This window comes from Nonomuraea antimicrobica, from assembly GCF_039536965.1.
In the GTDB taxonomy this organism is placed as follows: Bacteria; Actinomycetota; Actinomycetes; order Streptosporangiales; family Streptosporangiaceae; genus Nonomuraea; species Nonomuraea antimicrobica.
In genome coordinates this window covers 1-56753 of the sequence record NZ_BAAAZP010000218.1, presented here as the reverse complement: position 1 = coordinate 56753, position 56753 = coordinate 1, and the positions used below count along the sequence as shown (strand labels likewise).

55 protein-coding genes (1 of these 55 running past the window's edge) are annotated in these 56753 nt (G+C 69.5%); 35 read left to right on the top strand and 20 right to left on the bottom strand.

From position 1 onward, the window contains the following. From ABD844_RS46930 to ABD844_RS46905, 6 genes are all read left to right on the top strand, one after another. Positions 1-945: the 3' portion of a trypsin-like serine peptidase gene (locus ABD844_RS46930; protein WP_344894449.1), read on the top strand. It extends 147 nt beyond the left edge of the window; only the last 945 of its 1092 coding nucleotides appear in the window; its start codon lies beyond the left edge, outside the window; the stop codon is at positions 943-945. A 195-nt stretch (positions 946-1140) separates the two neighbouring features. Beyond that, positions 1141-2304, top strand: coding sequence for a trypsin-like serine peptidase (locus tag ABD844_RS46925; RefSeq protein ID WP_344894446.1), 1164 nt, complete (start codon positions 1141-1143; stop codon positions 2302-2304). 204 nt (positions 2305-2508) lie between these two features. Then, positions 2509-2934: a transposase gene (locus ABD844_RS46920; protein ID WP_344894443.1), complete on the top strand. Its 426-nt coding sequence runs from the start codon at positions 2509-2511 to the stop codon at positions 2932-2934. Positions 2935-3464: 530 nt separating this feature from the next. Then, entirely contained in the window at positions 3465-5069 is a 1605-nt protein-coding gene (locus ABD844_RS46915) for a trypsin-like serine peptidase (protein WP_344894440.1), read from the top strand. A 433-nt stretch (positions 5070-5502) separates the two neighbouring features. Further along, positions 5503-7095: a trypsin-like serine peptidase gene (locus ABD844_RS46910; RefSeq protein WP_344894437.1), complete on the top strand. Its 1593-nt coding sequence runs from the start codon at positions 5503-5505 to the stop codon at positions 7093-7095. Positions 7096-7268: 173 nt separating this feature from the next. Continuing rightward, positions 7269-8810 carry a trypsin-like serine peptidase gene (locus ABD844_RS46905; RefSeq protein WP_344894434.1) on the top strand — a complete coding sequence of 514 codons (1542 nt, stop codon included), beginning with the start codon at positions 7269-7271 and terminating at the stop codon, positions 8808-8810. Between the two features lie 69 nt (positions 8811-8879). Here the strand turns inward: ABD844_RS46905 and ABD844_RS46900 are convergent, their stop codons facing one another. Together ABD844_RS46900 and ABD844_RS46895 are read right to left on the bottom strand one after the other, a co-directional pair. Further along, positions 8880-10238, bottom strand: a complete 1359-nt coding sequence (locus tag ABD844_RS46900; protein WP_344894431.1) for an NsdA family TPR-like regulatory protein — start codon at positions 10236-10238, stop codon at positions 8880-8882. 271 nt (positions 10239-10509) lie between these two features. Beyond that, positions 10510-11718 (bottom strand): NAD(P)-dependent malic enzyme, encoded by a 1209-nt coding sequence (locus tag ABD844_RS46895; protein ID WP_344894428.1) that lies wholly within the window; start codon positions 11716-11718, stop codon positions 10510-10512. 261 nt (positions 11719-11979) lie between these two features. Between ABD844_RS46895 and ABD844_RS46890 the strand changes: the two genes are divergently transcribed. The 4 genes from ABD844_RS46890 (at position 11980) to ABD844_RS46875 (ending at position 15015) form a co-directional block, all read left to right on the top strand. Next, positions 11980-12834, top strand: coding sequence for an ABC transporter substrate-binding protein (locus tag ABD844_RS46890; RefSeq protein ID WP_344894425.1), 855 nt, complete (start codon positions 11980-11982; stop codon positions 12832-12834). A 3-nt stretch (positions 12835-12837) separates the two neighbouring features. Further along, positions 12838-13665 carry an amino acid ABC transporter permease gene (locus ABD844_RS46885; RefSeq protein ID WP_344894422.1) on the top strand — a complete coding sequence of 276 codons (828 nt, stop codon included), beginning with the start codon at positions 12838-12840 and terminating at the stop codon, positions 13663-13665. Continuing rightward, positions 13662-14405, top strand: a complete 744-nt coding sequence (locus tag ABD844_RS46880; RefSeq protein WP_344894419.1) for an amino acid ABC transporter ATP-binding protein — start codon at positions 13662-13664, stop codon at positions 14403-14405. The genes ABD844_RS46885 and ABD844_RS46880 overlap by 4 nt, the downstream gene beginning before the upstream one ends. Positions 14406-14589: 184 nt before the next feature. Then, complete coding sequence (locus ABD844_RS46875) at positions 14590-15015, top strand: CGNR zinc finger domain-containing protein (RefSeq protein WP_344894415.1); 426 nt, start codon at positions 14590-14592, stop codon at positions 15013-15015. A gap of 121 nt (positions 15016-15136) precedes the next feature. On the opposite strand, the gene ABD844_RS46870 is transcribed toward ABD844_RS46875, so the two are convergent. Continuing rightward, complete coding sequence (locus tag ABD844_RS46870; RefSeq protein WP_344894412.1) at positions 15137-15508, bottom strand: S24 family peptidase; 372 nt, start codon at positions 15506-15508, stop codon at positions 15137-15139. Between the two features lie 17 nt (positions 15509-15525). Between ABD844_RS46870 and sodN the strand changes: the two genes are divergently transcribed. From sodN to ABD844_RS46855, 3 genes are all read left to right on the top strand, one after another. Then, positions 15526-15927: a superoxide dismutase, Ni gene (gene sodN, locus ABD844_RS46865; protein WP_344894409.1), complete on the top strand. Its 402-nt coding sequence runs from the start codon at positions 15526-15528 to the stop codon at positions 15925-15927. A gap of 128 nt (positions 15928-16055) precedes the next feature. Then, positions 16056-16493, top strand: coding sequence for an ATP-binding protein (locus ABD844_RS46860; RefSeq protein WP_344894406.1), 438 nt, complete (start codon positions 16056-16058; stop codon positions 16491-16493). 17 nt (positions 16494-16510) lie between these two features. Further along, positions 16511-17290: an RNA polymerase sigma factor SigF gene (locus tag ABD844_RS46855; protein ID WP_176573444.1), complete on the top strand. Its 780-nt coding sequence runs from the start codon at positions 16511-16513 to the stop codon at positions 17288-17290. Positions 17291-17418: 128 nt separating this feature from the next. On the opposite strand, the gene ABD844_RS46850 is transcribed toward ABD844_RS46855, so the two are convergent. Further along, the gene (locus ABD844_RS46850) at positions 17419-17802 is read right to left on the bottom strand and encodes a hypothetical protein (RefSeq protein WP_344894393.1); all 384 of its coding nucleotides are present in this window, start codon (positions 17800-17802) and stop codon (positions 17419-17421) included. Positions 17803-17892: 90 nt separating this feature from the next. Between ABD844_RS46850 and ABD844_RS46845 the strand changes: the two genes are divergently transcribed. Together ABD844_RS46845 and ABD844_RS46840 are read left to right on the top strand one after the other, a co-directional pair. Then, the gene (locus ABD844_RS46845) at positions 17893-18858 is read left to right on the top strand and encodes a diacylglycerol/lipid kinase family protein (protein WP_344894390.1); all 966 of its coding nucleotides are present in this window, start codon (positions 17893-17895) and stop codon (positions 18856-18858) included. Between the two features lie 270 nt (positions 18859-19128). Further along, complete coding sequence (locus tag ABD844_RS46840) at positions 19129-19383, top strand: WhiB family transcriptional regulator (RefSeq protein WP_344894387.1); 255 nt, start codon at positions 19129-19131, stop codon at positions 19381-19383. A gap of 77 nt (positions 19384-19460) precedes the next feature. Here ABD844_RS46840 and ABD844_RS46835 read toward each other — a convergent pair whose 3' ends face one another. Continuing rightward, positions 19461-20930, bottom strand: coding sequence for a histidine kinase N-terminal domain-containing protein (locus ABD844_RS46835; protein ID WP_344894384.1), 1470 nt, complete (start codon positions 20928-20930; stop codon positions 19461-19463). Positions 20931-21223: 293 nt separating this feature from the next. On the opposite strand from ABD844_RS46835, the gene ABD844_RS46830 reads away from it, so the two are divergent. From ABD844_RS46830 to ABD844_RS46820, 3 genes are all read left to right on the top strand, one after another. Beyond that, complete coding sequence (locus ABD844_RS46830; protein WP_344894381.1) at positions 21224-21472, top strand: hypothetical protein; 249 nt, start codon at positions 21224-21226, stop codon at positions 21470-21472. Further along, the gene (locus tag ABD844_RS46825) at positions 21469-22188 is read left to right on the top strand and encodes a GntR family transcriptional regulator (protein ID WP_344894378.1); all 720 of its coding nucleotides are present in this window, start codon (positions 21469-21471) and stop codon (positions 22186-22188) included. Before ABD844_RS46830 ends, ABD844_RS46825 begins: the two co-directional genes overlap by 4 nt. A 132-nt stretch (positions 22189-22320) precedes the next feature. Further along, positions 22321-24444: a hypothetical protein gene (locus ABD844_RS46820; RefSeq protein ID WP_344894375.1), complete on the top strand. Its 2124-nt coding sequence runs from the start codon at positions 22321-22323 to the stop codon at positions 24442-24444. An 8-nt stretch (positions 24445-24452) separates the two neighbouring features. On the opposite strand, the gene ABD844_RS46815 is transcribed toward ABD844_RS46820, so the two are convergent. Further along, positions 24453-24857, bottom strand: a complete 405-nt coding sequence (locus tag ABD844_RS46815; RefSeq protein WP_344894372.1) for a hypothetical protein — start codon at positions 24855-24857, stop codon at positions 24453-24455. A 122-nt stretch (positions 24858-24979) separates the two neighbouring features. Between ABD844_RS46815 and ABD844_RS46810 the strand changes: the two genes are divergently transcribed. From ABD844_RS46810 to ABD844_RS46785, 6 genes are all read left to right on the top strand, one after another. Beyond that, positions 24980-25291, top strand: a complete 312-nt coding sequence (locus ABD844_RS46810) for a hypothetical protein (protein WP_344894369.1) — start codon at positions 24980-24982, stop codon at positions 25289-25291. Positions 25292-25487: 196 nt separating this feature from the next. Further along, on the top strand, positions 25488-26207 hold the full coding sequence (gene bioD / locus ABD844_RS46805) for a dethiobiotin synthase (protein WP_344894367.1): 720 nt from the start codon (positions 25488-25490) through the stop codon (positions 26205-26207). Positions 26208-26312: 105 nt separating this feature from the next. Beyond that, positions 26313-27473 carry a sensor histidine kinase gene (locus ABD844_RS46800; protein WP_344894364.1) on the top strand — a complete coding sequence of 387 codons (1161 nt, stop codon included), beginning with the start codon at positions 26313-26315 and terminating at the stop codon, positions 27471-27473. After that, positions 27464-28120, top strand: a complete 657-nt coding sequence (locus tag ABD844_RS46795) for a response regulator (protein WP_344894362.1) — start codon at positions 27464-27466, stop codon at positions 28118-28120. The genes ABD844_RS46800 and ABD844_RS46795 overlap by 10 nt, the downstream gene beginning before the upstream one ends. Next, positions 28117-28893 carry a DUF4097 family beta strand repeat-containing protein gene (locus ABD844_RS46790; RefSeq protein ID WP_344894359.1) on the top strand — a complete coding sequence of 259 codons (777 nt, stop codon included), beginning with the start codon at positions 28117-28119 and terminating at the stop codon, positions 28891-28893. Before ABD844_RS46795 ends, ABD844_RS46790 begins: the two co-directional genes overlap by 4 nt. 40 nt (positions 28894-28933) lie before the next feature. After that, positions 28934-30580, top strand: coding sequence for an acetolactate synthase (locus ABD844_RS46785; RefSeq protein ID WP_344894356.1), 1647 nt, complete (start codon positions 28934-28936; stop codon positions 30578-30580). Positions 30581-30585: 5 nt separating this feature from the next. Here ABD844_RS46785 and ABD844_RS46780 read toward each other — a convergent pair whose 3' ends face one another. Continuing rightward, positions 30586-32211 (bottom strand): serine/threonine-protein kinase, encoded by a 1626-nt coding sequence (locus tag ABD844_RS46780; RefSeq protein WP_344894353.1) that lies wholly within the window; start codon positions 32209-32211, stop codon positions 30586-30588. A 242-nt stretch (positions 32212-32453) separates the two neighbouring features. On the opposite strand from ABD844_RS46780, the gene ABD844_RS46775 reads away from it, so the two are divergent. Next, complete coding sequence (locus ABD844_RS46775; protein ID WP_344894350.1) at positions 32454-32834, top strand: thioesterase family protein; 381 nt, start codon at positions 32454-32456, stop codon at positions 32832-32834. Positions 32835-32924: 90 nt separating this feature from the next. Here ABD844_RS46775 and ABD844_RS46770 read toward each other — a convergent pair whose 3' ends face one another. From ABD844_RS46770 to ABD844_RS46745, 6 genes are all read right to left on the bottom strand, one after another. After that, positions 32925-34289: an acetyl-CoA carboxylase biotin carboxylase subunit gene (locus ABD844_RS46770; protein WP_344894347.1), complete on the bottom strand. Its 1365-nt coding sequence runs from the start codon at positions 34287-34289 to the stop codon at positions 32925-32927. A 108-nt stretch (positions 34290-34397) separates the two neighbouring features. Then, positions 34398-35690: an HD-GYP domain-containing protein gene (locus tag ABD844_RS46765; RefSeq protein ID WP_344894343.1), complete on the bottom strand. Its 1293-nt coding sequence runs from the start codon at positions 35688-35690 to the stop codon at positions 34398-34400. Continuing rightward, entirely contained in the window at positions 35687-37042 is a 1356-nt protein-coding gene (locus ABD844_RS46760) for an HD-GYP domain-containing protein (protein WP_344894340.1), read from the bottom strand. The genes ABD844_RS46765 and ABD844_RS46760 overlap by 4 nt, the downstream gene beginning before the upstream one ends. A 227-nt stretch (positions 37043-37269) precedes the next feature. After that, on the bottom strand, positions 37270-38211 hold the full coding sequence (locus ABD844_RS46755) for an NAD-dependent epimerase/dehydratase family protein (RefSeq protein WP_344894337.1): 942 nt from the start codon (positions 38209-38211) through the stop codon (positions 37270-37272). Between the two features lie 9 nt (positions 38212-38220). Continuing rightward, on the bottom strand, positions 38221-38487 hold the full coding sequence (gene rsrA / locus ABD844_RS46750; RefSeq protein ID WP_344894334.1) for a mycothiol system anti-sigma-R factor: 267 nt from the start codon (positions 38485-38487) through the stop codon (positions 38221-38223). Then, on the bottom strand, positions 38484-39089 hold the full coding sequence (locus tag ABD844_RS46745) for a sigma-70 family RNA polymerase sigma factor (protein ID WP_043624264.1): 606 nt from the start codon (positions 39087-39089) through the stop codon (positions 38484-38486). Before ABD844_RS46745 ends, rsrA begins: the two co-directional genes overlap by 4 nt. Before the next feature lie 233 nt (positions 39090-39322). Between ABD844_RS46745 and ABD844_RS46740 the strand changes: the two genes are divergently transcribed. Next, entirely contained in the window at positions 39323-40063 is a 741-nt protein-coding gene (locus ABD844_RS46740; RefSeq protein ID WP_344894331.1) for a class I SAM-dependent methyltransferase, read from the top strand. A 57-nt stretch (positions 40064-40120) separates the two neighbouring features. Here ABD844_RS46740 and ABD844_RS46735 read toward each other — a convergent pair whose 3' ends face one another. After that, positions 40121-40453: a TraR/DksA family transcriptional regulator gene (locus tag ABD844_RS46735; protein ID WP_344894328.1), complete on the bottom strand. Its 333-nt coding sequence runs from the start codon at positions 40451-40453 to the stop codon at positions 40121-40123. Between the two features lie 155 nt (positions 40454-40608). Next, positions 40609-41355 (bottom strand): SOS response-associated peptidase, encoded by a 747-nt coding sequence (locus tag ABD844_RS46730; protein ID WP_344894325.1) that lies wholly within the window; start codon positions 41353-41355, stop codon positions 40609-40611. A 304-nt stretch (positions 41356-41659) separates the two neighbouring features. Here ABD844_RS46730 and aroA point away from each other — a divergent pair, with 304 nt between their 5' ends. Further along, entirely contained in the window at positions 41660-43033 is a 1374-nt protein-coding gene (aroA, locus tag ABD844_RS46725; protein WP_344894322.1) for a 3-phosphoshikimate 1-carboxyvinyltransferase, read from the top strand. Between the two features lie 780 nt (positions 43034-43813). Further along, entirely contained in the window at positions 43814-44890 is a 1077-nt protein-coding gene (rsgA, locus tag ABD844_RS46720; protein WP_344894486.1) for a ribosome small subunit-dependent GTPase A, read from the top strand. Between the two features lie 373 nt (positions 44891-45263). Here the strand turns inward: rsgA and ABD844_RS46715 are convergent, their stop codons facing one another. Beyond that, entirely contained in the window at positions 45264-45716 is a 453-nt protein-coding gene (locus ABD844_RS46715; RefSeq protein ID WP_344894319.1) for a DUF4442 domain-containing protein, read from the bottom strand. 98 nt (positions 45717-45814) lie between these two features. Between ABD844_RS46715 and hisN the strand changes: the two genes are divergently transcribed. Continuing rightward, a complete protein-coding gene (gene hisN / locus ABD844_RS46710; protein ID WP_344894316.1) occupies positions 45815-46612 on the top strand; it encodes a histidinol-phosphatase in 798 nt (265 codons plus the stop codon). A 186-nt stretch (positions 46613-46798) separates the two neighbouring features. On the opposite strand, the gene ABD844_RS46705 is transcribed toward hisN, so the two are convergent. Continuing rightward, positions 46799-48505, bottom strand: a complete 1707-nt coding sequence (locus ABD844_RS46705) for a right-handed parallel beta-helix repeat-containing protein (RefSeq protein WP_344894313.1) — start codon at positions 48503-48505, stop codon at positions 46799-46801. A 58-nt stretch (positions 48506-48563) separates the two neighbouring features. On the opposite strand from ABD844_RS46705, the gene ABD844_RS46700 reads away from it, so the two are divergent. Further along, positions 48564-49511: a TetR/AcrR family transcriptional regulator gene (locus ABD844_RS46700; RefSeq protein WP_344894310.1), complete on the top strand. Its 948-nt coding sequence runs from the start codon at positions 48564-48566 to the stop codon at positions 49509-49511. On the opposite strand, the gene ABD844_RS46695 is transcribed toward ABD844_RS46700, so the two are convergent. Continuing rightward, positions 49508-50293: a fructosamine kinase family protein gene (locus ABD844_RS46695; protein WP_344894307.1), complete on the bottom strand. Its 786-nt coding sequence runs from the start codon at positions 50291-50293 to the stop codon at positions 49508-49510. The genes ABD844_RS46700 and ABD844_RS46695 overlap by 4 nt on opposite strands. Further along, complete coding sequence (locus tag ABD844_RS46690) at positions 50280-50753, bottom strand: low molecular weight protein-tyrosine-phosphatase (RefSeq protein WP_344894304.1); 474 nt, start codon at positions 50751-50753, stop codon at positions 50280-50282. The genes ABD844_RS46695 and ABD844_RS46690 overlap by 14 nt, the downstream gene beginning before the upstream one ends. A 121-nt stretch (positions 50754-50874) precedes the next feature. Here ABD844_RS46690 and pstS point away from each other — a divergent pair, with 121 nt between their 5' ends. From pstS to ABD844_RS46665, 5 genes are read left to right on the top strand one after another with little or no spacing between them, the layout of a single operon-like run. Continuing rightward, positions 50875-51990, top strand: coding sequence for a phosphate ABC transporter substrate-binding protein PstS (gene pstS / locus ABD844_RS46685; RefSeq protein WP_344894301.1), 1116 nt, complete (start codon positions 50875-50877; stop codon positions 51988-51990). A 6-nt stretch (positions 51991-51996) separates the two neighbouring features. Continuing rightward, complete coding sequence (gene pstC / locus ABD844_RS46680) at positions 51997-52977, top strand: phosphate ABC transporter permease subunit PstC (RefSeq protein WP_344894298.1); 981 nt, start codon at positions 51997-51999, stop codon at positions 52975-52977. Continuing rightward, complete coding sequence (pstA, locus tag ABD844_RS46675) at positions 52974-53849, top strand: phosphate ABC transporter permease PstA (RefSeq protein ID WP_344894295.1); 876 nt, start codon at positions 52974-52976, stop codon at positions 53847-53849. The genes pstC and pstA overlap by 4 nt, the downstream gene beginning before the upstream one ends. Before the next feature lie 15 nt (positions 53850-53864). Then, complete coding sequence (gene pstB, locus ABD844_RS46670) at positions 53865-54641, top strand: phosphate ABC transporter ATP-binding protein PstB (protein ID WP_344894292.1); 777 nt, start codon at positions 53865-53867, stop codon at positions 54639-54641. A gap of 26 nt (positions 54642-54667) precedes the next feature. Beyond that, a complete protein-coding gene (locus ABD844_RS46665; protein ID WP_344894289.1) occupies positions 54668-55366 on the top strand; it encodes a response regulator transcription factor in 699 nt (232 codons plus the stop codon). Here ABD844_RS46665 and ABD844_RS46660 read toward each other — a convergent pair. Beyond that, complete coding sequence (locus ABD844_RS46660) at positions 55335-56276, bottom strand: serine hydrolase (protein ID WP_344894286.1); 942 nt, start codon at positions 56274-56276, stop codon at positions 55335-55337. The two genes, ABD844_RS46665 and ABD844_RS46660, sit on opposite strands and share 32 nt — an antisense overlap. Positions 56277-56753 lie beyond the last annotated feature (477 nt).

Sequence of the window (56753 nt, the reverse complement as noted above, 5' to 3'; positions counted from 1 at the left end):
GCCGAGTACTGGAAGCCCGACCGCCTGAAGCAGGCCGACAGCTACACCCCGGCCACGCCCGGCGCCGCCGCCGCGCCGACGAGTTCGACGGCCGCCACCGCGGGCCCCGCCTCGGCCGTCACCACCACCGTCAACCGGGCCACCGCCGCACAGACCGTGCCGGCCGCCGCGCCGCGCAAGGGCACCGCGCGGACCATGGGCAAGGTCTACTTCCGGTTCGGGGACAAGGAGTACTGGTGCTCGGCCAGCGCCGTCGCGGCCAAGAACCGCAGCGTCGTCGCCACGGCCGGACACTGCACGTACGACCCGCGGCAGGGCAAGGCCGCCGACTACTGGATCTTCGTCCCGAACCCCGGCCCCAACGGTGAGACGCCCGACGGCATCTACGTGGGCGCCTCGATCAGCATGCACGAGGACTGGTCGGGCAAGGGCGACTACGACTTCGACTACGCGTTCGTCACCGTGCAGCGCGGCTTCGTCTGGACCGCCAAGGACGGCGCCTACGTCATGCAGGACGTCGGCCGGCTCCAGGACAACGTGGGCGGCGTCGGGCTCGAACTGAACAAGAAGCCCGGCGCGTACACGGTGGCCGCCTTCGGCTACCCGGCCGGGCAGCAGCCCGACGGCACGCGCCCGTACGACGGCAAGACGCTGAAGCAGTGCCCGGAACGCGTCACCCGCTACACCGTCGCCCCCAGCCTCGACCTGCAGAAGGGCGTAGAGCTGCAGCCCTGCGACTTCAGCCCGGGCGCCAGCGGCGGGCCGTGGCTGATCGGTTACGACGACGCCCGCAGGCTCGGCAACCTGAACGGCGTCAACAGCCTCACCTGGAACCGGGACGCCAAGGGGCGCTACGACGCGGTGTCGGCGCCGCACTTCGACACGACCACCGGCGAGGTCTACCGACGCGCCGCGGGAGTCGGCATCCTGGCAAATGTGACGTAAGTCATAGCAACTGCATGATCACTGCGGGTGATCAGCCAGTTCTAGATCTCGACAAGGTCACGACAGGCCTTGGAACGTTGACATGATCTACCGAAAATTCACATGACGACAGTCAAAGCTGTAGGTTCCGGGCTGTCCGTTTGCTGAGTTCGGGGGTGCACGAGGCGCCTCATGTCAGCGCAACCTGGAGTTACCTTGAAGCGAATCCTTCTGCCCGCCGGCGGTGCCGTCCTGGCGACCGGCCTGCTCGCCAGCGGTCTGTCCGGCACGGCCATGGCCGACGGCGACGTCTCCCACGACCCGATGGCCCGCAACACCTCCGACGCCGTCTCCGTCGCCTCCTTCTGGCTGGCGGCCAACGGTGCGGCGCTCCGGTCCGCGACCCAGTACACGTGGGACTCGAACGAAGTCAGGAAGGTCGTCTCCAAGGGCGGCGCCGACCCCGACGGCCGGCCCGGCATGACGGCGCCGACCGGGGAGTCGAAGTCGACCGCCAAGGCCCAGAACGTCAACCTGCCCAAGAGCGTCGGCAAGGTCTTCTTCGTCGACGGCAGCGGGAAGCTCCGCTGGTGCTCGGCCTCCTCCATCCAGTCGAACTACCGCAACCTGGTCGCCACGGCCGGCCACTGCGTGTACGACACCGACAGCAACGCCCCCACGCTCGGCAAGTGGATCTTCGTCCCCGGCTACTACCAGGGCAGGGCTCCTTGGGGCGTCTACGTGGGCAAGCAGGCCTTCACCCACTACGACTTCGACACCTACGAGGACTACGACCGCGACTACGCGTTCGTCACCGTCTACAACGGTGTCCTGTTCAACGGCATCAAGCAGGTCAGCCAGAACGACTACCAGCGCTTCAGCGGCCCGAAGCGGTCGTGGGGCGGCCGGCACTACATCCTGGAGACCAAGGACGCGGGTCGCCTCGGCGACAACGTCGGTGGCCAGGGCTTCGCCTGGAACCAGCCCACCGGCAAGGCCGTGCGCACCTTCGGTTACCCGTCGGCCCCGCACCCCGACGGCAACAAGCCGTACAGCGGCGTGACGCCGAAGCACTGCTACGGCAAGACCACCCCGAAGACGGTCGGCGCCTCCTGGCTCAAGATCGAGGAGCACATCGGCCTCAAGTGCGCCGTGACCCCCGGGTACGACGGCGGCCCGTGGCTGCTGAACTACAGCAACGCCAAGCGTCTGGGCTACGTGAACGGCGTCACCAGCACGTTCGCCGACCAGGACGGCAACGACCGGATCGACTACATCACCTCGCCGTACTTCGACGGTGAGACGGCCGGCGTCTACAACGCGGCCAAGAACGTGTGGTCCGGCAAGATCGTCGGCTCGAACGGCGAGCTGTACAAGTAAGCCCTACCAGGGGAAAGCGAGGGCCTCGGGCGTCGAGGCCCTCGCCTTGGTGTTTCCGGGGCCATTACTTACACAGGAGCACCGAAGGCCCCGGACAGCGTCCCGCCACGAACACACACCACATGACCGGACCTTCCCCGGCCCTCTGCGAAGATCTTTATTGGTTCTTGTGACAGACAGTATTTGCCTTGTCACGATGGGCGCATGCGTCACCATGATCTGACGAACGCCGAATGGGAACGCGTGGCCGCCCTGCTTCCCATAGACGACGCACAGCGCAACCGGTCGACCGACGACCGAACCATCGTCAACGGACTGCTCTACCAAGCCCGCACCGGCGTCCGCTGGCGTTGCCTGCCCGAGCGGTACGGCTGCTGGGTCAGCATCTACCGGCGCCACCGCCGCTGGCGGGCCGACGGCACCTGGCAGCGCCTCATGTACGCCCTCCAGGCCGGCACGGCCCACCCCCACCAGGCCGAGACACCGCCGGACTTCGCCTTCCCCCGGACGCACCGCCCCGGCCCCGGCAGCCCGTTCACCACCCCGCTGCTCCCCCACATCAAGGACGCAGCCGTACTGACCAGCCTCCAGCACCTCCTCGGCGAGGCCATCAGGCCAAGAAGTCAATAGGCGGGCCCGCCGACACACTCAGCAAGCTCACAGGCGAGACATCCAAGACCTCCGCGCGGGGTGGAGCTGCCGGCTCCACTCAGGCGGAGGTCTTCGCATTTCCGGACAATCCACCCCTTATGCTCCCCTCCAGAACCGTCGCGAGCCCCGGCGGACACGGGCTTCCGCACGGCTCCAGAGCGGAACCTGAAGATCTCCTGTGAGAAACGATCGAGATTAGACGGGCCAGGTTCCCATTCGGTTCCTGTGATCTGGGTCACGTTTTGCCGACTACGGTACGTGTTCAACCGTTAACGACACTTTCGCCCCGTCAACAACAACCCCCACATACCCAGCAAAAACGCGAATCGATGGACGCGGCACACGAAGATCTCTGACTGGTCACGGAAAGGTCACGGCGATCAGGGGGGTTACCGGATCACTCAAAGCGGCTTCCACCTGCGTAGATCACCACGCTATGTTCCTTGCTATCCCTTTACTGACGCATGGGACGCACGTTGCGACCCACGACAGAGCAAGGAGCAGTTCCCTTGAAGCGCATCCTCATCCCCGCCGGTGGCGCCATCCTGGCCACCGGTCTTCTGGCTGCCGGCCTCGCCGGCACCGCCCAGGCCGATGACACCCTCGCCAAGGACAACCTGACGACGAGCGCGGCCAACGCGAAGGCCATCGCCAACTTCTGGGCGGACAACAACGGTGCTGCCCTCAAGGCCGCTACCGAGTCGAACGTCTGGGACAAGGCTGACGTCGCCAAGCTGCAGAGCAAGGGCGGGTCCACCACGGACACCAAGCCGGGCTCGACCGCTCCGATCGGCGAAGAGAAGAAGACCACCGTCAAGGTCCAGAACGTCAACCTGCCGAAGACCATCGGCAAGGTGTTCTTCGTCAACAGCAAGGGCGAGAAGAAGTGGTGCTCCGCCACTTCGATCCAGTCGCAGTACCGCAACCTGGTCGCCACGGCCGGTCACTGCGTGTACGACACGGCCAACAACACGGACGTCATGTCCAAGTGGGTCTTCGTCCCGGGTTACTACCAGGGCCGGGCTCCTTGGGGCGTCTACGTTGGTAAGCAGGCCTTCACGCACTACGACTTCGACGTGTACGAGGACTACGACCGCGACTACGCGTTCGTGACCGTGTACAACGGCGTCAACGTCACCGGGAAGACCACCAAGGTCACCCCGAGCGAGTACAAGGCCCACGTCGCCAAGGGCGGTGTCGGCTACGTGAAGGAAACGACGATCACCGAGGCTGAGTTCCAGGCGGGCTACGACAAGTACGGCGAGGATGGTCCGTACAAGTCGAAGGCCGTCGACCCCAAGGTCGAGACCGTCGCGAAGCCTGCCGACGTGACGGACAAGAACGTCGACGCCTACATCAAGGGCGAGGGCCCCACCAAGGGTGTCCAGCTCACTGGTGCCGAGGTTTACAAGTCGCAGTACACCGCGGCCGGCACCGGCTTCGACAACGGCCACAAGTTCGAGCGCCTGAGCACCGAAGTGCCCATCAGCAAGGAAGAGTACGACAAGCTGAAGGCCGACAAGGGCGACGGCAAGTTCATGGGCGAGGTCCGCGCCCAGCTCGGCGATGACAAGAAGACCGAGGTCGCCTGGTTCAAGCAGCAGTTCTTCATCAAGAAGTGGATCAAGTCCACCGCTCAGGTGAAGTACTGGGTCGAGGACTACTACCTCGTCGACATCGCCGCCAAGGACGCCGGCCGTCTCGGCGACAACGTCGGCGGCCAGGGCTTCGCGTGGAACCAGCCGACCGGCAAGAACGTCCGCGTGTTCGGCTACCCGGCCGCTCCTCACCCCGACGGCAACAAGAACTACACCGGCGTCACGCCGAAGTGGTGCTACGGCAAGACTTCGGCGAAGCTGGTCGGTTCCGCCGCCAAGAAGATCGAGGAGCACGTCGCCCTCAAGTGCGCCATGACCGAGGGCGCCGACGGTGGCCCGTGGCTGTACAACTACAGCAACAGCAAGCGTCTCGGCTACGTGAACGGTGTCACCAGCACCTTCAACGACCAGGACTCCAACGGTCGCGTGGACTACATCTCGTCGCCGTACTTCGACGGCGAGACGAACACCATCTACAAGGCCGCCGCGGCTGCGTGGTCCGGCAAGGTTGTCTAAGTAACGGATAGCGATCGGGCCTAGACCGTTCGTATAACCGTTACAAGCGAAGGGCCCGGCATCCTGCCGGGCCCTTCTGCTGTTGGCCCGAAAGCGAGGCCGCTTGGACGCACCGCGCGCCGATACGGTGCCATCACCTCAATGTGATGTGTGTCACATCGCCTTCGCAAGACGGACCAGACGGATGCTCTATCCCCAATCACCACACTAACCACTTCTTTATGTTGATCAGGGCAAATAGCGGCGAGGGCCGCTTCACTCAACTCCTGCGCATCGGCCAGCTAAACATCACAGAACGATAACGCCCGGCTTGTCGCATCTTTTCCCGCCAAAGCGGCTACCGGTTCCCAAGATCGACACTGTATGTTCCTGGCTATCCCTTTACTGACGCATGGGACGCAAGAGGCGTTCCACGACAGCGCAAGGAGTTACCTTGAAGCGCATCCTCCTTCCGGCCGGTGGCGCCATTCTGGCCACTGGTCTGCTCGCTGCCGGCCTGGCCGGCACCGCTCAGGCCGACGACACCGTCGCGTCTGACGCTCTGGCCGCGAACGCGGCCAAGGCGGCCCAGATCCTGGACTTCTGGACCCAGTCCGACAACGCGGCGCTCAAGGGCGCCACGGCCTTCAACCCCGACGCTCTCGAGGTCTCCCAGATCAAGAGCGGTGGCGGTTACAGCGCGGACACCAAGCCGGGCTCGACCGCTCCCATCGGCGAGGAGAAGAAGACCACCGCCAAGGTCCAGAACGTGAACCTGCCGAAGACCATCGGTAAGGTTTTCTTCCAGGGCAGCGACGGCAAGAACTACTGGTGCTCCGGCACCTCGATCCAGTCGCAGTACCGCAACCTGGTCGCCACGGCCGGTCACTGCGTGTACGAGGTCGGCGCCAACAAGGACGTCCTGTCCAACTGGGTCTTCGTCCCCGGTTACTACCAGGGCAAGGCTCCGTTCGGCATCTACGTGGGTAAGCAGGCCTTCACCCACTACGACTTCGACGTGTACGAGGACTTCGACCGCGACTACGCGTTCGTGACCGTCTACGACGGCATCGGCGGCGTCGCCAACAAGACGACCAAGGTCACCCCGAGCGAGTACAAGGCCCACGTGGCCAAGGGTGGCAAGGGCTTCGTCAAGGAGACCCCGATCACGAAGGACGAGTTCGCGGCGGGCTACGACAAGTACGGCGAGTCTGGCCCGTACAAGTCGGCCCTGACCGACCCCAAGGTCGAGTCCGTGGCCAAGCCCGCGGACGCCGCAGGCAAGATCGAGGACTACATCGCCTCCGGCGTCGGCGGCGTCAAGCTGACCGGTGTCGAGGTCACTGAGGCGACGTACACCGCCGCCAAGACTGGCCTGGACAACGGCAACAAGTTCGAGCGCCTCAGCACCGAAGTGCCGATCAGCAAGGAAGAGTACGAGCAGCTCAAGGCTGACAAGGGCGACGGCAAGTTCCTGGGCAAGGTGCGCGCCGACGTCAAGGACGGCACCGAGGTTGCTTGGTACAAGCAGCGGTTCTTCGTCAAGAAGTGGGTTCAGGCCACCGCTCTGACGAAGTACTGGGTCGAGGAGTACTACGTCCAGGAGCACTCGGTCAAGAGCGTTGGTCGCCTCGGCGACAACGTCGGCGGCCAGGGCTTCGCGTGGAACCAGCCGACCGGCAAGTACGTCCGCACCTTCGGCTACCCCTACGGCCCGCACCTGGACGGCAACAAGCCGTTCACCGGTGTCACGCCGAAGTGGTGCTACGGCAAGACCGCTTCCAAGGTTCTGCTCATCCCGTCCAAGAAGGTCGAGGAGCAGCAGTCCCTGAAGTGCACCGTGACCGCCGGCTACGACGGTGGCCCGTGGCTGTACAAGTACAGCAACAGCAAGCGTCTCGGCTACGTCAACGGTGTCACCAGCCTCATCGCTGACACCGACGACAACAAGCGCTACGACACGATCACCTCGGCGATCTTCGACGGTGAGACGGCTGCGATCTACAAGGCCGCTGCGGCCGCGTGGTCCGGCAAGCTCATCCCGTAGTCAGCTGCCGATCGTGAACGGCGACTTGTTCGGCGTTCAACTGCAGTAACCAAAGGGCTCGGCATCCAGCCGGGCCCTTTGGCCATTCTGGGGAATCTGCGCATTTCCCTTACCAAAGCGACTAAAGGGTCGATAGGGTTTTTACACCCTTTTTGACAACTGTGGAGCCTCCGTTGAAGCGCCTGCTCATCCCCCTCGTAGCCGCCGGTCTGAGTGCCGCCGCCCTTGCCGCCCCCGCCACCGCCCAGCCGAACTGGGTCCAGGACGACCTCCTCCCGAAGCCGGCCGACGCGTACAGCGCCGCCTACTTCTGGCTCGACTCCAACGGTGCGGCTCTCCGGAAGGCCACGCAATACAACCTGGACACCAAGGAGGTGTCCAAGCTGGTCTCGTCCGGCGGCAAGGGCACCCCCGACGGCAAGCCCGGCATGACCGGCCCGACCACCGCCGCCAAGCCGGCCGCGTCCAAGAACGTCAACCTCCCCAAGACCATCGGCAAGGTCTTCTTCCTCGACAAGGCGGGCCGCTACCGCTGGTGCTCGGCCACCTCCATCCAGGCCCGCAACCGTAACCTCGTCGCCACCGCCGGCCACTGCGTCTTCGAGAGCGGCGAGGACGTCTTCCGCAAGTGGATCTTCGTGCCCGGCTACTACCAGGGCAGGGCCCCCTGGGGCGTCTACGTGGGCGCCTACGCTTTCACGGCCTACGACCTCGACACCTATGACGACTACGACGGCGATTACGCCTTCGTCGCGGTCCACAACGGCTTCGCCCTGGCGAGTGAGCGGGAGGTCGTCAAGAGCGAGTTCGCCGCGTGGGCGGGCGACAAGTGGATCAAGCACGAGGAGATCAAGAAGGAGGAGTACGACGCCGGCTTCGACAAGTACGGGCCCGCGGGGCCGTACTGGTCGAAGGACTTCGACGTCACTCCGGAGAAGGTGGCCCACAACTACCCGGGTCAGAAGGTGCTGACCCGGGTCGAGGTCACCGAGGCCAGCTACGCCAAGGCGCCGAAGGACACCGGCAGCGACGTCAACGGCGAGCAGTACGTGGAGGACGGCCCGACGCCCATCAGCCAGGAGGAGTACAAGAAGCTCCTGGCGGAGAAGGGCGACGGCAAGTTCCTGGGCAAGCTCGCGGTCACCAAGGACGCCAACGGCGTCGAGACCGCCTGGTTCAAGACCTCCTACTACCTCAAGCAGTGGGTGAAGTCGGGCACGACCGTCCGCTACTTCCGCGATCACTACATCCTCGGCATCGCCAAGGACCTGGGGCGGCTCGGTGACGTGGTCGGTGGTCAGGGCTTCGCCTGGAACCAGCCGCTCGGCCAGCAGGTGACCGCCTTCGGCTACCCGAGCGCCCCCCACCCCGACGGCGACCGCGCGTTCACCGGCGTCACGCCCAAGTGGTGCAGCGGCAAGACCGGTACGAAGAGCGTTCAGGTCAACACGTTCAAGGTCGAGACGCACCAGGTGCTCAAGTGCTCCATGACCGGCGGCGCCGACGGCGGCCCCTGGCTCATGAAGTACGACAACAGCAAGCGCACCGGCTACGTCAACGGCGTGACCAGCGTGTTCGCCGACAACGACGGCAACGGGCGGATCGACGCGATCAGCTCCGCCATCTTCGACGGTGAGACCGCCGACGTCTACAACAAGGCCAACTACGCGGCGACCAAGTCGATCGTCGGCCCCAAGGGCGAGCTCCTGAAGTAACGAGCTTCTGAAGTAACCGGACACACGTGAACGGCCCGGACCCCCGAGCGGTCCGGGCCGTTCACGTGTTCAGACCGCAGAGAGCTCCCGAGTGCGCTCCCGCAGCGCCATCACCGGCCGCTCGCTCTTGTACGGCTCCAGCCGCCTGCGCAGGTCGGCCGCGTAGGAGCGCGAGCGCGCCGACTGCAGCTCAGTGGCCAGGGCCAGCGCGCCGGCGGCCACCGTGCACGCCTCCTCCAGTTCGCCGCACTGCACCAGCCCGGCGGCCAGCAGCGACAGGTTGAACATGCGGCCCCTGACATAGCGGCCGTCCATGTCGAGCGAGCGCCGCGCCTGGCGGACGACGCGCTCGCCCTCCCCGAGGTCGCGGAAACAGTGGGCGAACTTGGCCGCCAGATATGCCTCGTCGAAGTAGCTCAGCCAGGAGGGCTCGTCCTCGGGCCTGCGGGTCTCGAAGGCGCGCTCGGCCTCGTGCAGGGAGCCGCCACAGGCGCGGGCGTCGCCCAGGCCCGCGTGCGCGTGCGCCTCCAGGACGTGCGCGGAGGCCAGGAGCGTCTGGACGCCCGCCTTGCGAGCGGAGATCTGGGCGGCCCTGGCCAGGTCGAGGGCGTGGGCCGACTGACCCATGTAGATGGCCTGGTGTGCCATGCCGGCCAGGATCTCCCCGCCCAGGGTGTGGTCGTCGGCGCCCCTGGCCAGGCGCAGGGCCTGGATGAGGTAGCGCTGGGCGAGGCCGTGCTGCTCCATGTCGTAGGCCATCCAGCCCGCCAGGCGGGTCAGCTCGGCCGCCGCGGCGGCGAGTTGCCTGCCGGTGGACTCGCCGTAGGAGCCGTCCTTGAGCAGCGGGGCCACGGCGGTGTCGAGGTATTTGACCACCGACGAGCGGACGCGGCCGCTGCCGAATCGGTTGTCGAGCTCACCGAAGGACCGGGTGACCTCGTGGATGGCGGCGATGTCGGCGCGGCCCACCCGCCGCGCGCCCATGCCGCTGGGGCGTCCCTCGGTGGGGGACGTCAGCCAGCGTACGGCTCCTACGGAGCCTGCTCCGATTGCGAGTGTGGAGTCGATCAGGAACCGCCGTCTCTCCACGTCGGCTCGCCACAGCGCCGTCACGGTCGCGACCCCCTCCTGCCACGTGTGCGTGAACTCCTGTCCGAGGTCGAGGGGTGTGAGGCTGGCCGGCATGCCCAGATCTTCCGAGGTGACCGGCCGACCTAGCCGTAGCGCGAAGATCTCCGTGAGCAGGCACGGCACCGGGTCGCGCGGCCTCTGACCTCCGATCCAGCGCAGGACGGAGCTGTGGTCGTACTTGAGGCCCGGTGTGCCACGTGCGGCTCCCAGATCGTTGATGCGCCTGGCCAGTCCCTTGTGGGAAAAGCCCGCCTCCACGATGAGCTGCTGTAGCAGTCGGTTCGGCTCGCGTTCCATCGCTCTCCTCGTCACAGGAGTCGGCGCCCACATCCCTACAGAGAGCTACTGTTATAGCACCTTGCGTAAAGGTTTTACGACGGTTTTCCAAGGTCGGCCAAAAGCCTCCCGCGCACCCCACCGGTTCCGCTCACGGTCAGGCCGGCCGCGCCGGCACCTGAACGGGCAGGTCACCGACCGGTTTCAGGCACGGCAGCACCCGGAGGCGCACCCGATGAAGACAGAACGGGCGAGGGCCGAAAGGCCGCTCGCCCGCACGTGTGGGAGTGGTTCAGCGACGGGCGACGCCGTCGGCGCGGGCCTGCGCGGAGACCGCCGCGGCCACGGCGGGCGCGACCCGGGCGTCGAACGGGCTCGGAACGACGTACGTCGCCGACAGGTCGTCGCCCACGACGCCCGCCAGCGCGTTGGCCGCGGCCACCTTCATGTTCTCGGTGATGGCGGTGGCCCGCACGTCGATGGCGCCGCGGAAGACGCCGGGGAACGCCAGCACGTTGTTGATCTGGTTGGGGAAGTCGGAGCGCCCGGTGGCCACGACGCCGGCGTGCTTGGCGGCCACGTCGGGATGCACCTCGGGCGTCGGGTTGGACAGCGCGAACACGATCGACTCAGGCGCCATGGACGCGATGGCCGCCTCGGAGACCGTGGACCCCGACAGCCCCACGAACACGTCGGCGCCCTCCAGGGCGTCCTCTGTGGAGCCGGTGCGCCCGGCCCGGTTGGTGTCCTTGGCCAGGAGCTGCTTGACCTGGTTGAGGCCCTCACGGCCCTCGTAGATCAGGCCCTTGGAGTCGGAGACCGCGATGTCGCCGATGCCCGCCTCAAGAAGAATGCGGGTGACGGCGACGCCGGAGGCGCCCGCGCCGGCCACGACGGCCCGCAGGTCGCCCAGGGGGCGGCCGGTCAGGCGGGCGGCGTTCTGCAGGGCGGCCAGCGCCACGATGGCGGTGCCGTGCTGGTCGTCGTGGAAGACGGGGATGTCGAGCAGGCCGCGCAGCCGCTCTTCGATCTCGAAGCAGCGGGGAGCGCTGATGTCTTCGAGGTTGACGCCGCCGAACGACGGCGCGAGCCGCACCACGGTCTCGACCAGCGCGTCGACGTCGGTACAGTCGAGGCAGAGCGGCACGGCGTCGACGTTGGCGAACTCCTTGAACAGCAGCGCCTTGCCCTCCATGACGGGCATGGCCGCCGAGGGGCCGATGTCGCCCAGGCCGAGCACGGCGGTGCCGTCGGTGACGACGGCGACCACGTTGGGAACCCAGGTGTATTCGTCGGCCAGCGCGGGGTTGTCGGCGATGGCCGTGCAGACCCGGGCGACGCCGGGGGTGTAGGCGAGGGCGAGATCGTCCGCGTCGCGGACGGGAACGGTGGAGCGGATCTCGATCTTGCCGCCGCGGTGCAGCGCGAACGCCGGATCGAGATCGAGATTTTCGTCGGAAGCAGAAGCGGGCGTGGCAGCCACAGCGACCCCAGTAGTCATCGGTAGCGGAGAAACCTACGGCGGACGAGCTCGAGCGGGCTGGCTTCGGTAGCTGCCAGACTCCCCTCGCCGATCGTCACGTGAGGGGGTTCGGGGGTCACCCGTCACACCATAGTGCCACGGGTGAGACGGTGTTCGGTGTCAGTGCCGGAGCCGTTCTGTTGACGCATCGTTAAATGCCCGATGACTGACCGCAGCTAAAAGCCATTTAAACTGCACAAAACGCAAGTTTCGTGGCATTTCACTTCGAGGAGGCCGTACATGGCCCTCAGCCCCAAGGGCCGCCGCGGCTACGCCGCCGGCGCGCTCGCCTTGACCGCCGCTCTCGCGCTGACCGCGTGTGGCGGTGAGACCGGCTCGAGCACCGGTACGACCAGTGCCGGCGCCTCCGCGTCCGGCGGCGTCAAGCTGGTGCAACCCGGCAAACTCACAGTCTGTACGAACATCCCGTACGAGCCGTTCCAGTTCAAGGACGAGAGCGGCAAGATCGTCGGGTTCGACGTCGACATCGTCGACCTGGCCGCGAAGAAGCTGGGCGTCACCCAGAACATCGTGGACATCGACTTCGCGGTGATCAAGAGCGGTGCGGCCATGGCCGCCGGCAAGTGCGACCTCGCCGCCGCGGGCATGACCATCACTCCGGACCGGCAGAAGAACATCGACTTCTCCGACCCGTACTTCGACGCCACGCAGGCGCTGCTGGCCAAGAAGGGCACCGGCGCCAAGTCCCTGGAGGACGTCAAGGCCAAGGGTCTCAAGCTGGGCGCGCAGGCCAGCACCACCGGCCTCGACCACGTCAAGAAGAACGGCTTCGACCCCACCGAGTACGCCGACTCCTCCAAGGAACTGCTGGCCCTGCAGGCCGGCCAGGCCGACGTCATCGTCCAGGACCTGCCCGTCGTGCTCACCTGGCTGAAGAAGCCCGACGTCGCCGCGAAGTTCGAGCTGATCGCCAGCCTCGAGACCGGCGAGCAGTACGGCGTCGGACTCAAGAAGGGCGCCGACCCCACCCTGCTCAAGACGATCAACGAAGAGATCGCCAAGGCCAAGCAGGACGGCACCTACGAGCAGATCTACGTGAAGTGGTTCGGCAAGAAGCCCGGCGAGCTGGGCTGATCCATGGCCGACCAGCCCAAGACGGCTGAGCCTGGCCGCGCCAGGCTCAGCCCTCGCAAAAAACAGCAGGTCAGCAGGGTCATCCAGTACGTCGTCCTGGCCGCCGCGCTCGTCGCGCTCGTCCTGTACGCCGACTGGGGCAGCCTCGCCCAGAACTTCGCCAAGGTCGACGTGGCGCGCGAGACGCTGCCCGACCTGTTCACGGTGGCGCTGCGCAACACGATCATCTACGCGGTCGGCGGGTTCGTGTTCGCGTTCCTGCTGGGGCTGCTGCTGGCGCTGATGCGGTTGTCGCAGGTGGGGCCGTACCGGTGGATCTCGCTCGTGTACATCGAGATCTTCCGCGGGTTGCCCGCGCTGCTGATCTTCCTGATGATCACGTTCCTGCCGCTGGCGCTGCCGGGCTTCGCGGTGCCGGGCGGCACGTACGGGCAGGGCATCCTCGGGCTCGGCCTGGTCGGCGCCGCCTACCAGGCGGAGGTCTTCCGCGCGGGCCTGCAGGCCGTGCCCAAGGGGCAGACCGAGGCCGCCAGGTCGCTGGGCATGTCGGCCACGCGCGCCCAGGTCACCGTGGTGATCCCGCAGGCGATCCGCATGGTCATCCCGCCGACCACCAACCAGTTCGTCTCGCTGCTCAAGGACTCGTCGCTGGTGTTGTTCCTCGGCGTCTCCGGCGAGTACGTCGAGCTGGCCAAGTTCGGCAACGACCTGGCCTCCCAGTACGCCAACGCCACCCCCATCATGGTGGCCGGCGTCACGTACCTGATCGTCACGATCCCGCTGGGATACCTCGCCTCCCGCCTGGAGGGACGCAAGGGGAGGACGCGATGACACACGCCATCGAGCTGCGCGACCTGCACAAGCACTTCGGCAGGAACGAGGTGCTCAGGGGCATCGACATGACCGTCGACCCCGGCCAGGTGGTCTGCGTCATCGGGCCGTCCGGCTCGGGCAAGTCCACCCTGCTGCGCTGCGTGAACCTGCTGGAGCGGCCGACCAGGGGCAAGGTGTTCGTGGAGGGCGTCGAGGTGACCGACCCCGACGTGGACATCGACGCCGTACGCCGCCGCATCGGCATGGTCTTCCAGCAGTTCAACCTGTTCCCGCACATGACCTCACTGCAGAACGTCATGATCGCCCAACAGCGGGTGCTGAAGCGCGGCAGGCGGGAGGCCGAGGTCATCGCCAGGGAGAACCTGGACAAGGTCGGCGTCGGCAGCAAGTGCGACGTCCCGCCGTCCCAGCTCTCGGGCGGGCAGCAGCAGCGGGTGGCCATCGCCAGGGCGCTGGCGATGAGCCCCGACCTGATGCTGTTCGACGAGCCCACCTCGGCGCTCGACCCCGAGTTGGTCGGCGACGTGCTCACCGTCATGCGCAAGCTGGCGGAGGAGGGCATGACCATGCTCGTGGTCACGCACGAGATGGGCTTCGCGCGGGAGGTGGCCGACCGGGTGGTCTTCATGGACGGCGGCGTGATCGTCGAGGACGGCGTCCCGGCCCAGGTGATCGGCGACCCGCAGCACGAGCGCACCCGCGTGTTCCTGCACCGCGTCCTGCACCCCGAGGGATAACCCGCGAAGGGGCAGGGCACCCGCCGACCTCGGCGGGCCGCTCCGAAGGACAGGGCGGCCCGCCAGGCCGGCGGGGCCGCACCGAAAGCCGAAGAGGGGCCGGGCCGGAGAAGGGCCGTGCCGGAGAGACGGGGCGCCCGCGAAGTCAGCGGGCCGCCCCGCCTTTCTGGTGTAATACGCAGGGATGGACCTCACCTCTTACGCCGAGTGGGCGGTCCGGCTGGCCAACGACCTCGCCCCGCCGCCCGAGCTGCGCCGGCTGCGCGACGAGCTGGCCGCCGTGTTCGACGCGGCCGGCGACGACCGTGCCGTGGCCGAGCGGCTCAACGCCCTGCTCGCGCGCTATCCCGTACACCCTCAGCTCTCCGACCACGACGGCAGCGGCTGGCATCTCCACCTGGCCGAGGACCCGGCCGCGACCGCCGTGATGGGGCTGGCCGCGGTCGTGGCCGAGCTGGGCGTCGACCGCCTGGGCCGCTGCCGGGAGCCGCGCTGCGGGCTCGCCTTCCTCGATACCTCGTCGAACCGCTCGCGCCGTTACTGCTCGTCCCGCTGCGCCAGCCGGGCGAACGTGGCCGCCTTCCGCGCCCGCCGCCGCACCGCCTCGTGAGTCGTCCCGGCTCGTGAGTCGTCCCGGCTCGTAAGTCGTCCCGGCTCGTAAGTCGTCCCGGCTCGTAAGTCGTCCCGGCTCCTGAGTCATCCCGGCGAGCCGCATGCGTTGTGTCGTCGGTCTAGCGGCGCCGCCGCGGCAGCAGCGGCCAGTAACGCAGCACCACGCGCCCCACGATGTCCTGGACCGGCCCGAAGTCCCAGCTGTCGCGGCGGCCACTGGCGCGCTGGTTGTCGCTCTCCAGCCACCACCCGTCCGCGCCGTGCCACTGGGCCCGTTTCACGATCAGCCGGTCGGGCTCCCCGGGAAGTCTGGCCACAACGAGGTCGCCAGGGTGCACCGTGGCGCCCCGGCGCACCAGCAGCCAGTCACCGGGAACCAGCGCCGGCCGCATCGAATCCCCTTCGACACGCACTCTCATCGGCTGTGACCCCCTACTCCGCAGGCGTTGGGACACGAGTAAGGTCGGTTGTGGACCAAGCTGATTCAGCATCCAGGAAGGACTTTCTGATGCTCGCACGACTGCTACGACCCAAGCATGTCGCTTCCGCACACTGCGACCTGCCGTGTGGGGTCTACGACCCCGCTCAGGCCCGCATCGAGGCCGAGTCGGTCAAGGCGATCATGGAGAAGTACGCGGCCAACGAGGACCCGGTCTTCCGCGCCCGTGCCATCAAGATCAAGGAAGACCGCGCCGAGTTGGTCAAGCACCACCTGTGGGTGCTCTGGACCGACTACTTCAAGCCGCCGCACCTCGAGCAGTACCCGCAGCTCCACCAGCTCTTCTGGGACGCCACGAAGCTGGCCGGCGCCGCCGGGGCCAAGGGCACCGTTGACGTCGCCAAGGCTGAGGACCTGCTGGGCAAGATCGACGAGATCTCCAAGATCTTCTGGGAGACCAAGGCAGCCTAAAACGGCATATAAGGCTCTGTGCGGTCGCAGACCGCGCAGAGCCTTTTCCGTCGATGGCGAGTCTGAATCGTCCAAGCACCTCTCAGGGGCGGTAAGTTGCAGTCAGCGTCGGATTCGCGAGGAGGAACGTGACCGAGGAAACCGAGACGCGCGCGGAGGGCGTGGCCGGCATCCGCGACGTGGTGAGCATCAGGCTCCCCGCCGCCAGTGCCTACCTGTCTGTGCTGCGTACGGCTACCGCCGGCCTTGCGGCGCGGCTTGACTTCACCCTGGACGAGATCGAAGATCTGCGGATCGCGGTCGACGAGGCCTGTGCCATGCTGCTGAGCGAGGCGGTGCCGGGCACAGACCTGACCGCGGAGTTCGAGCTGACCGGGCAGGAGATGCAGGTCAGGGTCGAGGTGGCCACCGTCGGCAGCTCAGCCCCCAAACGCGACGACTTCGCCTGGATGGTGCTGACCGCACTGGCCGACGACGTCGACGCGGTGACCGGCTCCCCCGACCGCATGGCGATCGTCCTGCGCAAGCGCCGAGCCGCGGCCCGGAGTACGGCAGGGCCGGCGTGACGGAAAGGACTGGAGCCATGGCCACCAGCGAACACGCCGTGCCCGACAGGGTGCGCGCCCGCATGCTCTTCGCCGAGCTGGCCGAGCTGGGCCCCGAGGAGCCGCGCCGCCAGCGCATCAGGGACGAGCTGGTCGAGCTTCACCTTCCGCTGGTCGAATACCTGGCGCGCCGGTTCCGCAACCGGGGCGAGTGGCTCGACGACCTCACCCAGGTCGCCACCATCGGTCTGATCAAGTCCATCGACCGGTTCGACCTCAACCGCGGCGTGGAGTTCTCCACCTACGCCACGCCCACCATCGTCGGCGAGATCAAGCGGCACTTCCGCGACAAGGGCTGGGCGGTCCGCGTGCCGCGCCGCCTGCAGGAGCTGAAGCTCTCGCTGACCAAGGCGATAAGCGATCTCTCGCAGCGCGAGGGGCGCGCCCCGACCGTGGCCGAGCTGGCCTCCTACCTCAAGATGACCGAGGAGGAGGTGCTGGAGGGGCTCGAGTCGGCCAACGCGTACTCGACCGTGTCCCTCGACGCGCCCGACTCCGGCGACGACGACGCGCCCGCCGTGTCCGACTCCCTCGGCATCGTGGACGAGTCGCTCGAGGGCGTCGAATACCGCGAGTCGCTCAAACCGCTGCTGGAGCGGCTGCCGCCGCGCGAGAAGCGCATTCTGCTGCTGCGCTTCTTCGGCAACATGACGCAGTCGCAGATCGCCACCGAGCTGGGCATCTCACAGATGCACGTCTCACGCCTGCTGGCCCGCACCCTGGCCCAGTTGCGCGAGGGCCTGACCGCGGAAGACTAGCCCGAGACCCCCCGAAACCCGAGATCAGCCGTTCGAGATTCCGGCACGGCGGGCCCGACCGCGAACGCGCCAAGCCTGCGCGAGGGCCCGACCGCGCACACTCGCTGTCCGCCGCGAGGGCCCACCGGCTATCCGCTTCCGTACAACGCGCGGGTGGTGGGCGGCGCCAGCAGCGTCACCAGCCCCGCCACCGCCACCGCGATCAGCGGGATGCCGAGCTGCGGCCAACCCGACTGGGTGAGCGTGACGCCCACCGGCAGCATGAAGATCTGGGTCAGCACGGCGGGTGACCTCCCCCACCGCTCCATCCGGAACAGCCCGCCCCAGGCCACCCAGAGCAGCCCCGCGCCGACGAGCAGCCCGAACACCGCCTCCGCCGCGGCGCTGGTCATGTCGTCGGGAGCCCCGACGAGGGTCTCGACCGCGACGAAGACGCCGAGTCCGAGCGCGACCAGGCCCTCCAGGGCGACGACCACGGCGGCGATGAGGAGGGTAAGCGGGCGAGCGTTCACGGTCCGTACCCTACCTCTCGGGGTGCGCGGGGCGGGAAATAGGACGTTCGGCCGATAAGGCGGACAACAATGAGCGGATACGCTGGCGTTATGCGCGCAATGCTGCTGGTCAATCCCAAGGCCACGACCACGAACGCCCGCACGCGCGACGTGCTCATCCGGGCGCTCGGCGCGGCGGTGGAGCTCTCCGTCGAGGAGACCCGCTACCGGGGTCACGCGGCGTCGCTGGCGTCCACCGCGCGGGCCAAGGGGTTCGACGTGGTGGCGGTGCTCGGCGGCGACGGCACGATCAACGAGACCGTCAACGGCCTGCTGAACCCGGTCGACGGCCCCGACCTCCCGCTCGGAGACGACCCCAGCACCGGCCGTCCGGGGCTCCTCGTCATCCCCGGCGGCAGCGCGAACGTCTTCGCCCGCGCGCTCGGCCTGCCCAACGACCCGGTGGAGTCGACGGGCCAGGTGCTGGAGGCCATCAGGGAGGGCCGGCGCAGAACCGTCGGCCTGGGGCAGGCCCTCTGGGAGGGGCAGAGCCGATACTTCACCTTCTGTTCAGGGATGGGTTACGACGCCGAGGTTGTACGCGCCGTGGAGGGCCTCAGAGGCACCGGCCGTAAAGCTACCCCTACACGGTATGTGAACACCGCTCTGAGGCACTATCTGGCCACGGACAAGCGGCATCCTCCGATGACCGTGACCGGCCCCGGCATCCCTCCGGCCGGAGGCGTGTTCATGGCGATCGTCTCCAACACCTCACCGTGGACGTACGTCGGTGCGCACCCCGTACGCCCGACGCCGTGGGCCAGTTTCGAGACCGGCCTCGACCTCCTCGGCCTGCGCCGGATGGGCCCTATCACACTCTCAGGAGTGATCAGCCACATCCTCACGGAGAGTGATGCCCTTCCGTCCGGCCGGCACCTCGTTCAACTCCACGACGAGGCCGAGATCACGCTCACCGCGGACCGCCCCGTGGCCTTTCAACTGGACGGCGACTACCTGGGCGAACGCGAAACCGTGACATTTCGCTCTACACCGAACGCGTTACAAGTTCTGGTCTAGCTGGTTACATTCGGTCATTGTGTGACGCATCCGACATCCATAACCGCCAAAACTTCCCGCCAACCCCCTTGCGTGCACTCTCCGTGGCTGACAGGCTCAAGCTTGACGTCCGAACGTAGGACCTTTAACAACCCCAGGGTCCTCCGGACGTCGGCGGGCGACCCCGGTCCTCACAGGATCCCGGGTAATTGTTCGCGCGAGTTAGTGAAACTCTTCACAAAGTAGCCGCACGGAGCCGACCAGAGGCCCCATCTACTAAGGAGTGGACGCATGGACTGGCGCCACCGAGCTGCCTGCCGTGACGTGGACCCCGAGCTGTTCTTCCCGATCGGCAACTCCGGCCCCGCCCTCATGCAGATCGAGGAGGCCAAGCAGGTCTGTCGTTCCTGCCCGGCCGTCGAAGCCTGCCTGAAGTGGGCCCTGGAGTCCGGTCAGGACGCCGGCGTCTGGGGCGGTCTGAGCGAGGACGAGCGCCGCGCTCTCAAGCGCCGCAGCATCCGCGCCCGCGCCCGCGCCTCCGCCTGACCACCTCACCTACCGACAGACAGCACCGACCGACACCAGCGACCGAAGCCAGGGACCGACGCCAGCGACCAGCAGGGTCAGCCGGCGGGGAGCGGGATCGACAGCACCACTTCCGTGCCGCCTTCCAGGCGCGGTTCGATGGTGAGCCGCCCGGACAGCTCGCCCTCCACGAGCGTACGCACGATCTGCAGCCCCAGACTGGTGGAACTGTCGAGGTCGAAGCCGGGAGGCAGACCGCGGCCGTCGTCCCAGACGGTCACGTTGAGCCGCTCGTGCGCGGGCTCGACCACGACTTCGAGCCGCTTGGGCCGGCCGTGTTGCAACGCGTTCTGCAGCAGCTCGGTCAGCGCCATGGCCAGCGGCGTGGCGATGAGCGAGGGCAGCACGCCGAACTCCCCCACCCGCCGCGGCGTGACGGCCACCTCGGGCGAGGACACCTCCCCGGCCATCGCGCTCACCCGATCGGCGATCTCGTCGAAGTCCACGAACTCCTCCGGCGCGTGAGACAGCGTCTCGTGCACGATCGCGATCGACCCGACGCGGCGTACCGCCTCCTCCAGCGCCTCCCGCCCCTCGGGCACCTGCAGCCGCCTGGCCTGGAGCCTGAGCAGCGCGGCGACGGTCTGCAGATTGTTCTTCACCCGGTGGTGGATCTCGCGGATGGTGGCGTCCTTGGTCATCAGCTCGCGCTCGCGCCGCCTCAGCTCGGTCACGTCCCTGATGAGGACCAGCGCGCCGATCCGGCCGCCGCCGACGATCAGCGGGATGGCCCTGAGCTGCACGGTCGTGCCGCCGGACTCCACCTCGGTCTCCTTGGCCGCGCGCCCGCTGGCCACGATCATGAGGTCTTCGTTGATCGGCTCGTCCGAATAGCACAGCGTGGCGGTGACCCGGCCCAGCTCGGCGCCGACCAGGTCCGCGTGCAGGCCGAGCCGGCGGTAGGCGGACAGGGCGTTCGGGGAGGCGTACGTGACGCGCCCGGCACGGTCGAGCCTGAGCAGCCCGTCGCCGACGCGCGGCGAACGGACCAGGATCGGCTCCTCACCCGAGAACGGGAAGCGCCCCTCTGCCACCATCTGCGCCAGGTCGGAGGCGCTCTGCAGGTAGGTCAGCTCCAGGCGGGAGGGCGTGCGGGCCGAGGAGAGGTTCGTGGAGCGCTGGATGACCGCCAGGAAGCGCCCCTCGCCGCCCTCGACGGTCCGGCGCACGGGGATCGTCTCCTCCCTGACCGGGACGCCGGTGGACCAGTCGGGGTCGCCCTCACGGCAGATGCGCCGCTCGTTCCACGCCGTGTCGATGAGGTGGCGCTCGCCCTTGGCCGCGACGCTGCCGACGATGTCGTCGTGGTAGACGGTGGGGCCGGTCGTGGGGCGCATCTGGGCGATGGCGATCCAGCCGCTCTCCCCGAGCAGCGGCGCCCACAGGATGAGGTCGGCGAACGACAGGTCGGCCAGGAGCTGCCAGTCGGAGACCAGCGAGTGCAGCCAGTCGAGATCCGCTTCGTCGAGCGCGGTGTGGCGGGCTACGAGGTCGCTGAGAGTCGGCACGAGTGCATCATGCGTGCTTTCCCCCGCAACAACCAAACCGACTCCCAGTGAGACGAGCACATTCGGCAACGCACGGGACGGGCGGACAGACATCGCCCGGCAAGGGGCATAACTCCGGAAGAACGGGGGCGCAAACCGTCTCAGCCGCACAGGGAAGACACATGCGATCGTGTCCGCTCAACCGCCTACCCAACTGGACAATTACCAAAATCTCATATTGTGAGAACTGTCACACCCCCGCACCACCCGCTCTCCAGGACGGGCAGGTGCGCGGCCGACCGAAGGTGATCCGCATGGCCAGGCGGCTTTTCCGCGACACGGCACGCGGACCGGCCTCGGTTGCGATCGCGTACGCCGCTGTGGATATCCTTCACCATCAACCTGAGCAGCCCGGATCCGTGCGTGCCCACACCCGCGCGGGCCCTGCGCCGGCCGGCCGCACCGGCCCGCGGTTGACCGCTCGGGCCGAAGTGGGTTCCGATGATCTCGCGGTGATCAGACACGCCTTCACCGCCGTGGCAGAAGTGAAGGTGAGAGCGTGACAGACGACAGCCCCCGCGTTCCCAAGTACTACGACGTGAAACGGGCCCTGCTCGAGCTCACCAAGAGCCTCACGCCGGGCACCGCACTGCCTCCTGAACGCACGCTCGCCGTACGGTTCGAGACCTCCCGCACCACGGTCAGGCAGGCGCTCACCGAGCTGGTGGTCGAGGGGCGGCTGCTGCGCATCCAGGGCAAGGGCACGTTCGTGGCGCAGCCCAAGGTGGCGCAGGTGCTGCAGCTCACGTCGTACATCGGCGACCTGCGCACGGCCGGGCTGGAGCCGGACACGAAGATCCTGGAGATCGGCTACATCACCGCCGACGAGACGCTGGCGCGGCGGCTGGCGATCAACCCGGGCGGGCGCGTGCTGCGCATCCACCGGCTCAGGCTCGCCAACGGCGAGCCCGTCTCGATCGACACCACCCACCTGTCCGCCCGCCGCTTCCCCCGCCTGCGCCGCGAGCTGGAGGTGCACGCCTCCCTGTACGAGACGCTGCACAACGCCTACAACGTACGGCTGACGGACGCCGAGGAGATCATCGAGACCGTCCTGGCCACCCCCTACGACGCCAAGGCCCTCGGGGTCGACGTGGGGCTGCCCATGCTCCTGCTGACCCGCCACGCCTTCGACGCCGACGGCCACCCCGTCGAGTGGGCGCAGTCGCTCTACCGGGGCGATCGCTACAAGTTCGTCACCCGCCTGCGCCGACCCTGACAGATCGCCGGAGAAGAGGCCGCCAGGCTCGTTGCGCATGAGTGGCGCTACGGCTGACCACCGGCGTCACGCTGTGGCAAGGTGGGGTCACCTAGCCGTACCGCCACCGGTGTGACAGTGGGGAGCGACGCCATGGCGCCGACGCCTCCCGGCACGGGTCCGCTCGACCCCGGCCTCTCCGGGATCGATCCCGGCCTGATGGACGGCTTCATCGCCGCCATGACCCGCGCCCACGCGGTGATGGGCGAGCAGTCCCAGGCGATCCGCGACCAGTTCGGCCGGGTGGGCCTCGGCGCGTCCGCGCTGTCCCCGGTCAGGCGGGTCGAGGACTGGACGGGCGAGCAGCTCCCCCGACTGCGCGTACGCCTGGAGCGGATCCGCGAACGCGTTCCCGACTGGGGGCCGGTGGCCCCGAATCCGGGGCTGGTGGCGTACGACGAGGGGCTGGTGCCGTACGCCTCGCCCGAGGAGTCCCGCCGCGAGGGCGCCGCGCTCGCCGGCCTCTACCGGCGCTACGACGCGGACGCCGAGGGCAAGGTGCACACCACGGAGCTGAAGGAGCGCCAGCGGGCCCTGCTGGCGCAGCTCCTCGCGCGCAAGGGGGACGCCGACTTCACCTCCGCCTTCTTCGCCGGCGTCGGCGCGGAAAGGACCGCCGGGCTCCCCGCGGACATCCGGCGCCTCTACGACGACTCGCCGTCCCTGTCCGTCGACGAGGAAACGCCCACCAAGGAGCATGCGCTCGCCGGTCTGGCCGGCGCGTTCGCCGCCGCCACCACCGCCACCCGGCGCACCCCCGGCTTCGGCAAGGTGCTCGACGACCTCGCGCGCGGCGGCGACGAGGCGCACCGCGACGGGCTGTCGTGGCTGGTCAGCACCGGCCACTTCCCCACGGAATGGCTCGCGAGCGTGGCGCGGGCCAACGTGGTGCTGCCCATGCTCGGCCGTACGCTGCCGCCCACGGACATCACCCTCGGCACCACCTCGCGCTTCCTCGGGGCGCTGGCCAACAACCCGTCCGCGGCCCGCGCGGCAGTGGGCGGCGCAGGACGCGACTGGACGGCCCAGGTCCCGCCCTCACTCCCCGTCTTCCAGGGCATTCCGAAGCCGACTGTGGGGGGCGTGCTGGTGGCCATGAGCGCGTACGCGGGGGGTGACAGGCGCACCGCCGACGCGTTCGGACGCATGCTGGCCGCGGCCTCCGGCGCGTACGACGAGAAGGACGGGGCCCACAGCCAGGACGCCGCCAGGTTCGCCTTCCACGTGATCACGGCGGCGCCGCGGTTCTCCCCGCACGATGCCATGGGGCGGCACCTGGCGGAGGTCGGCGGTGCGTACGTCACCGAGTTCGCGGCCGGTGCCGAGACCCTCGAACCCGACGCCCACAAGGACAGCCGGTTCGGCACGTTCGACGATGAACTGCCCGGCACGACCCCCGCCTTCCGCCTGACGCTGCGCGACGGCTACCGCTTCCTGCAGACCTTCGCCGACACCAACGAGCACATGGAGCCCTTCGACCGCGCCATGGCCGGGCTCACCCAGCGCCTCTTCGCGCACAGCGTCGCCCTAGACCGGCACCGCCTCGCCCACCCTCCGCCCGACGGCGCACAGCCGCAGACCGCCGTCGAGCACCTCTTCTCCCGGCTGGGCGTCGTCTCGGGCATGCAGTACGCGGCGCTGAAGGTCGTACGCGGCGGCGCCGACCTGGCCGACAGGAACGGCCACGAGGCCTTCGAACTGGCCCTGGACAAGGGCATGGACATCGCGCTGCTGTCCACCCCCGCTTTCGGCCTGCCGGCGGGCGCGGCGGCGGCGTCGTGGATGGTGTTCAGCTGGGTCGTCAAGGACGGCCTCGGAGCCGCCCTGGAGCCCGAGCCCCGCCTGCCCTCGGTCAACGAGAAGGAGCTGACGCAGGCCAGGGCCGTCCTGTACGACATGGCGTCCGCACTGGTCAACGCGGGCTACACGGAGAAGGGGGCGCCGGTGGGGTTCAAGCCTCCGACGGACCCGCTCATCGTGAACGACGACGGGCGGCTGCGGGCGTTCGCGGAGATCAGCAAGGAACCGAAGCGGATGGAGGCGTTCCTGGAGTGGCTGAAATCCAACGGCAGCACCAACGACACCGCCGACCGCCGCACCTTGGGGAAGGTGACCGCCGAGGCGCGCAAGAGATTCATCGGCGAGCACGGCATGGTGCAGGCGGAGCTTTCGACCACGGACCCGCGCCTGCGGCGAATACTGACAGGAGCCGACTGATGCGAGCGCTACGCGGGGATGCAGGAGGTCTCGCCGCTCACCACGACATCGCCCATGACCGGCATGTCGAGTGTGACGGTCGTGCGGGCGGAGGCGAGCTTGAGAATGGTCTTGTACGACTCTGGGGTGAACACTTTGTCCACCTTGTAACCCCAATTCAGCGTCAACGCACCAGCCATCTCCCCGATAAGCCCTGTGTCCTCGCCGCGGAAGGTCGACTTGACCGCGTAAGTGCGTTTGGCCCCTTCCTCCCCGCAGGAAACGTCCTTGCCACCGGGGTCGGTGACCTGGACGTCTTTCAGGCCGGTCTCGCCAATGAGCTCCGTGATGTGCGTCTTGAGGGTTTCGCCCGCCTGGGCGGCCGTGGGGCCGGGATCACCACCACCGCACCCCGCCACCAAGGCGAGCAACATCGTCGTCCCCAGCCATCGCCATGCACAACTCATCGGGACCGCCTCCACCCATCGCCTCGCAGCTCTCATATTCCCCGACCCCGCCCCCGCCGTACGGACATTGCGCAGATAGGTAATCCCCGATGACGTACGACTCTCCCGAGGGGCTCGTCGACAGTCCCCGTCACCGGGCCCTCCAGCAGGCCCTGGCGAACGTGCGCCGGCAGGTGGCGCAGCTCGAGAGTGCGCTCGACCAGCCCTTCCAGCAGTTCACCGGCGCGGCCGTCTGGGTGGGGCCGGCCGCCAGGCAGTTCGGCGAGGAGCTGAGCCGTCAGCGACAGGAGCTGAGGAGGCGCTCGCGGCAAGTGATCGACGAGTTGGAGGACGAGCTCCGGCGGGCTCCGGAGAAGGTGTCCCCGGCGGTCGCGCGCGAGGAGTCCCTGCGCTTCAGGTGACGCCGGTCGCGGACACAGCCCGCCTAGTCACGCCGATCGCGGGTGCCGCCCGTCTGGTGACGACGGTCGCGGGCACCGCCCACCCGACGACACGGCCGGGCACGTGTTCCCGGCTCGGGTAGGCGCCTCCTGGGCCGGCACGTTCCGAGCGTGGTCAAGCGCGGTCTGGAGGTGGCGCGCCTTCTACGCTGAGAGCATGAGCATCCTCGTCGTCACCGGCACGGGCACCGGAGTGGGCAAGACCGTGGTGACGGCGGCGCTCGCGGCGCTGGCGCGGGCCCGCGGCGCGGCGGTGGCCGTGGTGAAGCCCGCCCAGACCGGGGTGGCCGACGGCGAGAGCGGCGACGTCGACGAGGTGATCCGGCTGGCGGGCGTCAGCACGACGTTCGAGCTGGCCCGCTTCCCCGCGCCGCTCCCGCCGGCCGCGGCCGCCAGGGCCTCCGGCAGGCCGCCCGTGTCCCAGGCACGCGCCGCCGAGCTGATCTCCGAGCTGGCCGAGAGCAACCGCCTGGTGGTCGTGGAGGGCACCGGCGGGCTGCTGGACCGTTACGACGACGACGGCGCCACCGTCGCCGACCTCGCCCGCACCCTGCGCGCCCAGGTGCTCGTCGTGGCTCGCCCCGGCGGCGACACCGTCAACCACACGGCGCTGACTCTGGAGGCGCTGGCCCATCGCGGGCTCGACCTGGCCGGGATCGTCATCGGGCGCTGGCCCGTCAGGCCCGGCCTGGCCGAGTGCGGCAGCGTGGCGGATCTGGAGATGCTGGCCGCCCGCCCGCTCGCCGGAGCGCTACCGGAGGGGGCGGGGAGCCTCGGCGGAGGCCGGGAGTTCACCGAGGTGGCCCGCCTGGGGCTGGGCGTCACGCTGGGCGGCTCCTTCGACCCCGCCGGCTTCCGTGACCACCACAGCCTCTGAGGAACGCGGGCAGGGCCGCCCGTCGAGGGGGTGGGGCTAGCCCCACCATGCACCGGCACACCTGGCCCATTTCCCGTCACCGCCACCGGTCAATACCGTTGAGGCATGAAAGTCCCCCGTCCCTGGTCGAGACGGGCGTGGCTCGACACGGCTCACGTGATGATCGGCTTGCCGGTCGGCGTGCTGCTCGGCGGGCTGACGCTCGTCCTGGTCGTCGCGCCGCGGTTGCTGATGCGGGCCGTGCCGCGCTTCACCGGTGTGCAGCGTTCCAGGTTCGAGGCGTTCCTGGGCCTGCGCATCCCGCCCGCGCAGGACCCGAGCGGGTGGCGTGACCCGGGCATGTGGCGGCAGATCGGCTACCACCTGCTGTCGCCGCTGGTGAGCCTGGTCGGCGTGATCCTGGTGGCGGTGACGTGGGGCGGGGCGATCGTGGGGCTGCTGGCGTTCCTGCCGGCCAAGATCCACGAGGCGCCGCTGGAGTTCGTCTTCGATCTCAGGAACAACCGGGTCGTGGCCGTGTTCATGCTGGTGGGGCTGGCGTTGCTGGTGCTCGCGCCCGTCCTGGCCCGCGCGATGGCGATGCTGGACCTGTCGGTGGCCCGCGCCCTGCTCGAACCGAGCCGTACCGAGCTGGGGCAGCGCATCGAGACGCTGACCGAGAGCCGCGCCGGCGTGATCGACGCGGCCGACGCCGAACGCCGCAGGATCGAGCGCGACCTGCACGACGGCGCCCAGCAGCGCCTGGTCTCCCTCGCCATGAACCTGGGCCTGGCCCGGGCCACGCTGACCGACCTGCCCGAGCCGGCCCGCGAGGCCATCACGCGGGCGCACGAGGAGGCCAAGCAGGCGCTCAAGGAGCTGCGCGACTTCGTCCGTGGCCTGCATCCGGCCGTGCTCAACGACCAGGGCTTGGACGCCGCGCTGTCCGGCGTGGCGGCCCGCGCGCCCATCCCCGTCAGACTCCGCGTCGACATCGAGCGACGTACCACTCCGACCATCGAGGCGGTGGCCTTCTTCATCGTGTCCGAAGCACTGACCAACATCGCCAAGCACGCGGCGGCCACCAAGGCCGAGGTGAGCGTGCGGCGCGAGCGAGACCGCCTGCACGTGCTCGTCCACGACGACGGGTGCGGCGGTGCGAGGATGGACGGCGGTACCGGGCTGCGTGGCCTGGCGCAACGGGTCGACTCGGTGGACGGGACGCTGCGGCTGTCCAGCCCGCTGGGCGGACCGACGACGATCGAGGTGGAGCTGCCGTGCGAGTAGTGCTCGCCGAGGATTCCGTGCTGCTGAGGGAAGGGCTGATCCGGCTCCTCGACGCCGCCGACATGGAGGTGGTGGCCGCGGTGGACGACGCCGAGGGCCTGCTGCGCGCGGCCGAGCGGCACCGGCCCGAGCTGGTCATCACGGACGTACGCATGCCGCCCACGCACACCGACGAGGGCCTGCGGGCCGCGCTCGTGCTCCGCCGCCAGCAGCCTGGGCTGGCGGTGCTGGTGCTCTCGCAGTACGTCGAGGAGCGCTACGCCGCCCAGCTCCTCGCCTCGGCCGCGACCGGCGGGGTCGGCTACCTGCTCAAGGACCGGGTGGCCGACGTGGCCGAGTTCGTCGACGCGCTGCGCAGGGTGGCCTCGGGCGGCACCGCGCTCGACCCCGAGGTCGTGGCCCAGCTCCTGCTGCGCGGCAACAGCGACCCGCTGGAACGGCTGACGCCCCGCGAGCACGAGGTGCTCAAGCTGATGGCGGAGGGCCGTTCCAACGCCGGCATCGGGCAGGCTCTGGTGCTCAGCGAGGGGGCCGTGGGCAAGCACATCGGCAACATCTTCACCAAGCTCGACCTGTCGCCGGCCGAGGGCGACCACCGGCGCGTGCTGGCGGTGCTGCAGTTTCTCAAGATCCGGAGTCTGCCGTGAGAGCAGCGTGGCTGGCGGCCGGCGCGGTGGTGACGGTGTTCGCGCTGGTGTTGTCCACGGCGGCGCTCTGGGTCGGCGTCGCCGGGGCCAGAATGCCGATGGACGTCACGATGAGGTCGATCCCGTTCAACCGGGGCGACATGCGGATCGAGACGGGCAGGGGCCAGGTCGACCTGATCGTCCTGCCCGGCAAGGCGGGTGAGCTGGTCATCGACCGGGCGCTGCGCTGGTCGCGGGACCGGCCGACGGTCACCGAGGAGTGGGACGCCCGCTCAGGGACGCTGCGGCTCGACGCCGTCTGCTCCGGCTCCGACCAGCCGCAGGGCCCGCTCTGCCGGGCCGACTACACCGTGTACGTGCCGCCGGAGATCGATCTCGAGGCCAGTGCGTCCGGGGGCGTGCTCGATGTCGGCGACCTCTTCGGCAGCGTGCGGCTGACCTCCGTCTCTGGTGACGTCAGCGTACGCGCCATCACCGGCGACCTGTGGGCCAGGACCGAGACGGGCAGCATCCGCGGGATGAATCTCAGCGGGCGGAGGGCCGACGTGGAGGTCGGCTGGGGCAACGTGAGCCTGACGTTCGCCGGCGTCCCGGCCGAGGTCAGGGCCGTGGTGCGGACAGTGGGCGACGTCGACCTGACCGTGCCCGACAACCTCTACGCCGTGACGACGTCCGCCGCCAACATCACCCTCGACGTCAGGAGGGACGCGGACGCCCCACGGAAGATCACCGCCGAGGCCCCCAAGGGCTCCGTGTCCGTATGCTGCCGGTGAAAAACTGTTTACCAGTGTGACTGGTTGGTAAGTTCCCGGCATGGAGTCTGCGAAGCACGCCGGTGACGCCGCCGTCGCCGTGTCCAAGGCCTATGGCGTCGAGACCATGTTCACGCTGTCAGGAGGGCACGTCTTCCCCCTCTACGACGGCGCGGTGCACGAGGACATGCGCATCCTCGACGTACGCCACGAGCAGAGCGCGGTCTTCGCCGCCGAGGCGACCGCCAGGCTGACCAGGAAACCCGGCCTGGCCGTGCTGACCGCCGGCCCCGGCATCACCAACGGCGTCAGCGGCGTCGCGACCGCCCACTTCAACGGCTCGCCGGTGGTCGTCCTGGGCGGCCGGGCGCCCCAGTCGCGCTGGGGCAGCGGCGCCCTCCAGGAGATGGACCACCCGCCGCTGCTCGACCCGATCACCAAGCTGGCGTTCACCTCGTCCGGCGCGGAGTCGGTCGGCCAGGACGTCGAGATGGCCTTCCGCACGGCGGTCGCGCCGCACCGCGGCCCGGTGTTCCTCGACTTCTACATGGACCACCTGTTCTCGCCGTCGCCGACGCACGAGGTGCACACGCAGACGCCCTCCCCGCTGGAGCCCGACCCCGACGACCTGGCGGGCATCGCCCGCCTGCTGGCCGAGGCTGAGCGCCCGGTCCTGGTCTACGGCTCCGACGTGTGGATGGACCGCGCCGAGGAGGCCGCCCGCGACTTCGCCGAGACCTGGCGGCTGCCGGTCATCCCCAACGGCCAGGGCCGCGGCATCCTGCCGTCCGGGCACGAACTGCTCGTCACCCGGGCCCGCGGCCTCGCCTTCGGCCAGGCCGACCTGGTGATCGTGGTGGGCACGCCGCTCGACTTCCGCCTCGGCTACGGCTGGTTCGGCGGGAAGGACGGCGCGCCGCTGGCCAGGGTCGTCCACGTCGCCGACGCGCCCTCGCAGCTCACCACGCACATGCAGCCGGCCGCCTCGGCCGCCGGCGACCTGTCGGTGGTGTTCTGGGGCCTCGGCGCCGCCTGCGCCGAGGCGGGGGTCAAGCCCGACACGTACGCGTCGTGGGTGTCCAGGCTGTCCGAGACCGCCGCCGCGGCCACCGCCGGCGACGCCGAGCTGCTGACCGCCGACTCCGACCCCATCCACCCCATGCGGGTGTACGGCGAGCTGGGCAAGGTCCTGGCCGACGACGCCGTGGTGATCGGCGACGGCGGCGACTTCGTCTCGTACGCGGGAAAATACGTCGAGCCGAAGCAGCCGGGCAACTGGCTCGACCCAGGCCCCTACGGGTGCCTCGGCACGGGCCTGGGCTACTCCATCGCCGCCCGCCTGGCCAGGCCGTCCTCGCAGGTGGTGCTGCTGCTCGGCGACGGGGCGGCCGGGTTCTCGCTGATGGACGTCGACACCCTCGTCCGCCACCGCCTCCCGGTCGTCATGGTCTGCGGCAACAACGGCATCTGGGGCCTGGAGAAGCACCCCATGCAGATGCTGTACGGCTACGACGTGGCCGCCGAGCTGCAACCGCAGTGCCGCTACGACCAGGTCGTGACCGCGCTGGGCGGGGGCGGCGAGCTGGTCACCAAGCCGTCGGAGATCGGGCCCGCGCTGCGCAGGGCGTTCGACTCCGGGATGCCGTACCTGGTGAACATCGCCACCGACCCGCAGATCGCCTACCCCCGCAACACGACGGGGGTGTGAGCGGCCTACGACGCCTTGGCGGTGGTCTTGGGGGTGGTGGAGGGGGTCGGGCTGGGCGTTGGCGGGCCGTCCTCCGGGCAGACCCCGTCGATGACCACCAGCGTGACCTCCTTCCCCTTGTCCAGCGCCGTGCCGGCGACGGGCACGGTCTGCTTGATCTTGCCGCAGCGCAGGCCGTCGGTGGTGGTGGTGCGGTCGTCGAGGCCCGCCAGCAGCCCGGCGCCCTCCACCATCGACTGCCCGTCCAGGAACAACCTGCCCACCACGTTGGGCACCCGCACCTTCGTCGTCGTCGGCGACGGCGTGCTGCTGGGGGTCTTCGAGGGGGTCTTGGTGACCGAGGGCGTGCTGGAGGGCGTCTCCGTCTGCTCCTCGCTCTCCTCCGGCGTCGACGTGGTCTTCGTGGGCTTGGGCGGGAGGATCGCCTCCTCCGTCTCCGAGGGCTCGGGAGCGGCGGTGGTCTTCCTGGGCGGCTTGGGCGACTTGCTGATGGACTTCGAGTCGCCGCCCGGCGTGAACGTCACCTCCGGCGGGGTGGTGGTGGTCATGCCCGTCAGCGCCACCGCCGTGGCTCCCGCGCCGAGCACGACCGCCGCGGCGATGCCCGCGATCAACCCGGTCCTGCGCGGCGTCTTGGCGGCGCGCCGGCTCCCGCGCCGCTCGGACACGGCCGTGTCCTCCTGGGCCAGCCTGGCGCCCGTCTGGTAGGGGTTCGCGTCGTGCTGCTGGGGCTCCTGGCCGGGCGGCGGCTGCTGGTACGCCTCGGGAGGCGGCACCATCGTGGCCCCGGTGGCCAGCTCGGGCGCGGCGGGAACCTGGCCGCTGGCGATCGCGCGGGCGGCCTCGCTCATGGCGCGGGCGCTCGGGTAGCGCCGGGCCGGGTCTTTCGACAGGGCGATCTCGACCAGCGAGCGGACCGACTGCGGGATGTCCTGCGGCAGGGGCGGCGGGGCCTCGCGGATGTGCTTGAGCGCGATGGTGACCGCGCTGTCGCCGTCGAACGGCCGCTGGCCCACCAGGCACTCGTACGCGACGACGCCGAGGGCATAGATGTCCACCGCGGGTGTCACAGGAGCGCCTTCGGCCTGCTCGGGGGCGCAGTAGGCGGCGGTGCCCAGCACCATCCCCGCGTCGGTGAGCCGGCTGGCCAGGTCGGCGCGCGCGATGCCGAAGTCGGTGAGCACGAGCGTGCCGTCGCGCTGGACGAGCAGGTTGCCGGGCTTGACGTCGCGGTGCACGATGCCCTGGTCATGAACGGCCTGCAACGCCGAGGCGGCCTGCGCGATCAGCTCCATCGCCGCCTGCGGCTGGATCCGGCCGAGCCGGCCCAGCAGCCGATCGAGCGGCTCGCCGTCGACGAACTTCATCACCAGATAGACGTTGTCGCCGCTGATGCCGTAGTCGTAGACGTCGACCACGCCGGAGTGGTTGATCGTGGCCATCGCCCGCGCCTCCCCCTGGAAGCGAGCGACGAACCCTGGGTCCTCCATCCGGCCCGGGAGCAGCACCTTTACGGCGACGGTGCGGGCCAGGACGATGTCCTCGCCCCGCCACACCTCGCCCATGCCACCGGCGCCGATGCGGGTGTCGAGCCTGTACCGCCCCGCCAGCGTCGTCCCTTGGGCCACCATGATTCCCCCGTTACCCCCTATGTCCGAAGCCTCTCCCACCCCGCGGATCTCCAACAAAGCGAAGTTTTGTCGCGGTGAGGTAACACAGTGGTCACGGAACTCAGAGAGTGTACGACTCACCTGTCCCACATGCCACTCAAAAGCCCCAAGCCGTACAAAGCCTATCCTGGGGCCTCTTGCCCACACTTGTCCGCGTTTCCGCGAAGTCCAGGGGCTCCAAGCAGGCGGCTTAAGCTGATCTCATGACGCTCGCTCCCGGGCTCCGCGCCCAGCTCTCCGTCGTGGTCGAGATGGACGACACCGCCAAGAAGCTCGGCAGCGGTGACGTGCCCGTGCTGGCCACACCCCGGCTGCTCGCGCTGGCCGAGGCGGCGACCGTACGCGCCGTGCACCGGCACCTCGCCCCCGGCGAGACGTCGGTCGGCACCCGGGTCGAGCTCGAGCACCTGGCGGCCAGCCCGCTCGGCAGCCACGTCCAGGTGGGCGTGGAGCTGACCCAGGTCGACGGCCGGCGGCTGGTGTTCGCCTTCGAGGCCCACGACAGGCAGGCCGTGGTGGGCAAGGGCACGATCGAGCGCGTCGTGGTCGACCGCACCAGGTTCCTCGCCCGCGCCACCCGGTGACGGCGGTCAGGTCGCCCTCGGCCACCCTGCGCCGCGCCACCACGCCGTCGTCCTCGGTGATCATCGGGGATCTCCATGTTCTCCACCACCTCACGCGGCCGGGGCGCGCATCCGCACGACCAGGCCCGTGTCGTAGTCGCCGCTGACGAACTCGGCGTTCTCCAGCAGCTCCGCGCAAAACCGCAGATTGCTCTCGGGGCCCTCGACGACGAACCCGGCGACCGCCTTGCGGCCCTTCTCCAGGGCCTCCTCCCGGTCGGAGCCGTGCACGCAGAGCTTGGCCATCAGCGGGTCGTAGAACGCGGTGACGGTGTCGCCGGCCGCGTAGCCGGAGTCGACGCGTACGCCCTCACCGGTCGGCTCGTCCCAGGCCGTGATCGGGCCGGGGCCGGGCAGGAACCGCTCGGAGTCCTCCGCGTGGACGCGGAACTCGATCGCGTGCCCGCTGGGCTCGGCCCGCAGCTCGGGGCTCTCCCCCGCCGCGACGCGAAGCTGCAGCTCGACCAGGTCGAGCCCGGTGACCAGCTCGGTGACCGGATGCTCCACCTGGAGCCCGGTGCTCATCTCCAGGAACACGAACTCCTGCCGCTCGACATCGACCAGGCACTCCACCGTGGCCACGCCCAGACAGCCGACGGCCTCACCCGCCCGCACCGCGGCGGCCAGCAGGCGCTCGCGCAACTCGGCGGTGACACCGGGCGAGGGAGACTCCTCGACGACCTTCTGATGGCGGCGCTGCACCGAGCAGTCGCGCTCGCCCAGCGCCACGACCCGGCCACCGGGCAGGCCGAGGATCTGCACCTCCACGTGACGGGCGCGCTCGACATAGCGTTCGAGCAGCACGTCGGGGCCGTCGAGCGCGTCGCCGGAGGACCTGGACGCCGCCCTGGCGGCCTGCTCGTACGCCTTGGCCAGCTCCTCGTCGTCGTGGGCCACGCTCATGCCGATGCCACCGCCGCCGCCCGCGGTCTTGACCATGACCGGGTAGCCGATGCCCTCGGCGGCCTTCAGCGCCAGCGACAGGTCGGTGACCGGCTCGCGGGTGCCCGGGGCGACCGGCACGCCGGCGGCCTCCATGAGGTTCCTGGCGTTGATCTTGTCGCCGATCCTGCCGATGACCTCTGGGGACGGCCCGATCCACACCATCCCGGCCTCGATGACGGCGCGGGCGAACGCGGCGTTCTCCGCGAGGAATCCGTGACCCGGATGGATCGCCCCGGCGCCCGTCGCGCGCGCCGCCTCCAGCACCTTCGCGACGTCGAGATAGCTCCGCGCGGGATCGGCGGGCCCGATCAGCACGGCCTCGTCGGCCTCGCGGACGAACGGCAGAGCGGCGTCGGCCTCCGAGTGGACGGCTATGGCGCGCAGGCCCAGCCGCTGGACCGTACGGATGATCCGCCGCGCGATCTCCCCCCGGTTGGCGATCAGAACGGGTCCGAGCGTCTCGATAAGCACGCCGACCACCCTATGACCGCCACCGGCTTGCCCTCTTTCGCCCTGAAGCACCGATCGGACGAGCACGATCTGTAGGAAGTAGACAAAAACCCCTGGAAGCGCGGGGGCTCAGACGCGGCCGCGGTCGATCACACGGGCCAGCGCCTCGACCGCGTGGGCATCGTACGCGCTGCCGGCCGACAACCGGATCCGCTCCAGCGCCGCGCCGCCCCGGTCGCGATCGGTCGAGGGCCCCACCAGGTCGTCGTAGGCGTTGGCCACCTTGATGATGCGGCTCGACAGCGGCGGATCGTCGGCGATCGGCTCGCACTGGCGGCTGACCACCTCGGCCACCCGGTCGAGCACGCCCGTCTGCCTGATCACCTCCGCGCCCAGCTCCGCGATGCGCCGGGCCTGCTCGGGCTCGGTCAGTACGGTCGCCCCGCCCGGGATCGGGTCGCGCAGCGAGAGCTGGCCGATGTCGTGCATCAGCGCGGCGTACTCCAGCTCCAGCAGCTCGGGCTCCGACATGCCCAGCTCTCTGCCGATCGCCACGGCCAGGCGGCTGACCCGGCGCGAGTGGCCGGGCTCGACGTAGCCGCCCACCTCGGTGACCCGCGACAGGGCCCGTACGGTCTGCAGGTAGGTGGCGCGGATGCCCGCGTATTTGCGGAAGGCCACCTGCGTCACCAGCAGCGGCGCGGCGAACACCAACAGCGCCACCAGGTCCATGCTGTGCGTGGCCAGCGCGAGCAGCACCCCCGACGACGCCACGGCGGCCCCCAGCGGGAAGGCCATGTTGATCTCGTCACGCACGGCCACCCGGAACGCCGTGCGCACCTGCTCGGCCCGCAGCAGCGCGGCGATGAGCACGTCGATGAGCAGCGTGATCGCAATCAGCGTGACCATCACCACGAGCGCGGGCCACCACGTGCTGGTCGGCGGCTTGGTCAGCTCGTAGAGAGGGTCGGCCAGTGGCCGGAACGCGAAGGCGAGCAGCGCGCCGGTCAGCAGCCGCCGGGCCATCGCGTCGAGCCGCGGCGGGCGGCCCACGGCCAGGTGCGGGAGTGCCCCTGCGAGCATGCCGACCGTGATCACCGCCACCACCTGCAGCGCGGAGTGCCGCAGCGGGTTCTGGCTGAGGTCGAGCAGCAGCGTGTAGCCGAGCGCGGCGGCGGCGCCGATCGGCGCGACCTCCCTGTTGCCCGGCATGGTCAGCCGGGCCAGCTCACCGACGGCGATCAGGGCCCCGAACCCGACCGCGATCTCCGGCCGGTCGAGCCCGACGGCCGCCGTGTGCGCCACCCCCGCCAGCGCGACCAGCCCGGCCGCGCAGATGAGCAGGAGCTGGCCGGAGTCGAGCCGGCGCAGCACCGTGTTCAGCGACCGCTCGGTACGCCTGACGCGCTCAGTGGTGGTCATTGCCCGGTCACTACCTGGATGGGCATGGTCGGATCGTCGTGGTCCTTGATCGGCGTCTCGGCGGCCTCGGGCGGCGGCGGGTCGACCCGGCGCGGCGGCTGCCACGGCTCGCGCTCGAGCGCGCGGATGAAGGCCGCCACCATCACGGGGTCGAAGTGGGTGCCGGCGCTCTTGCGCAGCTCGTCGACGGCCACGGGGACGGGCCTGGCCCCGCGGTAGGAGCGGTCGGAGGTCATCGAGTCGAACGCGTCGGCCACCGCGATCACCTTGGCGAACTCGGGGATCTCGTCACCGGCCAGCCCCATCGGGTAGCCGGTGCCGTCGTGGCGCTCGTGGTGGTGCATGATCCCGGCGTACGCCTCGTCGAGGAAGCCGATCCCGCGCACGATCTCCAGCCCGCGCATCGGATGGAGCTGGATCGCGGCGAACTCCTCCTCGGTGAGCGGCCCGTCCTTCTGCAGCACCTTGGTGGGCACGCCGAGCTTGCCGACGTCGTGCAGCATGCCCGCGTAGCGGATGGCCCGCACCCGCTCGGTGCGCATGCCGATCTCCTGGGCGATCATCGAGGAGGCGTGCGAGACGCGCGTGCAGTGCCCCCGGGTGTAGTAGTCCTTCGTCTCGACGGCCTGGCAGAGCGCGGCGATGGTGGCGTCGTACGAGCGCTGCTGGGCGTGGTACTGGCCGAACGCCCAGCGCGCCACGAACAGCGGCAGCAGCACCAGCACCGCCGAAATGGACGCCACGGTGGCCCACAGACCCGCCACGAGCAGCCCGAACGTCCCGTAGCCCAGGTAGGAGAGCAGGAACTGCCCCATGCCCCGCATCGGCACCTCGGCAGCCCGCACCCGCGTGGCCAGCCCGATCATGGTGAGCGTGAGCACGATGTTGAGCGGCACGAAGACCGCGGTGGCGGCGGCGTAGGGGCCGATGAGGTCGTCGAAGGCGTTGACCTCGGGAACTCCCACCCGGCCGTGCAACGCCTCGTAGACCCGGCCCGCCGCGTAACCGCAGATGGCGAACTGGGCACCGTTGAACAGCCGCTTGATCAGCGGCAACCCCGGACGCACGCTCAGGACCGCGGTGAGCCCCACCAGCGCCGCACCCTCCGGCCCGATGAGCACCACGGCCGCGAGCGAGGCGGAGAAGCTGACCGACACCGCGAACTGCTCCACGTTGAGCAGCGTCGGCATCGACTCGCACACCAGGAACAGCAGGGCGAGCACCAGGAGGATGTCAAGGTCCTCGTCGGCCACGGGCGCGCCGGAGACCATGACGCTGCGTACGATGAGAGCGGCCGCCGCGCCGATCACGGCGACCAGATAGACCCTTGCGGGCCACGGCAGATCACGCATTGCGGCCCCCTAAGGTGTTCAGGTCCAGGACACCCCGGGAGGAACCAGTCCGCCACCGATCACCATCATGACCACCGGGGTGATCAGCACGATGGCCGTGAGCAGCCGGGCGACCATAACCTTCGACATCCACATGCCTCCACGTCGACTTGTGGGGTTCACGCTACAGAAGACGACGTTGCCGTACGGGCGGAGGGGGAAATCGCAAGCAAAGCGTAATCAAGCCACTACTTCACGCGACGCGCGGCCGCCCACTCGACGGTCTTCTTCAGCCCGGTCGGCAGGTCGGTGCGCGGCTGCCAGCGGAGCCCGTCGTGCGCGGGCACCGGATCGACCGCCATGGCCGGCAGGTCTCCCGCGCGCGGTGGGGCGAAACCGGGCTTGTCGTGCGCCCCGGCCGCGTCGGCGATCAGCGAGTGCAGGCGGCGGTCGGTGGTCTGGATGCCGGTGCCGAGGTTGAAGCGGCGGCCGTTGCCCTCCGACCCGCACGCCCTGACGAAGCCGTCGACCACGTCGTCGACGTAGACGTAGTCGCGGGTCTGGGTGCCGTCGCCGTAGACGACCGTGGGCGTGCCGCTGAGCAGGGCGTCGGTGAAGATCGCCACCACACCGGCCTCGCCCTCCGGCGACTGGCGGGGGCCGTAGACGTTGGAGAGCACCAGCGTGGTGTACTCGATGCCGTAGAGGGCGCGGAAGGTGGCCAGGTAGATCTCACCGCTCAGCTTCGAGGCGGCGTACGGCGAGCGGGGGTCACCGGCCGCGTCACCGGGCACGGGGATCACCGCCGGGCGGCCGTAGACGGCCACCGACGAGGCGAAGACGACCTTGCGCGTGCGCCCCTCGTGGGCCGCGGCCAGCACCGCCGCGGTGCCTTCGACGTTGAGCCTGGCGTCGTGGGCCGGGTCGGCCACGCTCCTGCGCACGCTGATCTGCGCGGCCAGGTGGCAGACCACCTCGGGCTGGAGGTCGCTCATCAGCGTGGTGAGCGCCCGGTCGCGGACGTCCATCACGTGCAGCCGGAACCGGTCGTGGCCCACCGCCCCCGCCAGGTTGCCCCTGCTGCCCGAGGACAGGTCGTCGACCACGTCGACCTCGTGCCCATCGGCAAGCAGACGATCGACGAGATGCGAACCGATGAACCCGGCACCCCCGGTGACCAAGACGCGCATGGGTGAATCTTAGTCGGACAGCTCCGACCTCACCTGCGCGATGCGAGCCAGCACCTTCGAGCGCAGGTCCGCGGGAACCGGATCACAGCCGCAGTGCTTGTGCACCAGCGCCTTGATCGCCTTGTCGAGGTCGTATTCCTTCAGGCACGGGCTGCACTCGTCGAGGTGCACGCGGATGCCGGCGACGTCACCCTCGGTCAACTCGCCGTCGAGGTAGGCGTAGACCTTGTCGAGGACCTCACGACAGTCGGTGTCGTGTGGGTTGCCACAGCTCATTTCGATCCCTCCGCCGGGACCAGGCCGCGCTCGCGGGCGTAGTCCTCAAGGAGGCCCCGGAGCTGCCTGCGTCCCCTGTGCAGCCTCGACATCACGGTGCCGATCGGAGTGCCCATGATGTCGGCGATCTCCTTGTAGGGGAAGCCTTCGACGTCGGCCAGATAGACCGCGATCCTGAACTCCTCGGGCAGGGCGGCCAGCGCCTGCTTGATGTCGCCGTCGGGCAGGTGCTCAAGTGCCTCGACCTCGGCGGACTTCAGGCCGCTCGACGTGTGGGACTCGGCCCGCGCGAGCTGCCAGTCCTCGATCTCCTCCGTGCCCGACTGCTTCGGCTCCCGCTGCTTCTTGCGGTAACTGTTGATGAAGGTGTTGGTCAGGATCCGGTAGAGCCACGCCTTGAGGTTGGTGCCCTGCTGGAACTGGTGGAACGACGCGAACGCCTTGGCGAAGGTCTCCTGCAGCAGGTCCTCCGCGTCCGCGGGATTTCGGGTCATCCGGAGCGCGGCGGAGTAGAGCTGCTCGAGATACGGCATGACGTCGCGCTCGAATCGCTCGCTTCGCTGCTCCAGCGTCTCCGCGCCTGTCGCGGGCACCGGACCCACCCCCCTAAGATCACCGGTGGCCGGCTGTGGCGGAACACCGTACTCAGGGGAGGATACCCGCTGGCCCGTGACCGCTCTGTCAACGGGCTGGGGTTCTACCAATGTGAGCATGCTCGTCGCAACACGCCCGCGCCCTTGTCTGTTCCCGCAAGATAGAAGGTACGAAGGACCCGGTGCGGGGAACGTCATACGTACCGGCTGGTAGCCCTTTTCCCGGAACCCAGGAGTCGCGTGTGCTGCCCATTCCGGCCGAGGAACTGAACGGCTCAGGGACGCTCGGGCCGTACTGGACCTTCTACCGCGCCGTCGCCGCCGAACAACTCACCCGATGGCTTCCCGGCCAACCCTCCGTGATCCTCGACCTCTCCGGCGGCCGTGGGCGGTGGTCCGGCCAGGCCGCCAGGGCGGGACACCGGGTGATCGAGGTGCTCGACTTCCGCCGGACCGTCGACGGGCAGTCCCGGTTGCGCGACGCCGACCGCGTCCGGCACGTACGCGCCGACGACCTGGCCTTCCTGCCCGACGCGAGCGTGGACGCGGTGCTCGCCGAGGAACGGGTGATGTCGATCGAACTGATGGCCGAGTCGGCGATGAGCGACGTGGCCCGCGTGCTGCGGCCGGGCGGGCGGGCCCTGGTGTGCGTCGACTCGCTGGTGCTGGGCATGGCGATCCTGGCCGAGCAGGAGCAGTGGCAGCACCTGCGGCAGACCGGCGAGGTCATGCTGGTGCCGTGGCCCGACGGCAGCATCACGCGCTGCTTCAGCAGCGGCCAGTTGCGCGAGTTGCTCGTGGGCGCCGGGCTGGAGGTCGAGTGGATGCGGCCGCGTACGGTGCTGTCGCCGTCCACGGTCGACCACGTGCTCGGGTCCGACGCGCGGGCGCTCAACTACCTGGTGCGCACCGAGCTCGAGGCCCACCCGGACGACGACGACACGGTCGGCATCCACCTGGTGGCCAGCGCCCGTAAGGGGTGATCCGCCGCGGGGCGGGGGTGGCGCGCCGCCGTTCTTCGTGTCCGGCGGCGTGTGTGCTCAGCGACGGCGCTCCCGCTTGCCCTGGCACTGCACGCAGCGCGCGGCCTCGGGCCGGGCCTCCAGGCGGCCCTCCGGCACCGTGCGTTCGCAGTCGACGCACCTGCCGTACGCGCCTTCCTCGATGCGTCTGATCGCCTCGACGATCGCCTGACGCTGGGTGGTGGCCACGGTCAGCATGGCCCTGGCGCGGTCGGCGTCCGTCAGGTCGGAGCCGGCGTCCGCCGCCGAGTGCTCGCGTACGGCGACGGGGTCGCCCTGGATGACCCCGATCGATCGATCCAGGTCGGCGAGCATTACTTCGAGCCGCTCACGAGCGGTCGTGACATCCACGAATCCGCACCTCCGGGTAAATGAGGGCAACCCGCGGCCAGGACTCCCCGGATGTCCCGCCCGGCGCGATCAAGGGGCATTTATGGCGGTGACACCGAGTGAACGGTTGCATCGCTTTCCTCACCGGATGCCCATTTGCCGTGCCTCTCACACCTTTAGAAAAGGGCCGTTTCCCCCTCTTCCTGAAGAGGTTTGATGAGGTCCGGGCCATTGTTACGGACGTTGTTGACGTCGGTCGAGACCGCGTACGCGGTGAGCCGACCCGACTCGGCGGGCACCAGCAGGCCCGCGGCCCTGGAGGTGTCGGTCAGCTTGGGGTCGAGCCACTCGGCCCAGTGCTCCCGGTCGATCATCATGGGCATCCTGTCGTGGATGCGGCCCAGTTGGTCCTCGGCGTCGGTGGTGATGACGGTGCAGGTGACCAGCCACTTGAGCGGGTCGTCGTCGTCGCGCGACGGGTCCTTCCAGAACTCGTACAGACCGGCCATGGCCAGGACCCCGCCGTCGGCCGGATGGATGAAGTACGGCTGTTTCTTCTTCTTTTCCCCCTCGACCGGCATCCACTCGAAGTAGCCGTCGGCCGGGAGCAGGCACCGGCGCTTGGCGAACGCCTGGCGGAACGACGGCTTCTCGGCCAGCGTCTCGGCCCTGGCGTTGATCAGCCGCGACCCGATCGACGGATCCTTGGCCCAGGCCGGCACCAGGCCCCACTTCACGACCCTGAGCTGCCGCACGGCCCGCTCGGCCTCCTTGGGAACGCGGCTGAGCACGGCGTAGACGTTCTTGGTGGGGGCGACGTTGAAGTCGGCGCCGAGCTCCTTGTCGGGCTCGGCGTCCTGCTCGACCTGGAACTCCTCGAGCAACTCGTGCTTCTTGCGCGCCGAGGCGTATCTACCGCACATGACCCCACACTGCCATGCCAGGCTTTCGATCGCATGTTTGCCTCGGCACGCGCCACGCCACCCGCCCGTCGTACCGCTGGACACGGCGTATGGACACGGCGTGTCGCCGAGCCGGGGCGCCCTGTTCCGTGGAGGGAGCCGGACCTCTGAAGGAGCCGATCTCTGGAGGAGCCGATCTCTGGAGGAGCCGATCTCTGGGGGAGCCGATCTCTGGGGGAGCCCGTCATCCACAGAGAGCGACAGTGAGCCAGTTGTTATCCACAGCCTGTGACCCCCGCCCCGCCACGGCCAGTACCCTTTGACCATGCCCGCTCCGCACTGGCCCGCACCGACGGCGACCACCCCGGTCACCGCCACCGTCACCCTGCCCGGCTCCAAGTCGGTCACCAACCGCGCGCTCCTGCTCGCCGCGCTCGCCGACGGCCCCGGGGTCGTGCGCCAGGCGCTGCGCAGCCGCGACGCCGACCTGATGGTGGCGGCGCTGCGGGCGCTCGGCACGACGCTGGAGCCCATGCGGGAGAGCGCGGCGAGCGTCGACTGGCGGGTGACGCCCGGCCCGATCCGCGGCGGGGCGCACATCGACGCCGGGCTGGCGGGCACGGTCATGCGTTTCGTGCCGCCGATGGCCGCCCTCGCCGACGGTCCCGTCTCCTTCGACGGTGACCCGCACGCGCGCAAGCGCCCGATGGGCCCCATCCTCGACGCGCTGCGCTCGCTGGGGGCGCGCATCGACAACGACGCCCTGCCGTTCACGATCAGCGGGCCGCCGGTGGGCGGCGAGGTCACGCTCGACGCGTCGGGCTCGTCGCAGTTCGTCTCCGGCCTGCTGCTGACGGCGGCGCGGTTCGAGAAGGGCGTCACGATCCGCCACGTGGGCCCGCCGGTGCCCTCGCAGCCGCACATCGAGATGACCGTGGAGATGCTCAGGGCCGCGGGCGTCGCGGTCGACGACGGCGAGCCGGAGGTGTGGCGGGTCGCGCCCGGCCCGATCGCGGCCAGAGACCTGACGGTCGAGCCCGACCTGTCCAACGCGGCCCCCTTCCTGGCGGCGGCGCTGGTGACGGGCGGCACGGTGACGATCCCCGCCTGGCCGGCGCGCACCACTCAGCCGGGCGACGCCCTGCGCGGCCTGCTCACCGCCATGGGCGCGACGGTCACCCGCTCCTCCGCCGCCGCCACGCCTTCCGAGTCCGTCTCCCCGGCCGACTCCAAGGCCGTCTCCCCGGCCGACTCCGAGCCCGCCTCCTTGGTCGCGTCCGAGGCTGTCTCCGACCTGGTGGTCACGGGCACGGGCGAGATCACCGGCATCGACGCCGACCTCCACGAGGTGGGCGAGCTGACCCCGACCATCGCCGCCATCGCGGCGCTGGCCTCCACGCCGAGCCGCATCCGGGGCGTGAGCCACCTGCGCGGCCACGAGACCGACCGCCTCGCCGCGCTGGCCACCGAGATCAACCGGCTCGGCGGCGACGTCGAGGAGACCGACGACGGCCTGCTCATCCGCCCCCGCCCGCTGCACGGCGGCACCTTCCACAGCTACGACGACCACCGCATGGCCACGGCCGGAGCCGTGATCGGCCTGGCGGTGCCCGGCGTCGAGGTGGAGAACATCGCGACGACCGCCAAGACCCTGCCGGAGTTCGTCCAGATGTGGGCGGCGATGCTGGGATCCCGATGACGGCGGGCGCGGTGACCTGCGTGAGCTGGGCCGATTCGACCCGTGTGAGCTGGGCTGACGCGTTCGGGCCCGCGAGAGCTGGTTTCACCCGGAAAGCGCCGGGCACGTCGGAAAAGGGCGACACGTGACAGCGCACCGTCCACCGTCGCATGGCGATCACGAGCTTTACCCGCGTGCCGTCACCCGTGCACTTCCGGATGACGTCCGCACCGCAGGCACCGCTCACACCAACCAACCCACCACCAGCGCCCCACACCCGCCCACCACCGACACCGCCCACCCGCACGCGCGTCCGCACACCACGGGCGTGGGCACGGACACTGGCACTGGCACTGGCACTGGCACCGGCACCGGCACCGGCACCGGCACCGGCGGGACGCTCCACCGGCCCTCCAGGGGCCGCAGGCCGGGCCGGCGCACGACGAACGCCCGCCTCGCGGGCCCGCACCACACGTGCACCGACCACCCGCGTACCGACGACACGCCTGCCGACGCGTACACCGGTGACGCGTACACCGGTGACACGCGCACCGGCCGCACGGACACCGATACGCGTACCCACCGCACGAACGCCGACCACACGGACATCAGCCGCACGTGCGCCGGGCACGGGCACAGGTGCGCCGGGCAGGCGAGGCGTCGGCGCACCACGCGCCCAGACGGCCTCGCGTTCGCGGGAGGCCGCACCACCCTCACCCCACGCCCCCGAGACGACACACCAAGCACACCGACACCACCAAGGACACCGAGGAAGGGAAGCGAGCGCATGGGAGCGGACCGCTGAGTAAGCGGGAGTACGACGAGGACGACGTACGGGTCAGGCCGGGCAAGGGCTCACGGCCCCGGACCCGCATCCGTCCTGCGCACGAGGACGCCGTCGAAGGATTCGTGGTGGCCGTCGACCGGGGCCGCTACACGACGCTGGTCGAGCCCGAGCGCCCGAAGGGCTCGGCCCAGAAGCGCAAGCCGCCACAGCCCCGGCTCGTGGTCGCCATGAAGGCCCGCGAGCTGGGCCGCAAGGGCATCGTGGTGGGCGACAGGGTGGCCCTGGTGGGCGACGTGTCGGGCCGCCCCGACACGCTGGCCCGGGTCGTACGCGTGGAGCCGCGCACCTCCATGTTGCGCCGTTCGGCTGACGACACCGAGGACACCGACGGAATCGAACGCCCGGTGGTGGCCAACGCCGACCAACTCGTCATCGTGACGGCCCTGGCCGACCCGCCGCCGCGCCCGCGCATGATCGACCGCATCCTGGTGGCGGCCTTCGACGCCGAGATCGACGCCCTGCTCTGCCTCACCAAGTCCGACCTCGCCCCGCCCGACGAGCTGGTGGCCCTCTACGAGCCGCTGGGCGTGCGACATGTGATCGTCCACAAGGGCGGCTCCCTCGACGAGCTGCGCGAACACCTGTCCGGCCACATCAGCGTCCTGGTGGGCCATTCGGGCGTCGGCAAGTCCACCCTGGTCAACGCCCTGGTCCCCGACGCCAACCGGGCCGTCTCCCACGTCAACGCGGTCACCGGCCGGGGTCGCCACACCTCCACCTCGGCCGTGGCCCTGGAGCTGCCCGAGGGCGGCTGGATCATCGACACGCCCGGCATACGCAGCTTCGGGCTGGCCCACGTGTCCGTGGAAACGGTGCTGGCGGCCTTCCCCGACCTGGTGGAGGGCACGGTCGACTGCCCGAAGGGATGCACGCACCTGGGCGAGGGGTGCGCTCTCGACGCGTGGGCGGCGGCGGGCCACGCCGATCCCGCCCGCCTGGAGTCGCTGCGCCGCCTGCTGGCCAGCCGCGAGGGCACCGCCGACGAATCGACCGCCACCCGCCGCGAGCCGATCTCCGACGACGTCTCCTGACTCCACATCGCCGACCGCACACCTCCTGACGCCACGCTCCCGACCACGCATTTCCAAACACGTCCCCGGGCGTCCGACCATGTTCCCTAGACGTCCGTCCGCGTCCCCCGACGACCGACCACGTCCCCGGACGTCCCACCACGTCCCGAAACGTCCGTCCGCGTCCCCTGACCTCCGGCCGGATCTCCCGACGTCAGGCTTGCGACCACTGCCGACGTCACGTTCCGACGACGTCTCCTTACCGACCACGCCCGCAGAGGACCGCCCCGACCCACCGACGCGGCACGTGAAACAGACGCGGCACCCGGATCATGCCGACCGTAGCGCGACTTGGATCAAGGCGGTCATACCCGATCATGAACTGCTTCGGCGGTCAGCCGGCGGGCCGGTTCGGACGCAGCGTCCAGGTGACGGTCAGGGCGGCGACCACGACGCCCTCGGTGTTCGTCACCTCCACCGCCACGTCGAACACCGGACGATCCCCCGCATCCAGCCTGGCCACGATCTCGTCGCGGTCGGCCAGCAGCCGGGCCTCGGCCCGTACCTCTCCAGAAGCCACCTTCCGGTACTCGATGGTGGCCGTGGTGGCCAACGGCACCGCCCGGCTGAGCTGGTCCCCCAAGGACGACAGTACGGCGGCCCCCGACGCGGACTCCGCGAGCGTGAAGAGCACCCCTGCGTGCGGCCCGCCGACGTGGTTGTGCAGATCGGCCCGATCAGGCACCCGGCAGATGGCCCGCCCATCCGCCACCGATTCAAAAACGATGCCCAGAGTCCGGGCAAAAGGGACTGATTCCAGCAGAAGCTCACCGACATCTAGCGACATATGGACATGCTACTGGCGGGTAACTGGAATGTGGGTTACCAGAAAAGGGGTGTTGGTGACTGATGTTCGGTATACCCGACACGGTAGCGTGGGCGATCGTGCAGGGTTACAGCGATGATCTTCGCCTCGCGCATGTCATGGCGGACGCCGCCGATGACCTGACCATGCGACGGTTCAAGGCGGTCGACCTCAAGGTCGAGACCAAGCCCGATCTGACGCCGGTCAGCGACGCCGACCGCACCGTGGAGGAGGCCATCCGGGGCACGCTCCGCCGCGCCAGGCCACGCGATGCGGTGGTGGGCGAGGAGTTCGGCAAGACCGGGTGGGGAGCCCGGTCGTGGATCATCGACCCCATCGACGGCACCAAGAACTACGTACGCGGCGTCCCCGTGTGGGCCACCCTGATCGCGCTCATGGAGTACGGCAAGGTCGTCGTCGGCCTCGTGTCGGCCCCCGCCCTCGGCCGGCGCTGGTGGGCGGCGGCCGAAGGCGGGGCGTGGACGGGCAAGAGCCTGACCAAGGCGTCCCGCATGCACGTGTCCTCGGTCTCCGCGCTGGAGGACGCCTCGTTCTCGTACTCGAGCTTCGGCGGGTGGGAGAAGGCCGGCAAGCTCGAGAACTTCCTCGACCTCGGCCGGGCCTGCTGGCGTACGAGGGCGTACGGGGACTTCTGGTCACACATGATGGTCGCCGAGGGGTCGGTGGACCTGTCGGCCGAGCCGGAGCTGTCACCGTGGGACATGGCGGCGCTCACCGTGATCGTCGAGGAGGCGGGAGGCGTCTGGACGGACGTCGCCGGCGTGAAGGGGCTGGAAGGCGGGAGCCTGGTCTGCACCAACGGAGTCCTGCACAACGAGGTGATCGACCGGCTCAACGGCACCACCCTCAGAACCTGACCCACAGCCTCCCCCAGGAGCCACCCCCCGCTCAGGATCCGATCCGACCTCGCAGAGGCGTCCCCTTGCCGCGTCAACCCGGCAGCGGCATCCGGCCCACCGCCCCACGGCCAGTCGCCTCCACCCCACCGCACGGCGCTCCGGCTCTCAAGAGGGCCGGAAAGCCACAGAACCGATGGAACCGGGCTATGGGCGCGGGAGGCGGAGCCCGGCTTGCGACTGGATGGCCTTGGTCGCGGCGTTCAACTCCTGTTCATCTAGAATCGTCAAATTTCCGTCATACGTCACCCCAAGCGGCGGATCATCGTGCCCGACCGGATCGGCATCCCAGAAGTTCCCCCGGTACACCACGTTCTCCAACGGCGGGGCCACGTGCAGCACGGCCGTGTTGTCGGCCCGGATGACGACGTTCTCCTCCACGGTCACCCAACTGGCCCCGTAGTCGGCGTAGAGCCCGAAGTTGTACGGCGTGCGCGTGTCCTTGATGACGTTCCCCCGCACCACGCCCCCGTTCGCCTCCGAGTCCCCCTGGGCGAGGGACAGGTAGATCCCGCCCCCGTCGGCCAGCACCTGCATGGTGTCCACGGTCAGGTTGCGCAGGATGCGCGTGCCCTCCCCCGGCCCGGCCACGATGCCGCAGTGGGGCACCTCCGTGACCTCGTTGTGCGCGATGACGCAGCCGCGCGTGCCGGACACCGAGATCCCCGGCGACCCGCTGTACTCCAGCCCCACCAGGCGCACCCGGTTGTCCTCGATCGCGGTGTCACGGCTGCCCGAGACCACGACGCCCCCGGCGGAGAGCGTGTCGAAGTCGCAGCCGCGTACCGCGATCCGCGAGCCTCCGGACAGCCCCAGCCCCGAGGCCCCGAGCCGGGTGAATCGGCAGCCCTCGATCTCCGCCCCGTCCGAGTCCTCGAACGTCACACAGGCGGGAATCGTGACGGAAGCAACTGGATACGTCACGGAGGCGCCCTCCCCTAAGGAGGCCGTCTCGATGCCCCCGCCCTCGTAGTAGCCACTGCCGTGGTAGTGCGGGAAACCTTCCGGACGATCCGGGCGCAACCACGTGGCCTCGGCGAACACCGCCCCCTTGAACGACACGTCCCGCGCCCCGGCCACGGCCACCAGCCGCTCCAGGACCGGCGCGACCACCCGCGTACGCCCTGGCTCCTCGCCGGGAAGAGGCAGGTACATCAGCACGTGGTCCCCCGCCCGTGACCGGTCGAGCACGAAGGTGCCCGGCTCGCGCAGGAAGCTCGGGTCGTTCTCGACGCTGGTCGGCAGGCCGGGCCCGTTGGAGGTGGTGCCCTCCCAGGTGGAGTTGTACAGCTCGGTGGCCAGCCCGAAGCCCGGCTGGGCCATGGTGATCACCGTCGAGCCGCCGTCGGCCGAGACCCCGGCCATCGGGAGGCGGGCCTCGGTCCACGGGTAGACCCCCCGGTAGACGAACTCGGCCCCGCGCCACGCCAGGGGCTCCGCGCTGTCGGTGACGTAGCCGGTGTCGGTCATGGCCGCCGTCCCCGGCAGGCCGGGGATGGCGGCGCGGGGGGCGCGGCGGCCGTCCACGTAGAGCTGCCTGGTCCGCAGGTCGCCGACCTCGGCGAGCCAGACGCCGTCCTGCTCCCGCCAGCCGGTGATCGCCCGGCCGCCGCTGATGACGGGCTCCTCCTGCTCGGGAGTGCCGTAGCCGTACGCCTGGTAGACGGTGCCGGAGTCGTCGCCGGTCAGCTCGAACGGCCGCGCCGGCACATGCGTCCCGCCCCTGAGCAGGACGACCGCCGCGCCGGGAGCCTCGCGGGCCGCCGACCGGGCGCGTTCGAGGGTCGCGAACGGACGTTCGGCGGAGCCCGGCGAGGAGTCGTCCCCCGCGGGATCGACGTGGAAGTGAAACATCTGAGCCGCCTTCCGCTGTTTATGTCGTACACCAACTACTACACCATAAACTAGAAGCATGGGGAATCCGGACGACGGGGTCGAGCTGTTGTGGCGCGAAGGGGAGCGCGAGCCGCGCGCCGGGCTGAGCCTGGGCAGGATCGTGCGCGCCGCCATCGAGCTGGCCGACACGGACGGTCTCGACGGCCTGTCCATGCGCAAGGTCGCCGACCGGCTCGGCTTCACGACCATGTCCCTCTACCGCCACGTCCCAGGCCGCGACCAGCTACTCGACCTGATGCTCGACGAGGTCATGGGCGAGCGGGCCACAGAGCGGGCCACAGAACAGATCACGGAGCAGATCACGGAGCCGGCCCCGGGGCAGGCCACAGCGCAGGCCACGGGGCAGGCAACGGGGCAGGTCACGGAGCCGGAGCAGCCGCCGGCGGCCGGCTGGCGGGCCGCCCTGGAGGCGGTGGCCAGGCAGACGTGGCACACCTGCCGTCGCCACCCCTGGATGGCCGAGGTACGCGGCACCCGCCACCTCCCCGGCCCCAACGCCGTCGCCCACTACGAGCGCATGCTGGCCACCCTGACCGGCACGGCGCTCAGGCCGTCCGAGGTGATCGCGGTCGTCGGCCTGCTCGGCCGCTTCGTGGACGCCGAAGCCCTGACCCTGGTCGAGATCCAGCGCGAGGAGCGCCGCAGCGGCGTGTCGGAGGAGGAGTGGTGGGGCAACCGCGACTCCCTGTACGAGCGCCTCGGCCAATACCCCACGATCACCCGCCTGTGGGAGACCGGCGGCTGGGACCACCCGGAGGACTCCTTCGAGTTCGGCCTGCGCCGCCTCCTCGACGGCGTCGAGACCCTCGTCCGAGAGCGTGACGAATCCCGTGATGAAACCTGCCCGGAGTGCGGCACCCCGCTGGAGCCCGCCGCGTCCGGCCGTCCCCGCGTCTACTGCTCCCGGGCCTGCCAGCAACGCGCCTACCGCAGGCGCAAGTCAGGCGCGGGCAACTGCGGCTAGAGCGCCAGCACCCGCCGCACCGCACTCATCAGGCTCTCCCGGTACGCCCCGCCGAACAACACCACGTGCACCAGCAGCGGATGGAGCTGGTGCACCGGCACCCGCTCCCGCCACCCCTCCGCCGGCGGAAACTCCTCCCGGTACGCCCCCAGCACCCGATCGAGATACGGCAGCCCGAACAGGTCCAGCATCGCCAGATCGGTCTCCCGATGCCCGCCGTGGGCCGCCGGATCGATCAGCACGCCGTCCCCACCCGACCACAACACGTTCCCGCTCCACAGGTCCCCGTGGATCCGCGCGGGCGGCTCCGCGGGCCCGGCGACCTCCGCCAGGCGTCCGACGGCCCGTTCCACCAGCGCGGCGTCCGAGGACCCCAGCCGCGCCGTACGCAGGAACGGCAGCACCCGCCGCTCCGCGTAGAACGCCGGCCAGTCGGCGGCGGGCGAGTTGCCCATGGGCAGCTCAGCGATGAAGCCCGGCCACGGGGCGCCGAAACCCGGCGCTCCCGCGCGGTGCAACCGGGCCAGCGAGCGCCCGAACCGCTCGGCGGCAGGCGGACCGGGCGGCTCCTGGCGTACCCAGGACAGCACGAGCCGGTCGGGCCGCACGTCGATCACCTCGGGCACCGCGGCGGCCTCGCCCAGCCAGCGCAGCCCGGCGGCCTCCGAGGCGAAGCCCTCGGAGGCCGGGCCGCTCTTCGCGAAGACCTCACGCCCGTCGTCGAGCACGCCCCGGCGCAACCGGCGACCGTGCGACGACCCCAGATCGTCAGTGAATCTCATCGGCGACGTGCTTGGCCACGCCCTCGGCGGCGGCCTCGACCAGCCCGAGCACCTCCTCGAACCCCTCACGACCGCCGTAGTACGGATCCGGCACCTCGGCCCGCTCGGGCGACGCCGGATCGAACGACCGGAACAGCCGCACCCGCGCCCCCGCAGGCGAAAGCCGTCGCAGATTGGACAGGTTGTCCCGGTCCATGGCCAGCACGAGGTCGTACCGGTCGAACCAGCCTTCGGTGAACTGCCTGGCCCGGTGCGCCGAGCCGTCGTACCCGTGCCGGGCGAGAATCTCCAGCGCCCGCTCGTCCATGGGATCTCCGGCGTGCCACCCGCCGGTCCCCGCGCTGTCGACGACGACACTCCCGCCCAGGCCGCGGTTCTCGAGCGTCCGGCGCAACACGACCTCGGCCATCGGCGACCGGCAGATGTTCCCCATGCACACTAGGCATACGCGATAGGTCATAGCACCCATCATGAGGGTGACCTGGCGCGTTCACCGAACGTTCACCCATGGTGGGGGGTCCGAGTCACCTTGCCTGCATAGCTTTCCAAGCGACTAAGGACCAAGTGGGAGGAACCCAACCGTGAAGTATGCAGGCCGGCTCGCCGCCGTCGCCGTCGTCGGCGCGCTCTCGCTCGCTGCGTGCGGCACAGACAACAACGCAGGCAGCGGGACCACCAGCTCTGCCAGTTCCAGCGCCCCCGCCGCGGGCAATGACAACGCTGTGAGTGGCATGATCAACGCCGCGGGCTCCTCCGCCCAGGCGAACGCGATCACCGAGTGGACGAAGAACTTCACGGCCACGAACCCTGGTGTGACCCTCAACTACCAGCCGAGCGGCTCGGGCGCCGGTGTGCAGGCGTTCATCCAGGGCACGGTCTCCTTCGCCGGCTCCGACTCGGCGCTCAAGGAAGACGAGCCCGCCCAGGCCGACGCCCGGTGCAAGACCGGCAAGGCGATCAACATCCCGATGGTGACCGGCCCCGTCGCGGTCGTCTACAACCTGCCCGGCACCGAGGGCCTCCAGCTCTCCCCCAAGACGCTCGCCGGCATCTTCAACAGCAAGATCACCAAGTGGGACGACGCCGCCATCAAGGCTGACAACCCCAGCGCCACGCTGCCCTCCACCCCGATCGTGGCGGTCCACCGCTCCGACGAGTCGGGCACCAGCGACAACTTCACCAAGTTCCTCAAGGCCACCGCCGAGGCCGACTGGCCGTACGAGCCGGCCAAGGCCTGGCCCGCCGAGGCCAAGGGCCAGGGCGCGAAGGGCTCCGACCAGATCGCCGCCAGCGTGAAGGACTCCGAGGGCGCCATCAGCTACGTCGAGCTCTCCTACGCCGAGAACTCCGCGCTGCAGAAGGCCAAGGTCTCCAACGGCGCCGGTGAGTTCGTCGAGCTGACCCCGGAGAGCGCGGCCAAGACGGTCGAGACCGCCGAGGTCAAGGGCACCGGCAACGACCTCGCCCTGTCGATCGACTACGCCACCAAGACCCCGGGCGCCTACCCGATCGTCCTGGTGACCTACGAGATCACCTGCGAGAAGGGCCTGCCGGCCGAGGAGTCGAAGGTCGTCAAGAGCTTCCTCACCTACACCGCCAGCGACGAGGGCCAGGCCGCGCTGAAGGAGCTCGGCTACGCCCCCCTCTCGGGCGAACTGCTCACGAAGGTCCGGACCGCGGTCGAGGCGATCTCCTAACCCCCCATGACAACAAACGTACGTACCCGTGACGGCGGACCGGCCGAGAGCCGGTTCGCCTCGCGGCGCAGCCACGGTGAGGGCCCCTTCCGCATCACCTCCACCGGGGCCGGTGTCCTGCTGCTGGCGATCATGGCGGCCATCGCCGTGTTCCTCATCAGCGAGGCGCTGCCCGCGTTGCAGGCGAACAAGGGCAACTTCTTCACCGACTTGATCTGGGAGCCGAACAGCAGCGGCGTGTTCGGCATCGGAGCGCTCGCGTTCGGCACCGTGTTCAGCTCGGCGCTCGCGCTCGTCATCGCCACCCCGATCGCGGTCGGCGTCGCGCTGTTCATCTCCCACTACGCCCCCCGCAGGCTCGCGGCCCCCCTCGGCTACCTGATCGACCTGCTCGCCGCCGTCCCCAGCGTCGTCTACGGCCTGTGGGGCGTGACGTTCCTGGTGCCCCTCATCAGGACCCCGTCGCAGTGGGTCAACGAGAACTTCGGCTGGTTCCCGCTGTTCGCCGGCGAAGGCGTCATCGGCGGCAAGACCATGCTCGCCGGCGCGATCGTGCTGGCCATCATGATCCTGCCGATCATCGCGGCCATCTCCCGCGAGGTGTTCCTCCAGGCTCCGAAGATGAACGAGGAAGCCGCGCTCGCTCTCGGCGCCACGCGCTGGGAGATGATCAGGATGGCCGTGCTGCCCTTCGGCCGCCCCGGCGTCATCAGCGCCGCCATGCTCGGCCTCGGCCGGGCCATGGGCGAGACCATCGCGGTCGCGCTGATCTTCCCGGCCACCTTCGACATCAGCATCGAGATCCTCACCCCGCACGCCAACAGCATCGCCGCCAACATCGCCAACGGGTTCGGCGAGGCCACCGAGATGGGCCGGGGCGCCCTGATCGCCTCCGGTCTGGTGCTGTTCATCATCACGTTGCTGGTCAACATGGCGGCTCGGATGGTCATCAACCGCCGCAAGGAGTTTGCGAGGGCCGGCGCATGACGACGATTCAGCACATCTCGACCAGCCGCCGGATCAAGGACAGGGTCGTCCAGGGCCTGGTCTACCTGGCGTTCATCCTGGCCGTGATCCCGCTGATCTCGGTGCTCTGGCTGGTGATCTCCAACGGCATCGGCCGCTTCGACATGGAGTTCCTCACCCACTCCATGAACGGCATCGGCGCCAGAGACGCCGGCGGCGGCGCGTACCACGCGATCATCGGCACGCTGGAACAGGTGCTGCTCGCCTCGCTCATCTCGGTCCCGATCGGCCTGTTCACCGCGATCTATCTGGTCGAATACGGCAACGGGGGCCGGCTGAGCCGCGCCATCAGCTTCTTCGTGGACGTCATGACCGGCGTCCCTTCCGTCGTTTCCGGCCTGTTCGTCTTCGCGTTCTGGATCCTGTTCCTCGGCTTCCCGTTCTCCGGCTGGGCGGGCGCGATCGCGCTGTCGATCCTGATGATGCCGACGGTCGTCAGGTCCGCCGAGGAGATGCTCCGGCTGGTGCCCAACGACCTGCGCGAAGCCTCGTACGCGCTGGGCGTGCCCAAGTGGCGCACCATCGTCAAGGTCGTGCTGCCGACCGCGTTCACCGGCATCGTCACCGGCGTCATGCTGGCGGTGGCCCGCGTCGCCGGTGAGACCGCACCGCTGTTGATGACGGTGTTCTTCACCAACTCCATCAACAACGACCCGTTCGACGGGCCGCAGATGGGCCTGCCGCTGTTCGTCTTCGACCAGGCCGCGCGTCCCAACGACACCGCGGTCGACCGGGCGTGGACCGGAGCCCTCACGCTGATCCTGATCGTCATGCTGCTCAACCTGGTGGCGCGCCTGATCGCCTGGTGGCGTGCGCCCGCCAGGGGCCGATAGGGGGTAACCACCGCAATGTCCAAGCAGATCCAGGTCTCGGGTCTCGACGCGTACTACGGGTCGCACAAGGCGATCGAGGACGTGTCGATGACCATCGAGCCCCGTTCGATCACCGCGTTCATCGGCCCGTCGGGATGCGGCAAGTCGACGTTCCTGCGCACGCTCAACCGCATGCACGAGGTGATCCCAGGTGCTCGCGTGGAGGGCAAGGTGCTGCTCGACGGCGAGGACCTCTACGCCCCCACCATCGAGCCCGTCTCCGTCCGCCGGATGATCGGCATGGTCTTCCAGCGCCCCAACCCGTTCCCCACGATGTCGATCTACGAGAACGTGGCCGCCGGGCTCAAGCTCAACGGCCGCATCAGCAAGTCGGAGAGCGACAGCGTCGTGGAGGAGTCGCTCAAGGGCGCCAACCTCTGGAACGAGGTCAAGGACCGCCTCACCAAGCCCGGCGCCGGCCTGTCCGGCGGTCAGCAGCAGCGGCTCTGCATCGCCCGCGCCATCGCGGTCAAGCCGCAGGTGCTGCTGATGGACGAGCCGTGCTCGGCGCTCGACCCGATCTCCACGCTGGCCATCGAGGACCTGATGGCCAAGCTGAAGGACCAGTACACGATCGTCATCGTGACCCACAACATGCAGCAGGCCGCCCGCGTCAGCGACCGGACCGCGTTCTTCAACCTCGCCGAGCAGGGCAAGCCCGGCAAGGTGATCGAGATGGACGAGACCTCCCGCATGTTCACCAACCCCACCCAGAAGGCCACGGAGGACTACATCACGGGGCGCTTCGGCTGATGACCCAACAGCAGGCGGCATCCACGATGAACGGGGACACGAGGACCAAGCCCGTACTGCTCATCGCCGACCCCGACGGCGCCGTGGTGGAGGAGGTGGCCACCGCCCTCGAACGCGAGGGCGTGTCCGTCACCGGTGCCTCCGACGGTGCTCAGGGGCTGCTGCAGGCCGGAGCCCTGCAGCCGGACGTGGTACTCGTCTCGGCCACGCTCCCGGTCATCGACGCAGTGGAGTTCGTACGCGCGGTGCGGCTGGCGCGAGCCGTGCCCGTGCTGCTCGGCGTGGGAGAGGGACACGCCGAGCAAGCAGTACGCGCGCTCGCGGCCGGCGCGGCCGCCTGCGTGGCCAGGCCCTACCGGGTGCCCGAACTGCTGCCGTTCATCCAGGCGGCCTCGCCCGAGTCCCGCAAGGTGCTCGCCGTGGGCGGGGTCGAGCTGGACGTACAGGCTTACCAAGTACGCGTCAGCGGGCGGGCCGTGCACCTGCCGTTGCGTGAGTTCGAGCTGTTGCAGTACCTCATGCGCAACGCCGACCGCACGGTCACCCGCGAGCAGATCATGCGCCACGTCTGGCACGCCGCCGCGAACACCTCGACGAACACGATCGCGGTGCACGTCAAACGACTCCGGGCACGCCTCGGCGACGAGGACGACCAGCTCATCCAGACCGTACGCGGAGTGGGCTACCGGCTGGTCACGCCCGGCACTTCCGAAAATCCTGCATGATCCGCTTTGCCACACCTTCGACCGTCGCGATGCCGTACCCTACCTCGGGACTTCCCTCGGTGAGTACGGCAACGGCGTAGTCGCGCCCGTCACTCCTGATCAGCCCCACGCTGATCGTGGCCCAGCGCTTGGTCGAGACCCGCTTCAGCCAGCCGTTCTTCAGCGCCACCCGGTCCCCCTCACACGCGGCGGCGCTGATACCCCAGTCCTGGCCGTCGACGACCGCGCCCATGAGCTTGAGCACCTGCTGCCTGTCGCTCTTCTTGAGCGGGCTCCGCTCGGACACCAGCGCCGCCATCAGCCGCACCTGGTCGTCCACGGACGTCTTGGTGATCCCCCAGCAGTACAGGTCGAGGCAGTCCCCCGGCACCCCCTGGGTGTGCTTCAGCCCGAACCTCTTCCCGGCCGCGGTGAACCCGCCCGCGCCCCCGATCCGTAACCACAACCGGTCGGCCGCATGGTTGTCGCTGTAGCGGATCATCATCTCGGCATCCCGCCTGACCCCCGCCGGCAACTTCTTCCATGACGTACGCAGCAGTAACGCCATGAGAATCTGCACCTTCGCCGTACTGGCCGTGATCAGCCGCTCGCCCGCGTGATACCGATACACCTGGCCCGTGCCCAGGTCCTTCACCATGGCCGTCGCCACTCCGGCCCGCCCGGCCAGATACCGGTCAAGCCGCGCGGATATCTTCTCCCCCGGCACCCGCGACACACCCGCCACCTTGGCCACCGCCACCAGCTCCCCACCACCCACACCAACACCAACAGCCCTGACGCCGGCAGCCACCACACCAGATCCCACCGAACCGCCCCCGCCCACCCCCACTCCTTGCCCCGACGCGATCGGCATGACCAGGGCAAGCGCCATGACCAGTCGAGCCGCCGCCTTCACTCCGGCCGTGATCACCCGAGCATTATCACGAAAACTCCCCCCACCCCGCTAGACAAACAACCCCAATATCCGATGAATCCTCACATCCCCCACAACCAAGCCCCACCCCCGATCAACAACCCCTCCCACCCGAGCAACCAGCAACCCCGCGCCCCCAACACCCAGCCACTCACCCGCACCGAGCAGTCGCCCAACAAGACCAAAACCAGAACCCACTGTCACCCACCAGCCACCCGGAACCACCACCCCAAAGCCAACAGCAACCAGCAACCAGCAACCCCAGAAAACAGAAAAAGGCCCAGCCACCCCGGCCAGGCCCCACCAAACACACACCCCAACACCAGACAGGACACAACCACCACCGCCCTCCCCCACAACCCACCAGCAAAAGAAGAAGAGATACCCGGAAACGCAGGAAGGGCCCGACACGTGAAACCGTGTCAGGCCCTTCCTGAAAGATTGTCCGGCGGTGACCTACTCTCCCACACCCTC

Coding starts and splice junctions, on each gene's coding strand:
- ABD844_RS46870 (WP_344894412.1), bottom strand. CDS start 15,508: ATGCTGAATCAGCTTGGTCCACAACCGACCTTACTCGTGTCCCAACGC.
- ABD844_RS46880 (WP_344894419.1), top strand. CDS start 13,662: ATGACACACGCCATCGAGCTGCGCGACCTGCACAAGCACTTCGGCAGG.
- ABD844_RS46755 (WP_344894337.1), bottom strand. CDS start 38,211: ATGCGCGTCTTGGTCACCGGGGGTGCCGGGTTCATCGGTTCGCATCTC.
- ABD844_RS46815 (WP_344894372.1), bottom strand. CDS start 24,857: ATGTTGCTCGCCTTGGTGGCGGGGTGCGGTGGTGGTGATCCCGGCCCC.
- ABD844_RS46840 (WP_344894387.1), top strand. CDS start 19,129: ATGGACTGGCGCCACCGAGCTGCCTGCCGTGACGTGGACCCCGAGCTG.
- ABD844_RS46900 (WP_344894431.1), bottom strand. CDS start 10,238: ATGGAACGCGAGCCGAACCGACTGCTACAGCAGCTCATCGTGGAGGCG.
- ABD844_RS46895 (WP_344894428.1), bottom strand. CDS start 11,718: ATGACTACTGGGGTCGCTGTGGCTGCCACGCCCGCTTCTGCTTCCGAC.
- rsrA (WP_344894334.1), bottom strand. CDS start 38,487: ATGAGCTGTGGCAACCCACACGACACCGACTGTCGTGAGGTCCTCGAC.
- pstB (WP_344894292.1), top strand. CDS start 53,865: ATGTCCAAGCAGATCCAGGTCTCGGGTCTCGACGCGTACTACGGGTCG.
- ABD844_RS46780 (WP_344894353.1), bottom strand. CDS start 32,211: ATGGTGGCCCAAGGGACGACGCTGGCGGGGCGGTACAGGCTCGACACC.
- ABD844_RS46705 (WP_344894313.1), bottom strand. CDS start 48,505: ATGTTTCACTTCCACGTCGATCCCGCGGGGGACGACTCCTCGCCGGGC.
- ABD844_RS46820 (WP_344894375.1), top strand. CDS start 22,321: ATGGCGCCGACGCCTCCCGGCACGGGTCCGCTCGACCCCGGCCTCTCC.
- aroA (WP_344894322.1), top strand. CDS start 41,660: ATGCCCGCTCCGCACTGGCCCGCACCGACGGCGACCACCCCGGTCACC.
- sodN (WP_344894409.1), top strand. CDS start 15,526: ATGCTCGCACGACTGCTACGACCCAAGCATGTCGCTTCCGCACACTGC.
- ABD844_RS46885 (WP_344894422.1), top strand. CDS start 12,838: ATGGCCGACCAGCCCAAGACGGCTGAGCCTGGCCGCGCCAGGCTCAGC.
- ABD844_RS46875 (WP_344894415.1), top strand. CDS start 14,590: ATGGACCTCACCTCTTACGCCGAGTGGGCGGTCCGGCTGGCCAACGAC.
- ABD844_RS46845 (WP_344894390.1), top strand. CDS start 17,893: ATGCGCGCAATGCTGCTGGTCAATCCCAAGGCCACGACCACGAACGCC.
- ABD844_RS46690 (WP_344894304.1), bottom strand. CDS start 50,753: ATGACCTATCGCGTATGCCTAGTGTGCATGGGGAACATCTGCCGGTCG.
- ABD844_RS46775 (WP_344894350.1), top strand. CDS start 32,454: ATGACGCTCGCTCCCGGGCTCCGCGCCCAGCTCTCCGTCGTGGTCGAG.
- ABD844_RS46920 (WP_344894443.1), top strand. CDS start 2,509: ATGCGTCACCATGATCTGACGAACGCCGAATGGGAACGCGTGGCCGCC.
- pstC (WP_344894298.1), top strand. CDS start 51,997: ATGACAACAAACGTACGTACCCGTGACGGCGGACCGGCCGAGAGCCGG.
- ABD844_RS46730 (WP_344894325.1), bottom strand. CDS start 41,355: ATGTGCGGTAGATACGCCTCGGCGCGCAAGAAGCACGAGTTGCTCGAG.
- pstA (WP_344894295.1), top strand. CDS start 52,974: ATGACGACGATTCAGCACATCTCGACCAGCCGCCGGATCAAGGACAGG.
- ABD844_RS46700 (WP_344894310.1), top strand. CDS start 48,564: ATGGGGAATCCGGACGACGGGGTCGAGCTGTTGTGGCGCGAAGGGGAG.
- ABD844_RS46810 (WP_344894369.1), top strand. CDS start 24,980: ATGACGTACGACTCTCCCGAGGGGCTCGTCGACAGTCCCCGTCACCGG.
- ABD844_RS46715 (WP_344894319.1), bottom strand. CDS start 45,716: ATGTCGCTAGATGTCGGTGAGCTTCTGCTGGAATCAGTCCCTTTTGCC.
- ABD844_RS46695 (WP_344894307.1), bottom strand. CDS start 50,293: ATGAGATTCACTGACGATCTGGGGTCGTCGCACGGTCGCCGGTTGCGC.
- ABD844_RS46890 (WP_344894425.1), top strand. CDS start 11,980: ATGGCCCTCAGCCCCAAGGGCCGCCGCGGCTACGCCGCCGGCGCGCTC.
- ABD844_RS46800 (WP_344894364.1), top strand. CDS start 26,313: ATGAAAGTCCCCCGTCCCTGGTCGAGACGGGCGTGGCTCGACACGGCT.
- ABD844_RS46765 (WP_344894343.1), bottom strand. CDS start 35,690: ATGACCACCACTGAGCGCGTCAGGCGTACCGAGCGGTCGCTGAACACG.
- bioD (WP_344894367.1), top strand. CDS start 25,488: ATGAGCATCCTCGTCGTCACCGGCACGGGCACCGGAGTGGGCAAGACC.
- ABD844_RS46785 (WP_344894356.1), top strand. CDS start 28,934: ATGGAGTCTGCGAAGCACGCCGGTGACGCCGCCGTCGCCGTGTCCAAG.
- ABD844_RS46855 (WP_176573444.1), top strand. CDS start 16,511: ATGGCCACCAGCGAACACGCCGTGCCCGACAGGGTGCGCGCCCGCATG.
- ABD844_RS46665 (WP_344894289.1), top strand. CDS start 54,668: ATGAACGGGGACACGAGGACCAAGCCCGTACTGCTCATCGCCGACCCC.
- ABD844_RS46760 (WP_344894340.1), bottom strand. CDS start 37,042: ATGCGTGATCTGCCGTGGCCCGCAAGGGTCTATCTGGTCGCCGTGATC.
- ABD844_RS46830 (WP_344894381.1), top strand. CDS start 21,224: ATGGCCAGGCGGCTTTTCCGCGACACGGCACGCGGACCGGCCTCGGTT.